This is a genomic window from Aerosakkonema sp. BLCC-F183 (assembly GCF_041929145.1).
In the GTDB taxonomy this organism is placed as follows: domain Bacteria; phylum Cyanobacteriota; class Cyanobacteriia; order Cyanobacteriales; family Aerosakkonemataceae; genus Aerosakkonema.
On sequence record NZ_JBHFNU010000031.1, the window covers coordinates 56,374 to 107,432 of the forward strand.

The window sequence follows — 51,059 nt, forward strand, 5'->3', positions numbered from 1 at the left end:
TATTTGCGGAAATTGCAAGAAACGCAACAGCAACTGATTCAATCAGAGAAAATGTCAAGCTTGGGTCAATTGGTTGCGGGTATCGCTCACGAAATCAATAACCCAGTCAATTTTATCCACGGCAACCTTACGCATATCAATAACTATACCCAAGATTTGTTAGAAGCGATCGCACTCTACCAAGATGAATATCCCCAAGCTAGTGCCACAATTCAAGATCGGCTTGAAGAAATAGATTTATACTTCCTTCAAGAAGACATTGCCAAAATTTTGTCCTCTATGAAAGCGGGAACCGAACGCATCCGGCAGATAGTTTTATCTTTAAGAAATTTCTCGCGACTGGACGAAGCTGAAATGAAGTTTGTAGACATTCACGAAGGAATTAAAAGTACGTTGTTGATTTTGCAACATCGCTTCCAGAATAATGCCTGCAATTCCCCCATACAGGTGAGCGAGCAATATAACGAACTACCCGCAGTAGAATGCTACGCTAGTGAGATGAATCAGGTGTTTATGAATATTATCAACAATGCGATTGATGCTCTAGAGGACTTGGAACGTAGGCGAATCCGAACATTAGAATTTATTGAGCCTACAATTTGGATTCGCACCAGCTTAATAAATAATGAGCGGGTGAAGATTGAAATCACCGACAACGGGATCGGCATGACCCCAGAAGTGCAGTCTCGGATTTTCGATCCGTTTTTTACTACCAAAGAAGTCGGTAAAGGGACAGGTTTAGGTTTGTCTGTCAGCTACCAAATTGTAGTAGAAAAACATCAAGGATACCTGAAATGCAGGTCGGAAGTTGGCACAGGAACAACTTTGCAAATTGAGATTCCCATTCGACAGCAGTGAAAAGCCAAAAGTCAATCATTCGTAGGGGCGGGTTTCGTTAATAATTCCAATCACAAGTCTATGGTTGCAGTACAAAACCCGCCCGTACAAAGTTAAAAGTCAAAAATAGAAATTTTCTCTTTATCCCTAGCCCCTAGTGCAGTACGGTAGAAGTAAAGCAGCAGATCTGAAGTAGCTAAATGCCTGACCATGAAAGGACTTTTGACTTTTAACTTCCGCCAAGAGGCACTAGCCCGACGCCCTTTTTTCTTTTGACTTTTGACTTTTGACTTTCTAGCCCGTTTTAGATCAAAATCACAGCTTAGAGTTTGGGACTTGCTCATAATCTTGGTTATCGGCACTTGCTCTTCTTATACTCACTGAGCATCCGTATTTTTATCAGTGTGCATCTTCACATTTATCAGTTCAAACAATGAGCCCAATACCAAATCGGTTTTGGCGGTACTTGTTAACAGTTGCGATACTAGCTGCCGTTTACGGTGGCGCAGGAAAACTAGCATTACAAATTCCGAGTATTGTACCACAGGTAACGCCCCTTTATCCACCAGCAGGGATAAGCCAAGCCGCACTTTTACTGTTGGGGCTGCGAGTATGGCCGGGAGTGATGTTAGGAGACTTCTTTGTTTCGCTATCATTAGGTGTATCGCCGATCGTCGCCCTGGCTATGGGAGCTTCCGCCAGCTTGCCAGCTCTGACAAGTACCGCTTTGTTAAGGCGCTACAAAGTCAAGCTTAATTTAGAACGCCCTCAAGACGTTCTGGCATTTGTAACGCTTTCGGCAATGCTCTCGACAACTTTAGGCTCCTCATTCAGCGTGTTGCTGTTATGCGCGAATGGCATACAACCTTGGCGCAATTTTGGCATAACTTGGTTGAGTTGGTGGCTGGGAGATTTAATGGGTGTTCTGGTCGTAACGCCAGTTTTGTTAAGTTGGTGTACCGTAAATCTGCCCAAACGTCCCGCTTCGCCCCAGACGATGCGAAAGTCCTTGCAATATATAGATGCAGGTATTTTGCTAATCTTGTCGATCGCAGTTAGCTGGGTGGTGTTTACGTGGCAAACAAAAGGAGCGATCGCCCGCTATCCTTTTGAGTATCTGCCTTTTCCGTTAGTAGTTTGGGTCGCATTTCGATTTAAGCAACGGGGAAGCGTCCTTGCTACCCTGTTTGTCAGCTCAATAGCTATCTGGGGCGCAGGACAAGGAGTTGGGCCCTTTCAGAATCACACCAATAATCCTATAGAAGGTGTTCTGTCTTTACAAGCTTTCGTAGCAGTGGTCGCTATCATCGCCCTGCTACTAGCGGCGACTTTAGCCGAACTGCAACAAGTTCAGGATTCGCTGCACTCCAGTCAAGCCAGTTTAGCCGACGCCCAGCGCATTGCCCATTTGGGAAGTTGGGATTTAGACTTAATCGAACAGCAATGGCATTGGTCTGAAGAACTTTATCGCATTTTGGGATATTTTCCTCATACTTTTGCTCCCAACTGCGAAACTTTTTTGCGAACGGTTCACACTGAAGACCGCGAGTGGGTGAAAAACTCGCTCCAAGAAGCGTTGACGCAGGAAAAACCTTATAGCATTAATTACCGGATTGTGCGACCCAACGGTGAAGAAAGGGTTGTCCGCGAACAAACCGAAATCATTCGGGATATAGATAAAACGCCTATTCGCATTACGGGGACGATTCAAGATATTACAAAACAAAAGCGAGTCGAGCAAGCATTAATCCAATCGGAAGCGCAGTTACTCGAACTTGCCCACAATCTCGACCTTAAGGTACATGAAAGAACTCAGCAATTGCAACAAAAGAATGAAGAACTAGCCCAATCCCTCAAAACCCTCCAAGAGACTCAACAGCAACTTATTCAGTCGGAAAAGATGTCCTCGCTGGGTAGTTTGGTGGCTGGTGTTGCCCACGAAATTAACAACCCGGTCAATTTTATTTACGGCAACATTACCCATGTCCGCGAGTATACTAAAAGTTTGTTGGACTTAATAGACCTTTATCAGCAGGAGTGCCAGCATACCAGTTTTGAAATCAAAGATTGCATAGAGTCTACCGATTTAGAATTTGTGAAAGCCGACCTGCCCAAAATATTATCGTCAATGCAAGCTGGAGCCGATCGCATTCGTCAGATTGTCCTGTCTTTACGCAACTTTTCGCGCTTGGATGAGGCGAACATGAAACCTGTTGATATTCATCACGGCATCGAAAGCGCTTTGTTACTTTTGCAACAACGATTGAAAAGTTGTCGGAATACTGGTATTAACGCGATCAAAGATTATGGCAAACTCCCGCTCGTGGAATGTTATCCCGGTCAGCTAAATCAGGTGTTTATGAACATTTTGGCTAATGCGATCGATGCAATTGAGTCTCTCCCAGAAACTAAGCTGCAACGAGCTGTAATTACCATCCAAACCCGAATGTTAAGCAGCGATCGGGTGTTGATTAAAATTGCCGATACTGGCCCAGGCATGACTCCAGTAGTAAAAGCTCGTATTTTTGACCCATTTTTCACCACAAAACCTGTTGGCAAAGGAACAGGTCTCGGTCTTTCCATCAGTTACCAGATTATTGTAGAACATCACAAAGGCCAGATTAAATGTATATCCGAACCCGGAAAAGGCACTGAATTCGATATTGAAATACCATTGTGGCAGAGTCGTTAGCCAGCACATAAAAGCGATAACGATGAGTTTAAACATTTTTAATTTGAGGTAAAGTTATGTTAGAAAATTTGATTAATTGGCTCCTGATAGCAGGGCAGCTTTTGCTGAAAAATAGCGGTTGGATGGCTTGGAACTTGTTTTTAGCTTTGCTACCTTTTGCTTTAAGTGTGTGGCTATTTACCCGACCAAGGTCGCGCTATTACTGGTGGATCGGTTTGTTGCTTTTAGCGACATTTTTGCCCAAGGCACCCTTTATTTTGGAGTATGCGATTCGCTTTATGCGAGATAATCGCACTAATTATTTGGTTTGGGCTATTACTTTAATTTTGATCGCTTTGGATATTTGGCTATTACGCAGTTCGCGATCGCGTTCTTTTAAGTGGTGGTTTGGATTCCTTGTTTTTATCGCTTTTTTACCAAACGCGCCCTATGTTTTGACGGATATCATTCACCTGATTGAAGATATTCGAGAAAATTATTCGGTTTGGATAATTACTCTGGTTCTTATTCCTCAGTATTTGCTGTTTATCCTAGTGGGATTTGAAGCTTATGTCTTGTCTTTGATTAACCTGGGAAACTATTTAAAACAACAAGGTTGGGGCCAATTTGTGCTTGGGGTTGAGTTGCTAATCCACGCTCTCAGTGCCATCGGTATTTATTTAGGAAGGTTCTTGCGCTTCAACAGCTGGGATCTGGTTACAGAACTGGATAATGTAGCTGGCAGCGTGGTGGATGATTTAACAGCAAAACGTCCTATTTTGCTGATGACGATTACCTTTGCGATCGTTACAGGTTTGTATTGGCTGATGAAGCAAGTGAGTTTGGGAATAATGCTCAGAAACAGTCAGGCAATCGCTCATAGCGAAGAAAATTACAACGCCGACAGATCGAATGCTCTTTAGAAAGCGGGGGAAGTCGGGAACTCACAAGTTAAAAAGAAGAAGGTACGAGAGTAGAAGAATTAATATTTTCCCTTTTCCCTCTACCTTTTCCCTCTACCTTTTCCCTCTGCCGCTTACCCCGACGCCCTAACCCCTTTTTTTTTGTCTTTTGACTTTCGACTTTTGACTTCGTGCTGCTTCCAGGAGCAAGCGTTGTTCGGCACGAGCTATAGAGGTGTAAGTACGCTCAACAGCATCCAAACTGACAGAAATTGAGGATATGCCCCACTCTACGAGGCGATCGATCAGTTCCGGATACTTGGCTGGTGCTTGACCGCAAATCGAACAAGGAATACCCTCTTGTTTCGCTGTTCGGATCAGTTGAGCGATAGCTTCCATCACTGCCGGATGCCGCTCATCAAAACCTATTGCCATTTCGGCTCGATCGCGATCGGCTCCCAGCAGCAATTGAGTCAGATCGTTAGTGCCGATCGAAATCCCCATGCACCCCGCCTTAATGTAATCCGGCAACAAAAATAGGATCGAAGGCACTTCTGCCATAATCCAAAGTTGAAAATGAGATTGATGGAGCAATCCTGCCTGCTCTACACGACTGCGACAGAAAGAAAACTCCTCAACCGTGCGAACAAATGGCAAGAGCAGGTTAACATTCGTGTAGCCGGATTGGTAAACCTTAACCAATGCCGACAATTCTACATCGAACAAAGATGGGTCTTGCAGGTAACTGAATGTCCCTCGCATCCCCAACATCGGATTAACTTCGGAGGGAAAAGAAGGCGCTAAAGATTGAAATTCATGCGATCGCCAATCCAAAGAGCGATAAAAAACAGGACGTGGGGCAAAAGCAGCGGCAAATTGACAGATAGTTTGAGCCATTAACTCAACGAGCTCTTGTTTTCGTCCCGAAGTCAGCCAGCGACCGGGGTGTTGTCCTTGCAAAACTTCTAACATCATCAGTTCTGAGCGCAATAACCCCACGCCATCTACCGGTAAACTGGCAGCACGCTCAATAGTACTGGGCTGACTCAGATTAACGAGCAATTGAGTAGCTACGATCGGCGAAGTAGTAGCGGTGATTGGCAATTGGATATTGGGCATTAGACCTTGGGTATTAGAGATCGGCAGTTGTGCATCGGGCAATTCTGGCGTGTTGTGCAACACCCTAGAAATAGGATGTTGGGGATTGTAAATGAAAGGTTTTCCTACTTCTGTATGCCCCGTACCGGATACACTAGGCTCCATACTCCATTCCCCTTTTTCCCTGATGATGCTTGGGAATGCCGTTCTTTCTTTTCCAAGTAAATAAATTTCTCCTCGATCGCCATCCACCAACACAAATTCGTCGGATTGAATACTCTGAGTGGCATCCCTGACGCCGACTACCGCCGGAATTCCCAGTTCTCTGGCAATAATCGCCGCATGGCAAGTCATGCCCCCCTGTTCTGCTACCACTCCAGCTGCGTGTTTGAGCAGGGGTAGCCAATCTGGGTGAAAGGTTTTGACTACCAAAACTCTACCAGTTGAAGTAATTTCGGGGTTATGGCTGAAGGAAGCGATCGCTTGAGCCGGTGCGATCGCTCGTCCTCCAGCTGCCCCTATTCCCCTCAGCGGATGAGCGACTGAGGGCGCTTGACTGGAGCTGATTGATTGGGCATTCGGAGCGGAATGAGTGGTGAGGAATGAGTGTTGAGTTAAAATACTTTCTTCTACTGCTTGTCTGCTTGTCTCGTTGTCCGCTTGTCTCCCTTTTTCCCCTGAATCGAAGGCAAGCGAGGTCGATTCCATACTACCCATTTCCTGGGCACTACGAACTTGAGTAATATACAGTTCGGCTGCTGAACTTTCAGAACCTTTGGCTGTGAGCGTCCACTCTACCGTGAAAGCTGGCCCTATTTCATCTGTCAGCTGCTGAGCCAGCCGAATCAATTGCTTGAGATATTTTTCTTCCAAGGCGTAGAGTTGTTGTTGCTCCTCGCCGATCGAATAGGTTTGTAGAGGTGAACTTAAGCCGTTTTTACTTTCGATTCCCTGCCAGGAGGGCAGTTCCTTGAGGTTATAAGCCAGAGTTTTTATGCCCAGTTGTTGCATCAGCACTGTACCGCTTTCTGGCTGCACTTGGTAGTAGTCGGGTAGGACTTCTCCTTTGATCAAAGCCATCCCCAGTCCGCAAGTGGCTTGAATTTCCCATAAGTTTGGGCTCGCTTGCACCAAACCGGCAGCGAGGCTGTTGTAAAGCGGCTGTACTAAGATAGCTAGGTTAATATGCTGGATTTGGATACCGTTACGCCGCCAGTACAGCAGGCTTCTGGCTCTAAATAGCTCTGCCCATACTCGTTTGATGGCGGCAGCTAGTGCCTCCTCGTGGCGATCGCAAACGTGGGCTTCCAGCAGTCCGGAAATCTTCAGGTCAGAAGTCACCCCTGTTTCCGATGGCAATGCGAGGGAGGGGCGCAGAATTAGTGCCGATGCTTCTATACCTGCTGAAAAAGATGCTAGTGCCGTTTTCCATTCCGTTGGTAGGGTAGCTGTGGTGATTTCCTGACGGATGGCTCTAGCGACTAGCTGCAACTGTCGCGGATTATCAACATCGAGATGCAGCGAGGAATTTGGCAGATCCGCGAACAGGGGGTCAAACCAGTCTATCTTCTCTAGAAACTCGCGCAGTAGTGATGCTTCGATCGCAAAACCGGGTATGACAGGATAACCCCTCTGCGCTAAGTGGCTGAGGTGGAACGCCTTTTCCCCTACCTGGAGGCGATCGCGGGGTTGAATCTGGTTGAGCCACAGGAAATTATCCACAGAGATTTACAACCGTTGGAGGAGCCTTTCTATTTTCTTAACATTTATTTTCTCTTTTCTTTTATGTGGTTTTACGTGAAATTGCGGTAATCTCTCTTTCTGCTAGTACAAAATAATTTACGGGACTGAGCGAAGAATGCTTGGGCCAACTCCAAGCAGTTTGAAAACGGAGCCCTCATCTCTCAAAAAGCTGATGGATGACTGCTGAGGGATCGATGCTGATAGCTAGTTAACGACAGGGGTGAACTACCACACACCGATCGCGCTAGGCGGTACAGTGTGAGGCTTCTGCTGCTTCAGCTAAAATGAGGCAAGCGTTTTGCCGCTCTGATTTGGTAAGCCTTGAGTTTTCCGCTCTACACCGACACCCTAGCGTTCCTCCCATAGGAGCGTATCAACACCACTAAAGGAGTAACTTTTCCATGACACGAGCGATTAATTTTGTAATTATTTTCCTGGTTTGCTTAGGTCTCGTTTTATTCAGCTTACAAAATACCGATCCTGTTGTTATTAAACTTTTCAAAGGAATTGACATACAAGCACCTTTGTGCATAGAAATGATTGTCACAATGGGGCTAGGAGCGGTGCTGGCGTGGATGTTTAGTATTTGGTCTCGACTGCTGCGATTGCTGGAATCTCGCAAACAAATGCGCCAAATCCGCGAGAAAGATAGCCGAATTCAAAAGTTGGAAAAAGATCTCGAACAAATCAAAGCAGAAACTGCCGAAAGTAAATCCGAACTGCCAGTGGGATCGGAATCCGTGAGCGAAGCGGCATGATAGATACAAGCATTGGCTGAAATTTAGCGACATAAGTCTCGGTGAAGGCATGACCGTTCCGCAAGCACAATCAGCGATCGCCTATTCACTCCCGACCGTGAATTACGCGAACCCAACAGGGCCGCAGGTTAGCGCGATCGCGTTGCTAATCGATCTAGCTGAGCGGGGAGAAATTGACCCGTGGGATGTGCAGGTGATCGACGCGATCGATCGCTGTTTGAACGAGATCGCTGCTTTAAGTAACGCCCAGGATGGTTTTGGCATCGCCGACCTGTCTCAATCCGGGCAAGCTTTTGTGGATGCGTCGCTACTGGTATTGCTCAAAGCTAACACCCTGGAGCGTTTGCAATTCGCTGATGAAGACAATCCCGATTCGGAAATAGAGGAAGATTGGTCGGATATCGATGACTCTGACGGGACTGGATTGCCGAGAAATTTGGAGCGTCAGTTACGCAGACGCCCAGCGGCTCAGCCGCCCAGCTATCGGCGAGTAACGCTGCAAGAGTTAATCGAGCAGTTGCAGTTAGTCGCAGCTGCAATAGCAGAAAAACCGCCGCGCCCCCGTGCTGGATCGACTCGCTCTTATTCTCAGGCTCGCACCCAGGCAGTGCGGGCGGCGCTAGAACTTGTTCGCGAGGAAAACTCTGTAGAAATTGCCGCCGAACTGGAGCGATTTTTGGCAATTTATGGCTCCGGTTTGCTTGCAAAGCAAGATTGGTTGGATCTGGAGCATTTGCTGATGCTGTGGGCTCAAAGAAGAAACCATGAAAATTCTTTAGCTTCTGTCCCAGCCCCCGATGCCGATTCCGCAGAGTCACAGTTACCTCCCCCCTACGCAATCCCCAGTTCCGATCTTTCATCTCAAGAGCAATTGCACGATCGAGTCGGCATTTTCTGGGCATTACTATTGCTGTCGGCTCAATCGAAAGTAGAGTTAGTTCAAGAGGAGTTCTACCAAGACTTGAGAATCCGCACTCTTCGATCGGGGGCTTAGCAGCGAAGATGTGGGTAAATGCGGGTAAATTGAGAGAATGTTCATCAACTGTCGTTGGCAGCTTTGTTTGCAGAAGCCGTCAAGTTTGTATCATCTGTCAGCGATGCGAGCAAAAACAAACCGCTGGCAGAATTGACGGTCTGATTCTGGCATTAACCTACGAGCGGCGAAAGTTTCATCGCTCGTAGGCGCAACATCCGATTTGAAATGTAGTGGCCCAAGGTAGAGAGAAAGATATTTATGAAAGCCATGATTTTGGCGGCTGGGAAGGGTACCCGCATTCGTCCGATTACGTTCACCATTCCCAAACCGCTGATTCCTATCCTGCAAAAGCCAGTGATGGAGTTTTTAGTTGAATTGCTCCGCCAGCACGGTTTCGATCGAATCATGGTCAATGTCAGCCACTTGGCGGATGAGATCGAAAACTATTTTCGCGACGGTCAGCGGTTTGGCGTTCAAATAGCCTATTCTTTTGAAGGTCGAATTGTTGAGGGTAAGCTGGTGGGTGAGGCGATCGGTTCTGCCGGTGGTATGAAGCGCATCCAGGATTTTTACCCTTTCTTTGATGATACTTTTGTGGTACTGTGCGGAGATGCCTTGATTGACTTGGATTTAACGGCAGCGGTGAAGTGGCACAGAGAAAAAGGTGCGATCGCTACTGTGGTAACGAAGTCCGTCTCCAAAGAAGAAGTTCCCAGCTACGGCGTCGTCGTCACTGATGAAGATGGTCGGATTAAAGCCTTCCAGGAAAAGCCAAAGGTGGAAGAAGCCCTCAGCACCAACATCAACACCGGTATTTACATTTTTGAGCCGGAAGTTTTGGATTACATCCCTTCTGGCGTTGAGTACGACATCGGCAGTCAGTTATTCCCCAAGTTGGTGGAAATAAATGCCCCTTTTTATGCTGTGCAAATGGATTTCCAATGGGTGGATATCGGTAAAGTCCCCGACTACTGGCACGCCATTCGCAGCGTGTTGCTGGGAGAAGTCAAAAATGTTGCCATACCGGGACAAGAAGTTGCTCCCGGCATTTACACGGGGGTAAATGTCGCTGTTAACTGGGATAAGGTTGATATTACTGGGCCAGTTTACATTGGTGGGATGACGCGCATTGAAGATGGTGCCAAAATTATCGGCCCAACGATGATCGGCCCTAATTGCTGGGTCTGCAAGGGAGCTACTGTTGATAACAGCATCATTTTTGAATACTCTCGCTTGGGGCCGGGAATTCGCCTGGTAGATAAGCTGGTGTTTGGGCGCTACTGCGTGGATAAAACTGGTGCGACGATCGACGTTCAAGCAGCCGCTCTGGATTGGCTGATTACTGATGCGCGTCAGGAAGTGCCGAATCAAACGCCGATCGAACGGCAGGCGATCGCAGAACTCCTGGGCCAGGATAGCCCTTAAAAGCGAGAAATTCTTCACAATTAGTTCTCTAGAATTAGAGAAAATTACACTACTTTACAAACGGGTTTAAAAGATGTTTTGCTAACGCACCAACATTCTGTTTAAACCCGTCTTTACCATTGGAACAGCAAATATGATACGGGCTGACTTATTAAGCCCAAAATTATCAATCTTACCAAATAAAGTTTAAAATTTTTAGTATGCTTTTCTCCTTGTCCAATTAACCATGCAAATAAAGGGAAACTCAATCTTCCCACAATCCTTAAAACAAATATTTTCGGAAAAAAGATTGCTCCTATATGGTCTACGAGCATTAAAAGAGCAGCTAAAACTTTGATTTGAAATGCGGTCACGTAATATTTTTAAATTTTCAGCATTCAAAATTATTTTTAAACCAATCAACTGCATCTTTTAAAGCTGTCTCAATGGGAGTTTGAGGTAAACCCAATTCTCTGACAGCTTTGGAAGGGTCGTAATACATAGTTTGTTGTGCCATACGAACGCCATCTAAAGGAACGGAAGGCGCTTTGCCTAAAGGCGCGAGAATATTTTCGTCAATCCAAGCTACACTTAAAGGCAACCAAGCGGGTACAGTTTTTTGGGGTGCTGGGATACCTGTAATTTCGGCAAGTTTATCTAATATTTCTTTCAGGGTAAAGTTTTGGTTTCCCAGAATGTAACGATCGCCTGTTTTGCCCTTTTCCAAAGCTAGCAAATGCCCCCACACCACATCCCGCACATCAACAAAATTTAACCCGGTATTCAGATAAAATGGCATTTGCCGACGCAAGAAACGCAGTATGATATCGCCAGTGGGAGTAGGCTTGATATCGAAAGGGCCGATCGGACTGGAAGGATTGACAATTACGACATCTTGATTGTTTTTGACAGCTTCTATTGCTACCTGTTCGGCGAGATATTTAGATTTTTTGTAATGACCGACGAGTTTGTCGAGCGGACTTTGATAAGTTTCGTCGGCGATACCGTCTTCTTTTACGCCAATAGCTGCTACGGAACTGGTGTAAACTGTGCGATCGATCCCCGCCTGACGTGCTGCTGCTAAAACATTGCGAGTTCCTAGCACATTTTGGCGATAAAGTAAATCTTTGTCTGTTTGCCAAAGGGAATAATGGGCAGCTACGTGAAATAATACCTGAGAGCCAACCATTTGCTGCCACAAATTCGGGTTGTTCAAGTCGCCTTTAACTATTTCTATGTCTAAATCGCGCAGGTTATTTAGGGGACTTGAGGGACGCGCTAAGGCTTTAACTGTGTATCCTTGTTGGACTAACAAGTGTATTAGATTAGCGCCGATGAATCCTGTTCCGCCTGTGACGAAGGCTTTTTTGGTCATTTGTTGGTTTTGTGTTTGGGATTTATTTTTTTAACGCAAAGGAACGCAGAGGTTTTCGCAAAGGGACGCAGAGGTTAATTTTTGTTTTTGGAGGGAGGTTTTCGATCGTGGACGATATCGTAGACTACGGGAACGATGATTAGGCTTAGTAGGGAAGATGAGATGAGACCGCCTGCGATCGCTATTGCCATAGGGGTACGCAATTCTGCGCCTGCACCTAAACCTAAAGCGATCGGCATCATGCCTAAAATGGTTGAAGCTGTAGTCATTACGATCGGTCGGAGGCGAACTGGTCCCGCTTTGAGGATTGCTTCGGTACGGCTATAGCCAGAACTGCGTAGTTGGTTGATGTAATCTACAAGTAAGATGGCATTTTTGTTACTCAAACCTAGTAGGAAAACAAAGCCAATTAGCGATATCATACCGAAATCGCTGTTGGTAATTAGCAATGCGAATATGCCGCCTACGAGTGCTAGGGGTAAAGATAAACAAATTACGAGCGGGTCGATCCAGCTTTTGAACAGGAAAATCAGCACGAATAAAATACAGATAGCTGACAGAGTTAAAGTTGTACCAAAACTGCCGAAGATTTCACCGCTGCGAGCAGAATCTCCTCCTAATGCTAAAGTAACTTGTGGTGGTAGAACAGCTTTTGCTTCCGATACTACTATATCGGTGGCTTGTCCTATGGTTAACTCTCGATTTAGGTTAGCGCTGACATAGACTGTTCTTTTTTGGCTGCGATGTTCGATCTGAAAAATTGTGCCATCTTCACCCGTTTCTCCTGTTGTTGTGACATCTTCAAATCCCCGCATTTTCAATAACCGTGCTTTGATTTCTCTAGCTGCTTTGCTAACGGCTTGTAAGTCATCGCCTACTAAAGCAATTTGCAGGGGTTTTTGAGCGCCGAGACTGGCATCGACGAATTGAATATCTTCTACACTGGTGGTAACTCCTGGTATTGTGGGTAATTGTTCGCGAATGCGGTCTTGCACTGCGGCGGTGTGGAGTTGACGATCGCTCTTTAACTCTACATTAAGAATGCCTTTATTCGGTTCGGCTTCGCGAAAACCGACGATGGTAAATACTTTTTCGACTTCCGGCGATTTCAATACTGTTGCTTCTATTTGTTTGGCAACATCGACAGATTCACCCAGCGGATCTGTTTCGACTCCCGCAGATGATTTCAACCAATCCGGTAGATAGGCGGTAGCGTTGATGGGTGCGGTATAACTAATGTTGAATTCGCCACGATCGAGTTTGGGAATAAAGCCTTTGGGAATGAGCGGAATTAGTCCTATCCCAGCAACAAAGCTGAGTGCTGCTATTGCTATTACGATGCTGCGATGTTTGAGAGACCAGCCTAGCAACTGGCGATATCCTTCCGCAAAACTTTGCCAATATCTATTTTCTCTGGGACTGGTTTTTGAGGATTTGGATTTGAGCCAGTAAACTGCTAAAACTGGGGATAATGTCCGCGCTACCAATAAAGAAGTGAGCATTGCTGCTGAAACGGTGATGCCAAAAGGCATGAAGAATTGCCCGATCGTTCCTTTCATTAATGCTATGGGCAAAAATACGGCTACGGCGGTAAATGTTGCCGCTGTAACTGTCAATCCGATTTCGTTAGTAGCGTGGAGTGCTGCTTGACGGGGAGTGTCTCCTTCGTCGATGTGGCGCATGATGTTTTCCACATCGACAATGGCGTCATCGATAATGCTACCGATAACTAAAGCTAGGGCTAATAAAGTAATTGTTTCCAAGTTGAAGCCGTAAATAGCCATGACGATAAATGTACCCAGCAGCGATGCGGGTATCGCCAATGCGGATATCAATGTCGCTCGCAAGTTCCACAAAAAGGGAAAGATGGCTACAACTGAAATAATTACGGCTTCTAAAAGAGCATCGATGGTGGCGTCGGTAGCCGATCGAATATATTCTGCTTGCGTAGCGGCTAAAATTAATTGCACGTCGGGTAGTGCAGATTGCAATCGCGCTACTTCTTTTTCTACTGCGGCGACTACTTCTAAGGTATTGGCATCGCTCTTTTTAATTATTTGAAAAGCTAAGGCATCTTTGCCATTAAATCTTACTGCGGAAGTTTTGGTTTGTTTGGCTGGAGGCGATTGTTCTTTGGCTGAGTTTTGACTTAAAATCTCCCCTCCCTGTAGTACGGGGAGGGGTTGGGGGTGGGGTTGCTCCTCTGCTTCCTCGACAGCACCCAAAAGGTTGACTTTCAAGACTCCTGGCAGTTTGACGATCGCTGTTACAATTTGCTCTTGAGCTATCTTGCTTAACTCAACTAAATTTTTCGATGGACTTTCGATCGCGTAGCTAACAGCAGCAGACTCGTTTAAGTTGAGCGGAAAAACTTTGTAACTTGCTCCTTCGGGGAGATTTAGCTGCTTGAGTCTAGTTTCGACTTGATTTGCAGATTGTTCCAAATTTGTCCCCACCCCGAAGGATAAACTGATGACAGCTTGGTTGGGGTAAATGGAGGAACCCACTCCATCGAGTTTGGGAATCGAGCTGAGGGACTGTTCGATCGGTTGGGTCAGCTTTGCTTCCGTTTCCAGCGCGTCGGTGAAAGGTGCTGTGGCGTTCACCACTACGACTGGAAAGGTAATATCGGGAAGCAGGGCGTATTTGAGGGAACTGAAAGCGAGAAGTCCCGCGACGGCGACGGCGATCCAAAAACTCAAGGTTAGCCAAGGGTATGCGATCGCTAACCTGGAGATATTGAAGCGTTCTCGTAGCGATGTTTTGCGAGTAGTTGCCTTCACCATATCAAATTACCAGCCCACGCACCACAAGCTTACAAGCACTCCCCACTTCCTTACCCTACCTTCGTGACAGTTTATTAACTGGAGGCTATTGTCGAATTACCCTTGACGATATAGTTCTTGCGATATATTTCTCTTGAGAAGTCGCGTCTGCATCGGCGCTAGTCAAAAGTCTTTCGTGCAATGGAGTGAGGAATGAAAATCGGATCTGAGGCGCACAAGCAGTTGTTCTGTCAAAGCTTTATGGCGAGCCATCTTAAGTATGAACCGGAGCAGCTACCTTGGCCAAAACTTGAGGCTGCACAACTGGAACGTCTGCGCTCAATTCCTTTCTGGGATGAAGCTTTTGATACAGAACATAATGCGGGAAAAATGCTATCTGCTTTTGCGGAAACGGTGAGCGATCCACTTTTGCGGGATGCGATCGCGCTACAGGGTATGGAGGAGTCGCGCCACTCTCGTGTGATAGAATTTCTGATTAACTATTACGGTATCGAAATTAAGCCGCGTCCGCCTAAACAAATTCCCGATCGTGTGGAGGAAGCTTTTGTCAAGTTTGGCTACGGGGAATGTTTCGATTCGTTCTTTGCGTTTGGTTTATTTGCGATCGCTCGTCAATCTGGCTTATTTCCGGATCAATTCTTCGCTATTTTCGATCCGGTTATTGATGAAGAAGCCCGCCATATGGTATTTTTTGTCAACTGGGTAGCTTACAAGCAATTTTCTGAGGGTCGAGGCGCAAAAGTACTGCGGGATTTAAATTCTCTATTGTACTACACTGGCTCTGTGCGCCGTCGTTTGGATAGTTTTAAAGGTAGCAAAAAAGGCAGCGGTAAAGGTTTTACAGCTAGCGGTGCGAGTTCGGTTACGAGTAATTTGACGCTGGAAAAGTTTGTGTCAACTTGCATTCAAGAAAACGATCGACGTATGAGCGTTTACGATTCCAGGTTGCTGCGTCCGGAGTTTTTACCGAGAGTTGCTAAAACTGCTTTTGGGATGATAAAACTTTTGCCTAAACGGAATCCCAGCACGATGTCAAGTCCCAATTTGGGATAATGGGTAATTGCAGATTGCAGATTTCAGATTTTAAATAAATTTGAAATCTGCAATTTTAAATTTTTTTACCAATTAGCAATTTATCTATATGAACGTTGATGCAATTATCGTTCCGCAAGGAGCGGAATATAAGTCTGTTCTTCGAGGAGTAAGCCGCTTTAATGGTAAGACACCACCAATTTTTCCCGTTCCGGTTGGTGTGAAACCGTTAACGAGATATTTGGAAAAATGGCAAAAATTAGAATTTTTCGCGCATCATCAGCAACCCAAAGTTTTGTTGATGGGTTTGTGCGGTAGTTTGACACATCGCTATGCTGTCGGCGATGTTGTCGTTTACCAAAGTTGTATTTATGGTTCGGCTGAAGAGTTGCGGGATAAAATGTGCGATCGCGCTTTCACAAAGCTACTTTACAACAATCTGAATGAAAAAGCTGATTTGGTGAGAGGCTTGACAAGCGATCGCATCATTTATTCCGCATCAGAAAAACGCAGTTTAGGTAAACTATATGATAGCGAAGTTGTCGATATGGAAGGCTTCGCAGCTTTAGAAGTTCTCAGTAAAGGTGGTTTTTCCGTAGCGATGTTGCGCGTAGTTAGCGATGATTCGCAACAGGATGTTCCGGATCTCAATTCGGCAATTAGTGCAGATGGTTCGCTACAATCTCTGCCTTTAGCGATAGGAATGCTGCGTCAACCGATTGCCGCAACTCGGTTAATTAGAGGCTCGCTGCGCGGATTGAAAGTGTTGGAAAAAGTGACAAGTTATTTGTTTGTAAAGTAGGGAACCCCACCCCCTAACCCCCTCCCCGCAACGGGGAGGGGGGAAAGAATTCACTACATCTTTCCGGCGACGGGGAGGGGGGAAAGAATTTAGTACATCTTTCCGGCGACGGGGAGGGGAAAGAATTTAGTAATTGAATGCGATCGCACAAATTATTTGCCTACTTTTTCCAAAGTACTTTTCTGACAAATTTACCCTGCTCTTTTATCAGAATTTTCGGCAGATTCTACAGCCATCATGCGGCGCTGCACTAGATGTTCAAATTGGTACATATAGGCGGCGATAACAGTCCAAACGAGCATGGCTGGGCCATAGACAAACCCATTCCAGTGCGAAAACAAGTAGTAGTAGTAGCTGGAGCCCAAAAATGGGTAAAACAAAGCTAAAATACCTATGCTGATCAACGTAGATATTGCTATTACCAGCCAGCCATACAAACCTTCCCAAAAACTCAGCAAACCGGGAAAAAAGCCGCGAGTTGCGCCTATTTCTGGTGAGCGAATGCTGGGAAAGAAACGATCTAAAAATAGATAGAGCCAATGATGAACGAAAGCGATAATCAGAATGGGAGCTAATGCGGCTAGAACGGCAGATAAGACCCAATGTTCCGGTCGCTGTAGAAACCTACCTAAAAAGGAACCCAAATCACCAAATAATTTTGAACCAGATGAAATAAAACGCAACAATACGTAGAGGACGAAGGCGTTCATCCACGCACCGGGGTATGGTATCCAGGCAGGCCATTTCATACGTAAAACCAATACGCAATTATCGCAATCATAGCCGCAGTATTTCTGGAATATGTAGGTGAAAATACTAAAATTTACCACAAATTCAAGACTGAGTGTTGATAGATACCGGGTACACTCTTCCCTTCCAAGCGCCTCCTTTGCCGCGCCAGTGACGCCAAGCGGAGTCTAGGGTCATCAGGGTATATAGGAATGCGATCGCTGGTAAGCAAAAAGACAATAGTGGCGAACATCGATAAAGTTTGAGTGTGGGAAAGTAAGCTATTGCCATCAGCAACCAGGTTAAAATACCTAGCGGGGACACTAACCAATTCCCGGTTAAAATACCTGCGATCGCACTCACTGGCGGCACAATGTAAATTAAAGTCATTCCTATGAGTGTTCCCAATAAAAGCAAAGGCGAATAATTAAGTTGGGTAAAAGCAGTACGCGCCACCATATCCCAAATACTAGATAAAGATGGATAAGGTCGCAAGCTACGAGTTAAATCGGTAAGGCCCAACCAAATTTTACCCGGAGATTTGACTGCTTGTGCAAGAGCGCAATCATCGATTAACGCTTGACGCACTACCTGGATACCGCCAATACGGGTTAAAGTGTCGCGGCGAATTAAGATACAACCTCCCGCTGCTGCTGCTGTGGAATTGTTCGGGTTATTAACCCAACGAAATGGATAGAGTTTTTCAAAGAAAAACACAAAAGCAGGAATTAAAAACTTTTCCCAAAAACTTTCACACCGCAGCAATACCATCAGAGAAACTAAATCTAAATCTTCTTGCTGAGACTTGGCTACCAACTCGCGAAGATTGGTGCTGTGATGTTCGATATCCGCATCTGTTAGCAGAAAATAATCTGGTGTTGGCGTGAGTTTTTCAGCATAACGAATACCTTGTTCAACTGCCCAAAGTTTGCCACTCCAACCAGTTGGTAGCGGTTCGCCAGATACGATATGCAATTGCTGGGATTTGTTTAATTCTTGGGCAACATTTCGGGCGATGTTGGCTGTATTATCGGTGCTGTTATCATCGACGAGGACAATTTTGAAAGAACCTGGGTAATTTTGGAGAAGGTGCGATCGCATTGTCGCGGGTAGCATTTCCGCTTCATTCCTGGCAGGAATTACCGCACAAACAGTCGGCCATTTTTCCGCTTCTTTCGCGGCAAGGTCTAACCGCTCATCCGATCGCCAAAATTGTCCCCAAAAACACAACAATACTATCCAAATTACTAAAGATAGCAAGGTAATCCCCAATCCAACTACGCCGACACTCATTTTAAAATATTATTAACTTCAGCGATTACAATACAATATTATGAAAGTAAATGCAAATGAATAAAATGTCGTCCGAATAGAATTCGCGGTTACAAAAACAAAGTCCGCTCACGCGGACTTTGTTTAGATATTACTGGAAGCTTGCTAACCACATTTTATTTGTGTAGCTACACCTAAAAATCTGTGCGCTGTGGGTATTCAAAATTACGCTGTCCGATTGATTAAATTCCACAGCCAAATAGCAACCAACGCACCCACGACAGCAACAAAAATACTGGGAATGTTGAAAGCGTTGGTAGCCGCAAGCACCAGTTTTCCTGTTGTTAATAAAGTAAATATTGCCCCTCCCAGGAAAGCGCCGACAATACCCAGCACCATCGTAGCCAGAATACCGCCGCCTTGACGACCGGGGTAGATGAGTTTGGCGATCGCACCAGCAACAAGACCCAAAACAATCCAGGCGATAATATTACCCATTTTTTTTGGCTCCTTGAAACTTTCTTACTTAAAAACCTAGTATAGCAACTCAACGAAATATTCCCCTTATCCGGGGACAAAGTTTTTATGTTTAGTTATATTTTTTTACTTAATAAATGGTTACATTCCTTAACGCGACGCTAGTAAAAGAAATTACAAAAAACGATTCGGTGTAAGCACCTACTGTCAGGAGCGATCGCATATTTTAGTTCGCGGACTTAATCTACTCCCATTTAGAAAAATGATTTGTGTAGCTGCCAAATAGAGGATTTTGTCAGCTTAAGATTGAGGGGTTTAACCCCTCATTTAACACCCTTATCAAACAGCTAAATAATATCGTTGCTTTGACGAGAAGAAGAAACGTCAAAAACTAAAGCTTCTTAAAAGCGAACTTTCCACTAAGTTTGTGGAAAGTTAAAGCAGGATTATCGAATAGCGATCGCAAGAAATAGAACGGATCTTAAATTCATCTGAATCGGAAGAGACTATTTGTTCCCTCTGCGCCAGGGGGGATAATAAATTAATGCGATCGCCTTCGATATTAGCGATAGGCTCTGCGATTCATCATATTCCACAACCAAATGGCAATAATCGCGCCTAAGACGGCGACAAAAACACCGGGAAAGGTTAAAGGAGTGGCGGCAAGTTGGAAAGTTCCCGTTTGCAATAAAGTGACCAAAGTTCCACCGATGAAGGCTCCCACGATCCCCAGCACCATCGTAGCGAGAATACCGCCGCCTTGATAACCGGGATAGATAGCTTTCGCGATCGCGCCAGCAAGCAGACCTAAAACCACCCAAGCAACAATACCCATAGCTTTGGCTCCTTAAATGTTTTTATTTCACATTTTCAGCATAGCCACTAAATTTTTCTTCCACCTCTGTCAACCGATATAATCTACTAGATATAAATCGACAATAATCTTTTTTGATTAAATTTATTATGTAGGTAATTATTCAGTTTTACCCTCGGCCTATTTGCCCATCTACCCCTCAGCAATCTAATAATTTATGTGCCAGAAAAGATATTTGAGGGAAATTACCAGTTGCTAATCCAGTACTGTTTCTGCTATAAATCGCAACTAATTAAGCATTTTGCTTGATGCTGCATTAAGCGGATGTTGCTGAGAGTGAACGGAACCTATGCAAACACAAGACAGAACTAAGGTAACAAGCGTCGATGCGGCTATTGCTGCTTCTCAGAATTACCTACTTTCCATCCAATATCCCGATGGTTACTGGTGGGCAGAATTGGAATCCAACGTTACCATAACGGCAGAGGCGGTACTGCTCCATAAAATTTGGGGTACGGAAAAGACAAGACCTTTGCACAAAGCGGAAACTTACCTGCGAAGGGAACAGCGATCGCACGGTGGTTGGGAACTATTTTACGGCGATGGCGGCAATCTCAGCACATCGGTGGAAGCTTATATGGCGCTGAAGTTGCTGGGCGTACCGGCAACAGATCCAGCTATGCAAAAAGCGCGGGAATTTATTTTAGAACGAGGCGGCATCAGCAAAACGCGCATTTTTACTAAAATGCACCTGGCATTAATTGGCTGCTACAACTGGCGGGGACTACCTTCAATTCCGCCTTGGATAATGTTGTTGCCAGAATCTTTTCCCTTCACCATTTACGAAATGTCCAGTTGGGCGCGGAGTAGCACCGTTCCGCTGTTAATTGTGTTCGATCGCAAGCCGATTTACATAACCAATCCAAGCATCACTTTGGAGGAACTTTACACAGAAGGTGCTGAGAATGTGCGCTTTGAACTACCGCGCAATAACGATTGGACAGATGTATTTGTTTGGCTGGATGACGCTTTCAAATTAGCAGAAAATCTCAACTTAGTGCCTTTCCGCCAAGAAGGACTCAAAGCAGCTGAAAAATGGGTTTTGGAACGACAAGAAGAAACCGGTGATTGGGGTGGCATTATTCCCGCAATGCTAAATTCGCTTTTAGGATTGCGCTGCCTGGATTATGATGTCAATGACCCAATTGTGGAAAGGGGTTTGCAAGCGGTCGATCGATTTGCAGTCGAAACAGAGGATATTTACTGGGTGCAACCTTGCGTTTCGCCAGTTTGGGATACCGCTTTGGTGATGCGAAGTTTGCTTGATTCCGGAATCGCACCCAATCATCCAGCCCTTGTGCGGGGGGGAGAATGGCTGCTTTCTAAGCAAATTTTAGATTACGGCGATTGGGCTGTCAAAAACAAGCAAGGAAAACCGGGTGCTTGGGCGTTTGAATTTGTGAATCGCTTTTATCCGGATGTAGATGATTCTGCGGTCGTGGTGATGGCGTTGAATGGCGTGCAATTGCCGAACGAAGAGTTAAAACAAGCTGTAATTGCACGTGCTGTGGCTTGGATTGCGACAATGCAATGTCGAGATGGCGGTTGGGCTGCTTTCGATCTCGATAATAATGCAGATTGGCTGAACCAATTGCCCTACGGCGACTTGAAAGCGATGATAGACCCGAATACGGCAGATGTGACGGCGCGGGTGTTGGAAATGTTGGGACGCGGTAATTTCTCGATCGATCCGAGCAATTTCGATCGCGCTTTAAATTATCTCAAAAACGAACAAGAAGCGGAAGGCTGCTGGTACGGACGTTGGGGAGTAAATTACATTTACGGTACCAGTGGCGTTCTCGCGGCGCTGTCTCTAGTTGCGCCTGAGTCGCACCGAAGCAATATCGAACGCGGTGCAGCTTGGCTGGTCAGCTGTCAAAATGCCGATGGAGGATGGGGGGAAACTTGCTTCAGCTACGATAATCCCGCTCTCAAAGGACAAGGAGACAGTACCGCATCTCAGACTGCTTGGGCTTTAATTGGCTTGCTGGCGGCGGGAGAAGCCACCGGGAAGTTTGAGAAAGAGGCGATCGATCGGGGAATCAACTATCTTGTGACTGCACAGCGTTCTGATGGCACTTGGGATGAGGATTATTTCACTGGAACTGGCTTTCCCTGCCATTTCTATCTCAAATATCATCTTTATTTACAACATTTTCCGCTGACAGCTTTGGGGCGCTATCGTACTATTTTCGCTCAATAATGCCCTAAAAACGATTAACCGGGTTTCTGTGGAAAAGTTTACAGAAACCCGGTTTCTTCATGGTGGTCATAAAACAGTACAGAGGAAAAACAGAGTGGTTATTATTTCTTCACAACGGTGCAAAGATAGAAATCATCTGCCTAACGCTGCTGCTAAGCTGTTTCTAACCAATCAAAAATCCTGTCTAACTGTGCCAAAGTCACCAGCCCGTATTGCCACAAAATCATGGGGATGTGGTTTGGGCATTCTTCGCTGCGCCGTATGGCTAGGGCGATCGAGGATGCCGGGATCGCTAATTCTTCTTGTAAAAAGTTGACTAATTTAGTCTGCATAGTAGATTTCCTTGCCTTCGAGTCTTAAAAATTTTCTTCTCCCAACCTATGAGAAAAATATCGTTTAAAAACTCCCCTGTCAGGGTGATTTAACTCGTCCTAATGGGTGATTTCGATCACAAAAATCTCTACGCTCTAAAATTAGCCCTTTAGGAATAAGTCTAACGGTAAATGACCATAAGTTCCGCCGATAGAGTCATTTTCTGAAGATTGGCAGGACACCAGTACACCGCGATAAATTCCTGTGTAGGAATCGAGATAGTGGGATTGCTTGTGAGTATTAAATTTTATGTAAACCGGGCCTTCTAGGGAAGGCGTTTTGTTGGTGTCGAGAGGAATTTCATAGCCCAAACCTTCCAAATAGGTTTTTAGGGCTGCGAACCCTTGCTCTGCCGTATCAGCACAAATACCTAAATTGAGGTAATCGGACAAGTTGGCGATCGTTAGTAGAGCTTGACGGAGTAAAGCTTTTTCCTGTTCCGACTCTATCAGCTTAGTTTCGATGCAGCTAAATTGCTTGAGGATTGCTTGGGCTTGTTCGACAGTGATGTTAGCAGTCATGGTTTGGGTAGAGTAGCTGAAGATAATTTTACGGGCGCGATCGCACCCCCGTAGAGTGGGCATTGCCCAACATAGAGCGATCGGATTTCCGTAGGATTTGCTGAATGCTACAATTATACGCATAAGCGTATATGCGTATAAGCGCAGGGAGGCCAAAATTTGTATGGGTAGATGTGGGCATACAATGGATTCATGCCTAAATCTCCTATAAACCTATCGATCGAAGAAAGTTTGAAACGCAGGCTAAAGGCGGCTTGCGCTATGCAAGGCCGTGACGTTAGCAGCGTTGTATCAGAACTGGTTGAGGAATGGCTAGAGAAAATTGAGCCGCAACTGGCGCAACAAGCGTTCCAGAAAGAAAACAATAAAAACCAACGCTAAGCGGCCATAAACATTCTTTAGAGCAAGCCACAACGGTCAAAGTTTTCGGTGCTATCTGACTGACGACCCATCTAATAATGAACAGCGAAAACTCTGAATCTATTTCAGAAGAAATTATCTCCCAGCACGCAGTAACCGAACGTAGGATGTGCTACGAAATGGAAAGGAGATATGGATGGAAGTTACTGCGAATAGAATTAACTGGAGACAAAACTCTTAAATACGATTGCGTATTCGAGGGTAAAACCGAATTTCCTAATTACACAGAGGGGATGGAAAAATGAGTAGAAAGTATATTCTTTTTAGAGCGGAATGGAATCAAGAGGAGGGAGCCGAAAACAGGCTACTAGCGCACACTGGAGCTATCACCGACATTCTTGCCGAACATTTCGATTCATCCGATCGGCCCTTACCATCTCCTGGCTACAGATTGAGGGAATTCCATCGAGTCGAACAATTTGTCGATCGACAGTTTCCAAATGCTAGCACTCACACTCGTATCGGCGATTGGGAAGTAACCAGAGTTGAAAAATATGCCCCAGAAACTATGAGTGAGTTTGAAGCAATTGTTGTGTGCTATTGTCACTACGTTCCAGTAATTACTCCACTGGAGCCTCTGCCAAAAATTCAAGTTTCTGAAGAGCTTCAAGAATTACAGTCGATAAATCGGAGCAGGGATATTGCACCAAGATGACATCATTTTTGGAGTAGTTCGGCATAGATGTCATCCTCAGTGTTTTCCCAAACTTCTGCAAGTGAGCGATCGCTCACATTTAGCCAGAATTGCTCTTCCTCTTTGTCAGGCATCAAAGTTACGAGTAATTTCGTTCCTTCCGGAAGTGGAAGATTTTGGAGTAATTCTATTTTGCCATCACGGACGACAGCCCAAACCGTTTTCAACATTGCATTTAGTCCTTAAAATAAGATGGATAGGTTCAAGGTAACCAAAAATCTGGCAAGACGCTTTTTGCCAAATCGCGTCCCCACTGATTGATTGTCCGCCCTATTTGGATATGCGGTTCATCTGCCTCAACGGGCCAAATCGTCGCCTGATTGCCACGTTTAAAGCGATCGACCACTAAATTCGCCGCTTCTAAACCAGTTACATAAGCTTTTTCTTGCGACCAAGAACCGTGACGGTTAACAATCCAATCCCCACTCATAAAAACGTTATCGAAACTGGTTACTTCTGGCAACATATATTGATAGCTACCTGGATAAAAATGAGTGACTGCCCGTGGCAAACGAATCGCGCTGCTGTCGATTACTTTTGCTTCGCCAAAGGCGGGGATACAGGTTGCTAAATCGCGCTGCACTATCTGCACAATTTCCTCATCCCTGAGAGGTAAAAATTGGTTGGCGTGATAGAAATCTGCTTCGATAACTGTTCCGGGTTCGTTGCGATACTCATCGTGCAGGGCGTTGAGGTCAAAAAATGTCCAACCTGTGGTAGGATTGAAGCCAAAGCAGGCATTGGAAGGCAGGGGGATATCGATTTTGCGATCGAACCACAACCGAGTCGCCAAAACATCGATCGCGCCTAAATTCATCACGTCCCGAAATTCCTGGCGACTTTGCAGGCTAGGGCTACCGCTAATAATTTTTTGCATACCGGTTATCCCAACCGCAAAGATAACCGCATCTGCATCAAAAACTTCATCGCCGCAGACAACCCCCGTAGCTCTATTATTATCAATAATTAAATCGCTCACCCGTCGCTGGGTAACTACTTTTCCGCCAGCTTGTTCGATGCGTTCCACCCAAGGGCGAAAGATTTTTTCCCCGACTGTTCCCCGACACCAAACTACATCGAAATTTGGTTGATGAGCGAGGATAAAATAGTACAGCATACCCAAGGCTGCTGCTGCGGAACATTGCTCGCCTGGGGCGAACAATCCTACTAATAGCATCGGCTCAAAAGAATCGCGGTACAGCCTTGCGGAAACTCCAAATTGTTTGAATAATTCGCGGGCAGTTACACCATCGTAACGTCGCCAAGCGGCGTCAGAATTATCAAAATCTATTAATGCGTAGAGTAAGGGTAAAGCTGAAAGGCGATCGATTAATGGCAGTCGTCTAAACTTAGGATAAAGAAAAGTTCCCAGCGGTGTGGGCAGTAAGGGTTCATCCTGAAAAATGGGCGATTCGACTTCCAATCCGGCGGGAGAATATTGAGAAGAACGAGTCCAAGTTGTGAAGGGATTAAGTTCTAATTCGTTAACTAGAGAAAAGATATTTCTATAGGGATACCAGAAGCCGTGAATACCAGCTTCGACAGAACGCCCTGCGGCAGTTTTCCACCCTGCAACCAAGCCGCCAGGATAGGGGCCGGCTTCTAAAAGGGTTACGTCGTACCCTTGTTTTGCTAAATGGTAAGTTGCGCCCAAACCCGCCCAACCCGCACCGACAATTACTACTTTTTGGGTTTGCGATTCTGTTGACATTTAGTACCTTTTGATTATTTGCGCGATTTGATTTTGCTGAAGCGTCGGGGAAGAAGATTGTAGGTTGGGTTGAGCGACCGCGAAACCCAACAAATTTTATTTCTGCGTTGGGTTTCGTTACCTCAACCCAACCTACGTTTCGACCGCGAAACCCAACAAATTCTATTTTTGCCTTGGGTTTCGTTACCTCAACCCAACCTACGTTTCGACTTTTTTGACTTTTGACTTTTGACTTTTGACTTTCTAGACCTCATTCAATTTCGCTCTGATGGTTTCGATGCGGTTGCGATTTACTCCTAGATCTGATTCTCCCAAACGGGAAGCCGATCGCACATGAATCACCTTTTGTCCTTCATCGAGATAAAATTCTACATCATCAACAAAACCCATCAGTCTACTGGTGAATTCTACATAGAGATAATTGGGTGTTTCAGTGATAATTTTAGTTCTTTTTTCGGACTCAATTACTTTTTTGAGTTGAGCCATTGCCTCAGCAGGAGTAGAATTGTAAGTTAGAGGCTCAATTTTGTGTCCGTCATCCTGACTTTGGCTGCTGACGCAGTTGGGAGAACTCGGACAAGGTGCGAGTTTACCAACTTGTACGCCAAGGTTAGTGGGTCTTTTGCCTGCAAACAAGGTTATAGCTCCTGGAAATGCTACTGATGCTCCCAGCCAAAGGATAGTAAATAACAGCAACGATAACAAGATTATCACTAATTGTCTGAGAGGCGATCGCTTTTCGATTTCTGACTCAACCATGAATAGGATAAAGGTGATGCAACAGGCATATTATCCCACATTACCCACCATCAAAACAATTGGTGGGCAATGCCCACCCTACCAATTTGCCAGGATGGTTTCACCGCGTCGGAAAATCTCCCGCGCATAATCTGTCCAAACTCCTTGTCCCCAGTAACGAAAACAACTCGTTTGCAGCAAAAAGTTGTACAGCAATGCTTCCCGATAGCGCGATTCTTTGGTAATATTTTCTGGTAAAGAATCGACTTGTTTGTGGAAAAAAGCGCTGAGTTGATTCATGGGAGTCAAAACATTTTCGTATCCCTTTACCCAACTGATGTGATTTGTCCAGGAAGCGCCATCCATGTGAAAGTTATGGTGAGTTTGCTTCAACTCGGCAATGGCATTCGCTACCGCATCCGGGGTGCAGTTTTCTGGCGAAACTTTTTGCCAAATTAAATGTTGACCGATCGGCTGACAAGTGGGATAATTATCTTCATGACAACCAGCAGCTTCAATTAACTCCAAATACTCTGTACCATTCATCGCTACAACGCCAGATTTGCCGCCGTTATTTTGCGCTATTTCGTAACTAGCCCGGAAAAAAGTACCGGGAAATTCGTTCATCATCACACCGCCATTTTCGCCATCCCCAATTTGGCTGACTATTGGCGGAATGGAAACTTCACCTAACATTTGTCGAGATAAAGTTTTTGCCTCGTAGTAAGGCTGCATTTGCGCTACCAGTTTGGTATCCGAACCTTGGGTTTTGATTAATGCGGTGATACTGGTAACTTCGCCGTGAGAATTGCGGGCAATTAAACGGTGAGGAAGATGTTTGTATCCCAAGGATTGTCCGGTGAGAGTTTCGACAGAATGTTCTTGCACTAATAGCCAGCGATAGCCGCATTCTTTCAGCGCTTTGACAAATTCAAATAAAGTATCGGGATGATTGGGTAAGTGCATTTCTGGGGGAGAAAATCCCTTGACGCGAGATAGTGCTGACCAACCAAAAATGGCGGCAAAATAATGTTGCCAAGCTTGGATGTGCAGTTTGATATCCGGTATGGGTGTAGAGGGAACTACGGCGTGACTCCACATTGTTCCAAGCCATTCCACATAAGGCTGATAAGTGGGGTCAATTGTGATGCGTTTGAGATTTTCTAGAATATCGCCGCGTCCCATTTGTCGCAATCCCCACAACAAATTGCCAGAGTAATCTAGCATAACGCGAGGATTGCAACCGTTGGCGACAAGTTCGGGGATAAAATCTGCCATGCGGCTATAACAATTGGCAAATGGCGCGGCGTTGTGGTTGTCTCCTTCCTGGGGATGTTCAAACATATATTGCAGGTTGGAGATGAGTTGGCCGCTATGTCCGGCAGGTATGGTAGGCTGGTGCATATGCAGCGCGATCGCAAAGGCTGCTTGCACTTCGTTTAACTGGATGTTTGTTGTGGGTAAAAATACTGGTCTATCTTGTTGAGTTACTGACTCAATTTCTTTTTCCCACCCGCAGATGTTGGGTAATCCGTCAATTATTTCGGGTAATTCGGGGAGGGTGGCAGGTTGTAATGTTGTAGGCATTTGTGTGAGGGATTTTTATAGGAAACATATTGAGTTTGACACAATTACTCCCTTATCGCTCAAAGAATATGTATTGCATTAGGGGGAGTGGGGGAGTGGGGGAGCGGGAGAGTGAGGAGAAAAGAACAACAGGTAACTTGCGATCGATAATCTTACGGCGGGAAGGGAGTAATGTCTGTGTAGTTTGGTTGGGATGTTTTTTGGGGCTTTGATATCTGTTTTTTGGATATTTTTAACCGCAGATGTAGGCGATAGCCTTCCCGAAGGGTACGCAGATGATTTGCGCTGTTTGGTTGGCGAGTAAAGGATTTTTGGCTTTTCGGACAATGCTATGGTAGAGGCACAGAGGAGAAAATTTATAAAAATGTTCTGATTTGGACAAAAGCTTCTCAAGTCCGAAAAAGCCAAAAATTTGCAATCTTATCTGCGTTTATCTGCGTTTATCTGCGTTTATCTGTCTTCATCTGCGGTTAAATTTTAACTAACGATTCCAAAAGACAATCCAGGACTTCATTCATGTACTAGCGACGCTACCGAACACGCTATCAAAGTAAGCTTAGTAAACCTTGGCGTTGATTTGCAAGAAGCGAGGTTTCAATCCCCTTGCGGGGATTCGGTTAATTGAAAGCGCTCAGCATCCTGTCAATATCTTGAGCGAATTAATGTTTCAGTCCCCTTGCGGGGATTCGGTTAATTGAAAGTGCTACCTCTTTCGCAAAATCTCTTATTCTTTTAGTTCGTTGATTTCAGTCCCCTTGCGGGGATTCGGTTAATTGAAAGTTGTCTGGGTTGGTCGGGATTTGGTAAGATTTGCGCGTTTCAGTCCCCTTGCGGGGATTCGGTTAATTGAAAGTCTGCCGCCTGAAACTAGCACATGGAAAGAATTTCAACCGCGTTTTTCGTGAACCCGATCGCGCACCTTAATTTTTAGCGATTTCATTTCAGCGATCGTTCCTTTGGCTTGCGGCGGACTTTCAAGTCTGAAAACTATTAATTTTTCAAGGTTCTGAGGGGTTTCGCGAAACTCTTGGGTTTTTGCCCCCGCTTCGGTTTCCGAAAATCCAATATTCGCTCGATACTAACGCAACTATCCACACCTGTCAACGGCGGATGCGATCGCAGAATAAGCTGTCGGTTCTTTCGGGTCGCTGAGATAAAATGTTAGTTTTTGTGACCAATTTTGCGGATGGTGCGTTAGGCACGACAATTTAATTATTAGACATCTCCAAAAATTCTTGTGGGGTAGGCATCCTGCCTGCCCTTTGAGATTCTTTTGGAGGAGATGTCTATTGGTTGCGATACTCAATTTCTCGCCCGTGCCTAAAACACCCTACAATTAAATAAGATTTTGGCAAATATTCTTTGCTAATTTCCGATATTCTCGATTTTTTCACTTTTGTATTTTATCCTAAAAAATAGGATAATTTTGGTAAGGGTATTTATAGGTCTGGTTGTACAAATACAACTTTTGGTATGTTAGAGGCTTTTGATAGTCCGTCTGAGGCGGGATACACACAAACTGATAAAACTTACTTTCGGAAAAGAATTGCAAACCTAATCGGCATACTGGCACAGCTATTCAAAAGCCGCAAAAGTACCGTGCCTAACTCGCCTATGGGTAGTCCTAATGCAGGGTCATCCTCGATGAAAACGACACCCGTACCGAGTAATGAAAGCGATCGGGTAGAAGCGCTGAAACGGTACAACATTCTCGACACGCCGACAGAAGAAGCTTTTGATGACCTCACCCGTTTGGCTGCCTATATTTGCGGTACTCCCATTGCTTTAGTCAGCTTAGTGGATACCGAGCGCCAGTGGTTTAAGTCACAGGTTGGCTTGGAAGTGACAGAAACGCCCAGAGACCTTGCTTTCTGCGCCCATGCGATTCTCAACCCAGACGACCTGTTGGTTGTTCCCAACGCCTTGGAAGACGATCGCTTTGCAGACAACCCGCTAGTAACTTCCAACCCGAACATCCGATTTTATGCCGGCACACCTGTGGTAACTCCGGATGGTTTTCCGTTGGGAACTCTTTGCGTGATCGATCGCATTCCCCGCCGTCTTTCTGACGAACAACTGGAAGCACTGCGGGCTTTGGGTCGTCAGGTGATTACTCAAATGGAGCTACGATTAAACTTGGCGCGGTTAGAACGGCAAATCGCTAGGAGCGAAGAAGCAGAAGCGCAGCGGCGGGCGTCCGATCGGCAAGTGGTCGATCTGCTCGAAAGTATCACCGATGCTTTTTTTACCTTAGATCGGCAGTGGCGGTTTACTTGCGTCAATCAAGTAGCGACTCAAATATGGCAACGCAGTCCAGAACAACTCCTGGGTCAAAATATATGGGAGGCTTTTCCGGAAATTGTCGGTTCGCAATTTGAGGAGCAATATCGCAAGGCGGTAGCTCAACAAGTCAGTCTTAGTTTTGAAGAATTTTACCAGCCATTAGATCTTTGGTTTGAAGTGCGCGTTTTCCCTTCTTATGAAGGGGTGTCTGTTTTTTTTCACGATATCACGCAGCGCAAGATGATAGAAGAAGCGCTGCGCTATCAGCGAGAAAATTCCGAACGGCTGTTACTTAATATATTGCCGGAACCGATTGCCGTTCGGTTAAAAATGCAGGAAAGCAACATTGCCGATACCTTTGATGAAGTAACGATTCTGTTTGCGGACTTGGTTAATTTTACGAGGTTGGCTAGCAAGGTTTCTCCGAAGAAACTGGTCAGCTTACTTAATAAAATTTTTTCGACTTTCGATCGCCTCACGGAAAAACATGGTGTGGAAAAAATTAAGACGATCGGTGATGCCTATATGGTAGTTGGCGGTCTACCCACATCCCGCTGCGACCACGCCGAAGCTGTGGCAGAAATGGCACTCGATATGCAGCAGACTATTAGCCAATTTAATGCTGATTATTCTACGAATCTTAACATCCGGATTGGCATCAACACTGGCCCTGCTGTGGCTGGGGTGATTGGTACGAAAAAGTTTACTTATGACCTTTGGGGCGATGCCGTTAACACTGCTAGCCGTATGGAATCTCACGGTCTACCCGGTCATATTCAAGTAACAAAAACGACCTACGAGAAGTTGCAGGACAAATATTTGTTTGAAGAGCGCGGCTTTATTCAAATTAAAGGCAAAGGTGGGATGAAAACTTATTTACTGATGGGGAGAAAATCTCATCCGTCTTATCTCTGTTGTAATATTCCAAGAGAAAAAGGCAATTAAAAATTATTGCTGTTTCGCACCTAATGCTTTGAGTGTGGCAATAGCGGTTTCTGTTAAACCGCTAACGCCTGTAATATTAATGCCTTCGTAGGGTCGATCGGTCTTGAGAGTTTTCAGACACTCACCTGTATCTACATCCCACAATTTAATCGTCTCGGAATCGCTGCCACTAGCTAACATCTTGCCATCGGGACTGAAAGCAACCGACCAAATATAACCGCTATTTGCTTGTAAAGTATGGCGACGTTCACCGCTGGTAATATCCCACAAACAAACTGTGCCGTCTGTACTGCCACTGGCGAGAAGCTTGCCATTTCGACTAAAGTCAAGACAGTTGATTGTAGCGGTGTGTCCCTGGAAAATTTGCAGACATTCGCCAGTGTTAATATCCCACAATCTAATTGTGCGATCGAAACTACCGCTGGCAAGAATATCCCTGCCTTTGTGAGAAATTGGACTAAAGGCAACCGATTGCACCCAACTGAAGTGTCCCTCCAATATTTGCAGGCATTCGCCAGTGGTAATATCCCATAATCTGATTGTGCGATCGAAACTGGCGCTGGCAAGAAGACCCCCCTCAGTCCCCCCGCCACGGGGGGAAGTGGGAGTGAGACCCCCCTGAGTCCCCCCGCTACGGGGGGAGGTGGGAGTGAGACCCCCCTGAGTCCCCCCGCTACGGGGGGAAGTGGGAGTGAGACCCCCCTCAGTCCCCCCGCCACGGGGGGAAGTGGGAGTGAGACCCCCCTCAGTCCCCCCGCCACGGGGGGAGGTGGGAGAAAAGGCAATTGCATAGATTAAACTCGGATGTTCTTGCAATATTTGCACGCATTGACCGCTATTAATATGCCAAATTCTGATAGTTTTATCTTCACCAGCACTGGCTAAAATATGTCCGTTGGGACTGAAGGCGATCGACCATATCCAACCCGTATGTCCCTGGAATGTTTTGAGAGTTTGTCCGGTTTGCCAGTCCCATATTCTGACGATGCGATCGCCTCCACAAGCTAACATATTTCCATCCGGACTTAAGGCAATTGACCAAATAAAACCGCTATCTATCTGCAAATTTTTTACGCACTTGCCTATTTCCACATCCCATAATTTAATAGTGCGATCGCTACCGCTAGCTAATAATAGTTTGGAGTGGGAAAGTGGGGAAAAGAAAGCAACCGAATGGACAAAATCGCGATTTCCCTGAATAGTTTTTAGACAATTACCGGTGCGAATATCCCAAAGTTTCACTGTCCGGTCTATGCTACCAGTAGCCATAAAAATGTTGTTAGGATGGAATGCGATCGCACCGACCCAACTCGCATGACTCTGCAAATTTAGGCGACAACTACCATCGGAAACATTCCACAACCTAACTGTACTATCTCCTCCTCCACTCGCTAGCGTTTCGCCATCCGGACTGAAAACAACGCGCCACACCCAACCATTATGTCCGTGCAAAATTTGGCGACAAGTGCCAGTTACTACATCCCACAATCGCACCGTCGAGTCATCGCTGCAACTTGCCAAAATTCTGCCATCCGGACTAAAATCAACGCACCACACCCAACCATTATGTCCCGGCATTTCTAAACTGCAAGTACCGCTAGTAACATCCCAAATTTTCACCGTACCTTCTACACTGCCACAAGCAAGCATTTTTCCATCGGGACTGAAAGCAATAGAAAATACCCAACTCCCACCAATCTCCCAAGTTTGGAAATATTCGCCGCTTTCTACATTCCAAAGTCTAATTAAACCTTCACTGCCGCAAGCTAATATTTTTTCATCTGGACTGAAAGCGACAGATTGCACCCAACTCTTGTGTCCTGCCAATATTTTGAGGCATTTACCGCTAGAAATATCCCACAATTTGACAGTATTATCTTCACCGCCGCTGGCAAGAATACCCCCCTCATTCCCCCCGCCACGGGGGGAGGTTGGAGTGAGACCCCCCTCATTCCCCCCGACACGGGGGGAGGTTGGAGTTATACCCCCCTCGTTTTGCTGACCGCGAAGGGAGGTTGAACTGAAGGCAAGCGTCTGTACCCAACCTTTGTGTCCCTGCAAAGTTTGTAGCGGAGTCGATCGCAATATTTCTCCACCTTCGCTAATTCTCCACAAGCGAATTTCTCCATCGCTATCCCCTGTAGCTAAAAGTTTTCCATCTCCACTAAAGGCTACGGAAAAAATATTTCTGAAGGTTTCGTTGAAAACGCATTTGCCGAAGTTAGCATTCTGGAAATTAACGTTATGCAGCTTGAGGTCTTGCAGGTAAGCTTGCCAAATCGCTAAATCAGAAAAATCGTAGCCGCTTAAATCTGTCTGAAGTTGACGCAATAGATTGAGAGTGTTTCCACCCACATAACCTTGTTGAGATAAAGGTTTACCTCTGAGGTTGGCGAGGATTTGCATTAATCGATTTTCAATATTAGTTTTCGTACCGAAATGGCAGAGTAGCTCGGCGATAATTGGGTTGACAATCAGGCGAATTTGTGTATCTCTTACATAGTCGAGAGATTCCGCTTTAATTATTGCGAGACTGCGGAAAAGTGCTATCTCCTGAGTGGAAATTTCTTCGCAAATTTGCTCGATCGATCGAGCCGTGACATATTCCATTATCACCGGTTGCAAGGTGAAACGAGCCGCGCTTTTTTCGAGCAGATATCGCCTTCCCAAAGATTCCAGCGCCTCCAGTAATTTTGTTGGTTGCACTGGCGATACGATATCCTCTTGCAATTGTGCCAGCGCCACAGGTTCGCGATCGATCGCCAGCCAATACATCACCTCTTTTTCTAAGGCAGACAGGCGATTGAAATGTCGATCTAGCAAATCGCGAATATCGCCAAATATTATCGCATTTTGCGCTAAAAAATCGGCAATGTTGCCATCAAATAATTCTTGAATAGTCGTGGAAATTATCTTTAATGCCAAAGGATTTCCCGCATAACGACTAACCAGTTCTTGCCATGCTTCTGCGGAACCGCGAAAAAATCCTTTGGTTCTCAATATTTCTTGTCCGTCTGTTGCTTGCAAACCCGTTAATTGGAACGATCGCACAGGCAATACTGCTCCTTCCAAGGAAGCAATTTCTTTTGGTTTTTCCCGACTCGTCAGCAACAAACAACTTTGATGTTGCGTTTGTCCTATCTGTTTGAATAGTTCCCCATAATCTTCATATCCCTCGCGGTAATATCCCGCTCTTTCCCCATCAGATAAAATGGTTTCTACGTTATCTATTACGATCAGACAACGTTGCGATCGCAATAACTCGCACAATTGCGATATTCTCTGTCCGATCTGCTTCGGTAAATCTATTTTTTGGTAATTTGATAAGAACTGAATTAAATTAGCCAGGATCTCTTCAACTGGTGGCGCATTGCGGAGAGTACGCCAAATGACACAATCGAATTCCTCCTGAATTTGTTGCGCTAATTTGACAGATAAAGCAGTTTTACCGATTCCACCAATACCCAGCAGCGCCACTAATCGGCAGTTTTCTTGTGTAATCCAATACTCCAACTTAGCAATTTCATCCGTGCGACCGTAGAAAATTGATACATCAACAGCCTCACCCCAATCAGTTCGATTTTGGATTTTCGATTTTGGATTTTGGATTTGTTGTTCCGCAGGCGTCTCGTCGGCGCTACCTCGATCGTGAGAATTCGGTCTGGTATAGTCCTGCGGTAGGAGTTCTAAGTCAAAGGCGCGGAAAAAGCATTCCAAAGTCTGCTTATCGACGCCTTCCTCGTGCGCCAATACCTTCGCGACGGTGAAAGGCGCGAGTTGAGTGCGATCGCTCAATTCCTCTAAAGTAAACTTATTACCATCATTCTCCTCAATTTCCGCCTCTCGCCTCGCTTCGCTCAGCTTTTTCAAGCCCTGAAAAGAGAGGACAACACCGCGTTTGCGTCTTTGCTTGTGCAGATCCATCATAGGTGGTTAACGTCCACTGTGACGGCACTTTGGCTGACTTTAAGTAAGATAGCTCACAAAGCTGGAGTTCGCGTAGCTCTTTTTGGGCGATATAGATTTCCAAAAAATGTGCGCCATGTGCGCTGGTATCAAAGTTTGCTTCTGTGTACGGTGATGGCAGCCGTAAGTACAGTAAAGTTATGTTAAGTTAGCAGCTTAACGCCTTTATCTTTAGTGGCGTAAATGCGATCGCACATACACACTGAAAGTAGTCAGTTGTTAGTAGTCAGTAGTCAGTAGTCAGTTGTTATTTAACTACCCACTACTCAACAGTAGGAGAATTAAACATGGTAACATTACAAGAAAATCTTCAAAGCGAACCAATAGCCAAACAGCCTCAGAGCGTAAAAGTTTCCAGAATTTTACAAACGTTCCGGGGAATTCTTTGGCCTATAAAGTATCTAGAAAAAGCGTTTCTGGAATACGGCGACATCTATAAGGCTGAATTTGCAGGCTTTCCGACACAAGTAGTAATCGCCAATCCCCAAGCAATTCAACAAATTTTTACCGCCGATCCGAAACTGTTTAATTCTGGGGAAGCAAACAAAATTTTGCAGCCTTTATTCGGCAATTATTCCCTGTTACTGCATGATGGCGAATATCACCAGCGCCAGAGAAAACTATTAATTCCTCCGTTTCATGGCGAACGGATGAAAGCATACGGTGAAATCGTCTGCGATATTGCGGAAGAAGTGATAAGTAAGTGGACGATCGACAAACCATTTGAAGCTCGTTCATCCATGCAAGAAATTTCCCTGCGAGTTATTCTACGCACCATTTTCGGTCTGGATGAAGGAGAGCGTTACGAAAAACTAAGGCAACTCCTGACTTTGCTGCTGGATACTACCGGTTCTCCTTTACGGTCTAGCTTTGTGTTTCTGGAAGTGCTGCAAAAAGATTTAGGCGCGTGGAGTCCGTGGGGAAAATTTCTGCGGTTAAAACAGCAAATTAACGAACTTCTCTACGCTGAAATTCGCGAACGTCGGGCTAAAAATGATTTATCTGGCGAAGACATTCTCACCTTAATGATGTCAGCTCGCGATGAAGAAGGTCAGCCGATGACAGATGAGGAATTAAAAGATGAATTGATGACGTTGCTGTTTGCAGGTCACGAAACTACAGCAACAGCTTTGGCATGGGCATTATACTGGATTCACCGTCAGCCGGAAGTTCGGGAAAAACTATTGATAGAGTTAGATACTCTCGGTGAAAATCCAGACGCAAACGCGATCGCTAAACTTCCTTACCTCAATGCTGTCTGTTCGGAAACATTACGAATTTACCCGGTGCTTTTGTTTGCTTTACCGCGCATTACAAAAGCGCCTGTAGAAATTATGGGGTATCGCTTTGCAGCGAACACAATGCTATCTCCCTGCATTTATTTGGTTCACCATCGCGAGGATTTATATCCAGAACCGAAACGTTTTAAGCCAGAACGTTTTCTGGAACGTCAATACTCGCCTTATGAGTTCTTCCCGTTTGGCGGTAGTAACCGTCGCTGTATTGGCATGGCATTTGCTATGTTTGAAATGAAACTGGTACTGGCGACAATTCTGTCAAAATTGGAACTGTCTCTTGCAGATAATCGCCCGGTTGTAGCTGCACGCCGAGGTATTACGATGGCACCTGTGGGGGGTGTGCGCCTGGTTCTTAAAGGTCAGCGCAGTTAATTTTTAGTCTGAAAATTTAGAGAGTGCGATCGCATCATCTGCGGCTGTAAAAATCTCATCCTCAAGAGAGATGAAAAAAATCAGCCAATGCGATCGCACTCTGTTTTTTTCAAATGAATTCAATTTTAGTTGAAATCTCTTTGAGAATCCAATATCTTTCCTTTAACAAGAATTGTCGGTTAGGTTGAGCGATAGCTAAACCCAACTTTCATCGTTCCAGCTAAAAAGTCCACAAGAATCAACATCTGAAGACGAAAAGGAAATTTCTTTATATGCCTAACATATTCAAAGCAACCTTGACTGGCGACCAAGAGCCTACCCCCACCGGGTCAAAAGGTACTGGAGTTGGGAATTTGGAACTAAACGATGTCGGCGATGCCCTCTCCTTTACCCTAAACATTAAAGGTTTGGATTTTGGGCCGATTTTGGGTCAAGCGCCCCAGACTCCCGATCCGACCGATGATGTGACGATCGCGCACTTCCACTCTGCGGCTCGTGGCATCAATGGCCCCGTAGTCTTCAATATTTTTCCCCCTGACGATAAAGATGACCAAAAAGCCACGATTAACCCGGATGGTAGTACAACTATTACCGGCATCTGGGAACAAACTGATGCTGGCAAACAGCCATTAAGTAATTTTGTCCCAAATCTGAAAGCCGCTGGCCTCGGTGCGGATACAACCTTATACTTTAATTTCCACACCAATGCGTTCCCCGGCGGAGCAATTCGAGGCCAAATCGCCGCCACGACAGGCACCGTTATTCAAGGAACGGATGTCTCCGACAATCTTGTGGGCGGTGAGGGAGACGACACCCTATTTGGCAAAGGGAATAATGACAGTCTTTCTGGCGGTGGCGGCGACGACTTGTGTAACGGCAATCAAGGCAGCGATACCTTGAATGGAGGTGTAGGCAACGATACTCTCTACGGTGGCAAAGATGATGACTTTCTCTTCGGTAATGAAGGTAATGACGTTCTGATTGGCAACTTGGGGGCTGACAATCTCGCTGGCGGGAAGGGAGACGATTTGTTATTTGGCAATGAAGGCAGCGACACCCTGGATGGGAATGCAGGCAACGATACTATCTACGGGGGTAAAGGTAATGACTTCCTGATCGGTAGCCTTGGCAACGATTCTCTCAGCGGCGACTTGGGAGACGATACCCTCAGTGGCGTTGATGGCAGCAGTGCCAGTCCTGGACTGGGGGAGATAGATACTCTGACTGGGGGAGATGGAGTCGATCGATTTATACTGGGAAAAAGCAATGTGTTTTACTACAACGATGGTAATGATGCCGATGCAGGTCTAAACGACTACGCTCTAATTACTAACTTCAAAGCTGGGCAGGATGTCATCCAGCTGCGCGGTGCGGCTAATAACTATACGTTGGCTACATCTGGAGGTAATTTACCGACAGGAACGGGTATTTTTCTGGTGTCATCCGGTCAAAACGAGCTGGTAGGAATTGTGCAAGGAGCTACTGATTTGACTTTGGGAAGTGGTTCTTTTATTTTTGTTTAGATCGTCGGGTGGGTATTGCCCACCCGATCGAATTACGGCTTTTCTCCGGATGCGACTAGCGCCGCCATTGGCAAAAGTAATTTGTGATTTGTGATGTAGTTTAAGGTTGTTTGATTGACGGCGGCGCGGATATTTTCCAGGGATTTAGTATCTTGAACTCTCAACAAACCGCCTGTTCTAGCCGAGCCTTGATAAAAAGCATCAAAAAGTTCGTTGCCATCAGCCAATTCCCACAGCATGGCAACTGTCTGCACGGAAACATTTTTAAAGCCTACTGTTTGCAAAGCATCGATGCACCGATCGCGATCGCTAAATCGGAAAAATGGTGGCCCTTCTGGGAGCGCAACCTGGGTATCGCCATAAGTTTCGATCGCTGACAGCATTATTTGGAAAGCCGCACAATGTTCTGCTTTCTCCCAGACAGCAAAGGCATATTTTCCGCCGCTGTTAATCACCCGAAATGCTTCGCTGAGCGCTTTTTCTGGCTGCGCTAAATGCAAGATGCCAAAATTCATTACGGCAGCTGCAAATTGAGAATCTGGAAAAGCTAAAGATTCCGCATCGCCTTGTTGAAATTCGATTTGAGGATGTAGTTCTTTCGCTTTCGCCACCATCGCTTCGGAAAAATCGACCCCAGTTATCGAGCATCCTCGTTGAAATGCCGCCGCCGCTACGTAGCCAGGGCCACTGGCAATATCGAGCAATTTCTTACCCGCACCAGCATCGACAGCATCTAGCAGAGTTCCGATGCTTTGTTTGGTGAGATTGCCAAAAGAAGAATGATATTTTTCTACTGATTTCTGCCATCCCTCATATTCAAATTCTTTAAAAGCATTGACGCGATCGCTAGGGTTGATCATACTTAGTTTAAGCTAATATTTATAACCGATTTTGTAATATACCTTCATCACCGTTCTTTGTCAAGAGTTAGATCGAATTTATCTATAAACTTAACTGCCTTTGGTATTCTGCGGGAGTGTTGATATCGGCGATGATTATTGGCGTATCGAATTCAACTTTCTGGATTTCTGGATAAAAATCTTGCACGATTTGACGCAATCCAAAACTTTCTTCTCGAATTTTTTCTAAGTAAGGTAATGCTTGGTTGGCCAAAAATAAAGGATGTCCTAACTTACCTTTATAAGTTGGTGCGCTAATTATGGCAGCGTTGCTGATTTGGAGTTGCAATAATTTTTGGTAAATTGCAGTCGGTCTGGGTTGATCGACTGCTGAGATAACCAAAATTTGCACATTTTTGGGAATTAATTGCAATCCGGTTAAGATAGAACTGGTTTTGCCTTGGCTGGGGTCGGGATTGATAATAACCTTGGTGCTGGGGGGACAATCTTTTTGGCGATCGCTATTATGTGGCCCAAGCACTACCACAGGTGCGATGCCTGCCAGCAGAAATTGTTCTACTTGATAGGATAGTAAAGTTCTTCCATCCAGCCAAGGAAGAGAAGCCTTGCAAACACCCATACGGCGGGAGTTACCTGCTGCTAGAACGATCGCGAAGTATTGCGGGGGAGAAAAGAAATCAGTATTCATGAGAATTAAATATAGTTAATTAATAGAGTGTATTTACTCTGATAAAGATCGCCCTGTTCCGCCGCGACGCACTTTGATTAATTCGGCGCAGATACTAACAGCAATTTCCTCTGGCGTTAAAGCACCGATATCCAAACCGATGGGAGCATAAATTGATTTTAATTGCTTTTCGGGATATCCTTCTTGTTGTAATTTTTGTCTGACTAAACGAACGCGCTTTAAAGAGCCGATCGCACCGATATATTTTGTCTTTAATTTCAATAAAATTCGCAATGCGGCTAAGTCGTGTTGGATTCCCCGCGTTACCAGTGCGACATAAATATTTTCGGTTGGTGGTAAATGGCAATTGGTAATCGGTAATGTTAAAATAGCAGCAGCTTGAGGAAAGCGTTCTTCGGTAGCGAATTCCGCGCGATCGTCTTGTACAATTATCCGAAATCCTGCTAAATGAGCAATTTGAGCTAACGGTAGAGCAATGTGACCGCCACCAATTATTAATAATGTTGGCAGAGGCAGCAAAGTTTCTCGAAAACAGGAATTAGTTTCGGGTTGATTGTCGTTATTTGCAATTTCTAAATAGGGCTGTAAATTTTGGCTAAACGGAGTGATAACTATCGCAGAATTTCCAGATGAAAGGATATCGATAATTTGATTGACCAGCGTCAGATTGCCACTTGTCCAGCGTTCCAGCCATACTTGCATTGTACCGCCGCAGACACCTTGCGTTTCGCGATCGCCTGCGCCCGATAAATCAATTTCCACAAATTGTTTTGTGCCAGTTTCTAACACTTGGAGAGCTTGTGCAATAACTTTGGCTTCCCCAGCACCACCGCCAATTGTACCGATAATGCGATTATTTGGGTAAACAATCATTTTTGCGCCCACTTCTCTGGGGACAGAACCTTTAATACTGGTGACAGTGGCGATAACTACTGGGCTTTTCTGGAGACTTTGACCTAGTTTTTGGTAGAAATCAAGCATTTTGCCAGGGTCACTTTTGTAGGGTGCGTTAACGAAGTGTAACGTACCGACAACTGTTGGGGGATAGCTACTGAGTAGAAGGCTCTAGAATTTCTCCTTTTCTCGTTCCCAAGTTCGATCTGGGAATGCGATCGGAAGTTTCTACCTTCTGGGGTGTCATATTTCAGTTAAATATAATTTTTAACTATGGCGACTTATGTTATAATAGTATGAGCGCAGTCATTTATGCGCGATCGCCAATTGCAAGGCAAGCATTTAACTTTTCCGTCAGCTTCGCATAACTTGACAAGCGTTAATTATTCTTTTCCAAAACTTCACATAGCTTGACCGAAAATTTACACTCTTTCCCGTTAATCGCGCTAATATAGAAATAGAGAGCCCTAGAGGGGCATAACTGAGACACTTAATTGGAAACTGCCAAACCTACAAATGGCAACTTATAAGTATCATTTTAAAGAGGAAGCGGGGTAAAGCCCCGCTTTCTCATTGAGAGGGGATAATCAGGGCTGGCTGAATAAATCTGCGATCGCTCTCACTTGAGGGTCTACAGAATGTGTTTCAAGGACTTTCAGTTAGCAGACTGCTGTTGCACCGCCTGACTGACTTCCTCTACATCCAATTCCAACGCCTGTGCTATTTGTTCCACACTTAACCCCAATCCTAACAACCGGGGTATTGTTGCTAATTTCGCTGCTATCTCACCTTCTTGGAAAGCTTCTTGATAAACTCTTGTTTGTTTTAACTCACTCAATCCAAACATTGCCTCGATCTCCTCTCGACTTTTACTGGGTAACTTATAGACTATGATAGTCTCTATTAACTGAAGCAGTTCTCGTTGAGCAGTTTCATCGGTTATCTGTTGTTTCGCTTGGTTGACTAACTCCCTTACTTTTGTTGGTGCAGTTTCCTCCGGTTCTACGATTAATTTTATTACCTGAATGCCAATAGATTCCTCTGCTGATGCGCTTAGTTCATCCAGATAAATGCGCCTCACTCGTCCGGAATTCAGGAATTCGATATAGCGATATGTTTCTCCTGTATCCGTACTTCGCTTGGGGTAGATGACAATGGCACGCCAATTGTTTTTCAGTTCGGTTTTATCGAGGTAGATGAAGATTTCGCTAATAAATCGAGAGTAGAAGGTTTTGTCTGGTTGAAACTGAACTTCGAGAAAATAAATGGGTGGTTCTATTGCATCGGTATTGGGTAGAAATACGCCATCAATGCGGAATGAGGTTTGTTTGACTTCAACGGATGAGAATTGGTAGTTTTCAGCTTCTTCAGGTGGTAGGTTAAGTAGTTCAAAGAAGATGCTGGGGAAGGTTTGGAATAAGCGATAAAAGATGGAGTCTGTTTTCACGAACTAGGATAAGTTTTGGGTTTATTTAATTATAGTATGAGGGCGATCGCCTTACGATCGTTTCTTCTTTTTACCTGTCAGGAAGATAAGGACTTTATCCCGAAGTTAAGGAACTTAAGCTAATTGACTAATTCTGTTCGCTCAATTCTCTAGCGGCTGAAAATCTTGCTGTTGCTGCATTTTCGGAAATTTCGCTCCAAAAGCTTATCTTCTGGCTTAAGTTCGGTATCACCACTGGTTAAGTTTGGTGGGAAAGTGGAAACTAGACTCTATTACCCCAAAAGTTACAACGGAGGTAATCAGTGGTTAGTTTATTTGCGCCTGCAAAAATTGAGATGTTTTCAGAAGCGGTAATGGGAACGGTGGAAAAGACAATTTCTCAAAATCAGCCTGGAAGAGTTAAGTGTTTGGGTAGTTATTGGCCTGCTCGATTTTATCATTCTAATTGCGATGTTGTTGTTTTTCCCGATGAAGTTGTGAAAGTTGTTGGGAGACAGGGGATTACTATGCTTGTGGTTCCGGTAAGTTTGGGCAATTGATAAATATAGGGTTGGATTTTTAAACTGCGGGAGCTTAAATCCACATTCCACGCCTTTAAGTCACAATCGCTTATTTCCGTTTTAGCGACGCAGTTAATAAACTTCATCATGCGTCCCGATATCGAGCAGAACAATGACTTCGCTTTTCATTTCTGTATCGATTTGAATTGAAAACACAATACGACAATCATAGCCACAAGAGCAGGACTGAAAACCCTCAAGCTTACCGCTTAGTTTGTGGGTAGCCAGGACTGGCGCAAATACGTCTACTTCCATTTGTTGAAGAGTTTCTTCAATGCGTTGCTGGAGGTCAGAGTTTCGCTTGACAAACTTGCGGAATGCTCGTTTGAATTTCGGGGTTAAAACTAGCGTTCTCATGCTTCTTCTGGCTCATTCAAAGACTGGCGCAATGCGAGAATTACTTCCTGCGCTGACTGGCGTTGAAATTTACCTGCATGGAAATCTGCCAAGGTTTGTTGAGCATCAGCTGCCATTTTTGCACGGCGGCTTTCCCGGAGGCGATTTTGGAGAATTTCGATCAGCATTTCCTGCTGTTCGTAGGGCAGTTGCGAAGCGGTTTCTAGCACTTGGTCAAGGGTGTTCATGGGAATGTTATTATTGCCTGTGATGTTGAAGCAGAAATCCAAAATTTGATTAAATTATATCACTCGTCTCTGACCTTTATGAGGTACTATGCTTTTGGTTTCGGTAAGTTTGGGGAATTGATAAATAATGATCTGAGCTTCAAGCCTGCCAGGGGTTTAAACTCCTGCGTCATACCTAAAGTCTGTTAAAGATTTGTATTGAGTCTACACCCGCCTCAGACTCAAGTCTGAGGCTAATAGCTAAAGTCCGTTAAAACGGACTGAAGAATTTGCATTTAGTCCACTTCAGTGGAGTTTAGCTATTAGCCTGCGATTTGAATCGCAGGCGGGCTTAAAGCGTAGCCATTGAATCCTGTTTACATTTACCCATTCCATGAATTATTTCGGGATAGAATATTCAACTGAACGGGGATTATCCATTCGTTTAGAAGCATCTAATATTTCTAATCCCACGATATTTCCTTCTTTGTCATAATCAACGATAAATCCAGGCTTTTCTTCATCGCTTTCTTCAATTGGCAAATTGTTAAAGATGATTCGCATCACATCTACTTCGGAATCGTAGGTAATTTTCATGGCTGTCTCCCATATTTATCGATTCAGCGGTTAATGATTTTCCCCATTTTCCATCGCCCGTCGCACTTTCTCAACTTGCTTGGGTGCTTCCATTTCGGTGAAGAGTTGAATTGCTTGTTGAAATTTTGGCTGACTTTTTTCGGTGTCACCCATTTTTTGATAAGTTAAGGCAAGTTGATAGTAAGCTTCGGCTAAGTCGCATTTAGCACCTATTTTTTCTAGGATTTCTATTGATTCTGTATGATGGGAAAGTGCTGTTGTAAAATTTCCTTGTTCTCGATAAAGTTCTGCTAGACAAGTTAAACTTTTAGCCTTAACTTGAGTGTAGGAATTTTTTTCAGCATACTTGAGCGCTCTACCATACATTTCAAAAGACTTTTCCTGTTGGAGCAAATTTTTATAAGTTAGACCTAAAACAACTAAATTATGTCCTACGCCCCATCCATCATCAAGTTTTGTTAATTTAACGTATATTTTCTCTACAATAGATAAATCGCTTAGAATTCCTAAACATGAATTTAAGAAAACTAGACAACTTTGAGAATAGGCGACGTAGTGATAACAATAGTCATTTCCTTCTGCTGCTAAAGCTTCTGCTGCTAAACTATTAACAGAATTAAAAATGCTTAATGCTTCTTCCCATTCACATCGTTCCATTTGGCATAATCCTATGTTAAATAAAGCAATAATTTTCAACTCAATAAAACCCAGGTTTTCTGCTAATTCTAATGAACTTTTATGATATTCAATCGCTAAATCTATCTTGCCTGTTGTGCGGTATAAATAGCCCAAAAGGTTTTTTAGTCTGCTTATGTAATATTTATTATTAATCTTATCTAATATTTGATTTATTGCAATTATAATTTGTTGAGCCAGACCCAAACTATAAAATGACCCACATAAGGAAATATTTTTTTCGTGGGTTCTATCTCTTTCTCTGATAATTGTTCCAGCAGCCATGTCAAAGTCAATAATCTCTACATAATGATAATAAGCCTCTAAAGCTTTCAGAGCATCTTCAACAGTTTCAACCGTCTTCACACTCTCCGTCCAAAACTCAGCAGCTTTGCGATTAGCTATCTCCCAATCATCACTTTCTCTCAACCTTTTTACCGCTTCTTCCCGAATGACTGGATGCAGCCAGTATTCTCCATTGAAAAATTCTACTAAAGACCTATCTTTCAACGATTTAATTACCCGTCGATGTTGACCATCTTGCACATCCCAAAGCAAACAAAACAAACCTTCAATCGCAACTCTTGGAACATCTTGATATCGATAACATCCTAAACGGCAGAGAAATTTATAAGCAGATGAATCAAATTGTTGCAAACGATCGAACTGACTAACAACTAAACCTTCTAATTCTCTCTCAATCAACAAATCATCTTTATTTGCTTGCCAATAAGCGGCTAAACTATTATTATATTCCTTAATTGCACCAGGGAAAATTTGCATAGCTTTGGCATTTCCCCCATAAGCTTGGTGCATCGCACTCAGCACTTCTGTATCTGTCTGAATATTGCGACTGTCAAAAAACTTTTTCCATGCGGCGACAGCCAAACCTTCCAAACGATAATACTCAACTGTTAGCGCTGCTTCGCGTAAGCATTCGCGACTGGTAATTAGGGTAACAGATTGCACTGCTAGATCGGCTAAAGCAGTGAATAATTCCACATATTTTCGATGCGCTTCGATGCACCTGCCATTTCCATCTAGTGCTGGTTCCAGGTTATCAATTAATACGCCTATTCTTTGGTTGGGATTTCGCAAATGCTGCCTCAATCTATCCAGCGTAACGCCAAACTCTCGCCCTGGTTCTTCATCAAAATATCGCCGCAACCATTCTTCAATTACACTTTCGGCAGAGGTAATATTTTGAGTTTCCTTTGCCATCCGCAGATCGAGTATTTTATCGAATCCCTGCGTGTGGAGAAATTGCCACGCCAGCGTTGTTTTGCCGATACCGCCTTTCCCGTGAATGACGATCGCTTTTGCACCTTCTTGGATTAGGCGGTGGAGATCTGCGATCGCACCCTCCCGTCCCACAAAATTCGGATCTTCCTTGGTTATAGCCTCTTTAGGCACAGGAATATGGTCGGTTTGCTCTAGTTTTAACCCCAAAGCGGTAAATAAAGCTTGGATAGAGCTTTTATCAACTCCTTCTTTTCGCTGCAATATCTTAGAAACAGTATCCCCATTTAAAGCCCTAATAGACTTTTTATTATTGACAGGCTCAGTTAGCTTTTGTAAATTTTGGACATTGTACTGACCGAAGGTTTGTCTTAAATCCTTTTCTATGAGCGAATCTAGGAGTTTATCCCAAGGTTTTAACGCTTCTTGCAGTTTATCCCAACCGCGATCGCTCAGTATACGCCCACGATTTCGTTGCTTTTGATTCATCGCCGTTATCCGCCTAAGACCCTGGTTGCCGAAGTTACACCGATCTTAAGGGAGATAATAGCTTTTTTCGGATTTTAAGGTAGGGATGCGATCGCAAAATGTATCGTTTTTGGAACCTGGAAAGCCCTGCAATGGTGCTTTTCCAGAATTTTACTCAAAAAACCTAAGTTCCGGCTTATCGTCGGCATCTCCTCTGGTTGAGATTGTTGGCAAGTTGCACGATGGATTTAGTTAATGAATCAGGAGTCCTACAATCATGGAAGACAAAGATTTTCAAGACTTCTTAACTGCATTGGGAATTACCGGCAGTATCCTCACAATTTGGCCTTTTTCTCCCGCTTTAGCAATTGGATCGACTGTGGCAATAGCATATCACTTATATCGAATCAAAAAACAACAAGATAAAGACGAACAATAGAACCCCCCTCAATCCCCCCGTCCACAGGGGGAAGTAAGAATAATCTTGCTCCCTCCCCGTTGCGGGGAGGGTTGGGGAGGGAAAAGTCAATCGGTTAATTATATTTTTCGATGAGACTTGCTCCCTCCCCGTTGCGGGGAGGGTTGGGGAGGGGTTCTTCGAGGATTACTGTAATGCTGTTTTAACGCCCATCCATCACCGCATCCACCAACAAATCGCCACCAAATCTCACCACATCAGTACAAGGCAAACCCGTTTCTTTCTTAACTTGCTCGATCGCATCTTTCGCCGCCGCCTCATCCAAATGTCCGGTATTGAGTGCGATCGCAACTACCTTAACTTCCCCAAACGCACCAGCAGCACTACCAACCATCTCATACAATTTAATCGCTTCTGACAAAGGTGGAATTACAACATGAGGAAGATTGCGAATGTGAGTTTGTCCGGCGCGATGTACTAATATTAAATGTGTTGGTTGGGAACCGCGCAAAAGTGGTAATGTAGCGGTGGAACCTGGATGCAGTAACGAACCTTGTCCTTCTATATATAGGATGTCGAAATCTTCCCCATATCGCATCACCAATTGTTCGACTGCACCGGCTGCAAAATCTACCCGCACGGCATCTAGGGGTATGCCATCACCGGATATCATAATTCCCGCTTGTCCGGTGGCGAGAAATTTCGATCGCATTCCCCTTCGCCAAGAAGCGCGATGCAATTCCAGACAAGTTGACATTTTCCCGACTGCCATATCCGTACCGACAGCTAAGACGCGACGACAGGAAAGCGATCGCGCTTTTGCAGTCCCAACTCCCAATCCAGCCGGTTCCTGGCGCACATCCCAAATCCATTCATTTTCTTTCAGCAATGCTTGTATTTCTGGATGAGTCGCCAGTCGCGTGTGCAATCCGTTGATTACTGACAATCCAGATGCTACTGCTTGTTTGATTTCCTCAAAACAGATATCTGGCAATATTCCACCTGAAGGCGCTATGCCGATCGCCAATACTTCGGGATGATAAGAAAGTGCTTCTTCTACAGAAGCGACGATCGGCACATCGCGATGTATTCCTGTCAGTTTTGGCAATGATTCCCCAGCGCATTGCTTATCGATTACTGCTACTATCGGCGCTTCGCTGTAGCGTAACAAGGTTAGTCCGGTTTTTCCGTGAATGCCGCGAATTCCTTCGTGTAGCAAGATGGCTAGTTTTTGGTCGGGTTTGAGCATATATAATGCAGATTTTTTACCGCAGATGAACGCAGATGAACGCAGATGTAATTTTAGATTTTTCGTTGGGGGAATGAATCAGTATGGATGGAATGGATGGGGATAATTTCTTTGTTTATTAGTTTACTGGTTAGTTTCTCTTTTGTACATTTGGTTAGCTAGTTTATATAACATGGGCTTATCTACGAGCGCTTTTTATTTGGATATTCCAATCATATGCCCTTTTTTACCCCAAAAATAACTGAAAATCTTTGGCAACTATTGACGAAAATGCGTCGTTTGCGGTATCTTGACAGAAATGATAATCCGGGCAAGTATGTCTAAATTGCAAAATGATGTCTTACCACACTCTGAAAGCCTTGTGTTTTCGTGTGTCTGATTTTTACTAGCTCGCTAAAATTAGAAATTTCTCGTTTGACGATGACTGGATTTTTTGGTGTCCTCACCACCCACTTAGCGATCGCACTTGACAAATTTACTTTTTTATGTTATGGGGCTGGTTTGTTTGCGATCGGGTGTTGTCTTCGCTGCTATTGACCTCATCAATCCAAAATCCAAAATCCAAAATCTAAAATCTAAAATCGATTGATTCCCAAACCGGGTAGGTCGTTGGGTAGCAGTCTACCATTTTCAATGATAGCACCTGTGAAAGGATCGTCGAGCAAATTGAGATGACTGTCCAAATCCAGGTGATCGGCGAGGGGGGAGAGATGGGAAAGCGCGGTATTGGCGAGCGAGCTATCGGAATAGCAACCGAACATCACCTGCAAATGATGCGATCGCGCCGTGTGGATCGTGCGGATTGCTTCAGACAAACCGCCAGATTTCATCAATTTAATATTGATGCCATCAACGCGATCGACCAAATTGGGAATATCGCGGCTGGTAAAGCAGCTTTCATCCACAAAAATGGGTAGAGGCGATTTCTGTTTGAGTGGTAACAAACTTTCCTCCTGTCCGGGTGGTAGAGGTTGTTCCACATACACCACACCATGTTCCGCCAACCATTCGCACATTTTCACGGCATCGGATAAACTCCAACCGCCATTAGCATCGACGCTGATTTTAGCCGATGGTGCTTCTGACCTAACAGCGGCGAACATAGCGCGATCGCTTTCAATTCCTTCGGGACTTCCCAATTTCACTTTTAGCACTTTCGCATCTATATAATTAACCCAATCGCGCACGCGCCCAACAGCAGCTTCGGGAGTATTGATACCGATGGTGACAGAAGTGGGAACAATGCGATCGCGATTTAATCCCCACATTTTCCACAAAGGCAAACCCGCCTTTTTCCCCAACCAATCGTGCAACGCTACATCCAAAGCCGCACGCGCCGCCGAGGGAATTTGGGATGCGATCGAAAATTGTTCTATTTCTTGTCTATCGAAAGGACTGAATTTTTCTAGTGCTGGTGCGACTGACTGCAATGCCGCTAAAATTGACTCGGTTGTTTGACGTTGTTCTCCAATCGAAAAAGGCGAAGCTTCTCCCCAACCGACAATACCATCTGATTCTATTTCCACCCAGACATTTGTCGTCTGAGCAGTAGTACCGCGACTGATAGTTAAGGGAAAGCGTTTATTGACAGTAAATGTTTGAATGCGAATTTGCATGAAGGGATAGTGGGTAGGGGATATTGGTCACCAAATTTGGGATTTGGGATTTGGGATTTTGGATTGGCTTCGCCTTAAAAGGACGAAGCTTGAAATTCAGATTTTTTTTGATGATTACTCTTGAAATGGGAGGCTTGAAACCCGTTTTTTCGATCATTCGGGATCTTCCGGGTGTTCTTTAACGGCATTCTCTATATATAGTAGATAAGCGTTGAGTTGTACCGACAGTTCATCGAGAATTTCTTTAAGTTTATCGATATCCTCGATTGTCAAGAGAGAGCGTTTGTACGCTTGTCTCAAGCAATGTCTTGTTTCGTCGAGACAATCTTTCGCTATCCTGACAAAATCGCGATTGTCTTTGTAGTCGTGCGCTCTCCCTTTAGCGATATTGCTACCGATGCTGTCCGCTGCAATAATAATTTGTCTACCCAGCGTATTTTTTTCAAATTCATCCCATTTCGTCACAATTTGCCAAATCTCATTACCCAGCTTTTCAGCGATTCGGTAAACTTGTAATTTCTCGAAATCTGGTTTTGCCATATTTGTTCTTATGTTAGTTTGAATGGAATGAACCTCACCCCCCGCCCCCCACTCCGCCACGGAGAGGGGGAGAATTTTGTGCTCCGTCGCTGCGCCACGGAGAGGGAGAGAATTTTGTGCTCCGCTGCTGCGCCACGGAGAGGGAGAGAATTTTGTGTTCTGCCGCTGCGCCACGGAGAGGGAGAGAATTTTGTGCTCCTGTGTGTAAAGAGAGACGCCAATAATTTGGCTTTTTTGTGTGTGTAAAGAGAGACGCCAATAATTTGGCTTTTTTGTGTGTGTAAAGAGAGACCGGAATAATTTGGCTTGTGTTTGTAAAGAGATAGGCGAATAATTTGACTTGTGTGTGTAAAGAGATAGGCGAATAATTTGGCTTTTCTGTGTAAAGAGAGACCGGAATAATTTGGCTTGCGTTTGTGAAAATATACAAGAATAATTTGGCTTGCGTTTGTGAAAATATACAAGAATAATTTGGCTTGCGTTTGTGAAAATATACAAGAATAATTTGGCTTGCGTTTGTGAAAATATACAAGAATAATTTGGCTTGTGTTTGTGAAAATATACAAGAATAATTTGGCTTGTGTTTGTAAAGAGAGACCGGAATAATTTGGCTTGTGTGTGTAAAGTAGAGATGCGAATAATTTGGCTTGTGTATGTAAAGAGAGACCGGAATAATTTGGCTTGTGTGTGTAAAGAGAGACCGGAATAATTTGGCTTGTGTGTGTAAAGAGAGACCGGAATAATTTGGCTTGTGTGTGTTTGTAAAGAGAGACCGGAATAATTTGGCTTTTGTTTGTGTAAAGAGAGACAGAAATAATCTTGCTCCCCTCCCCGTGGCGGGGAGGGGTCGGGGGTGGGGTGCTACTATTCTGCCTT

The 51,059-nt window shown here is 44.7% G+C and carries 43 protein-coding genes and 1 CRISPR repeat array (1 of these 44 running past the window's edge); of the genes, 17 read left to right on the top strand and 26 right to left on the bottom strand.

The features are described 5' to 3' along the window. The 3 genes from ACE1CD_RS08030 to ACE1CD_RS08040 form a co-directional block, all read left to right on the top strand. Nucleotides 1-858, top strand: the 3' end of a protein-coding gene (locus ACE1CD_RS08030; protein WP_374822973.1) for an MASE1 domain-containing protein. The gene continues 1,074 nt to the left of window position 1, outside the view; only the last 858 of its 1,932 coding nucleotides appear in the window; its start codon lies off the left edge, out of view; its stop codon occupies nucleotides 856-858. A gap of 412 nt (nucleotides 859-1,270) precedes the next feature. Beyond that, nucleotides 1,271-3,529 carry an MASE1 domain-containing protein gene (locus ACE1CD_RS08035; RefSeq protein WP_374822976.1) on the top strand — a complete coding sequence of 753 codons (2,259 nt, stop codon included), beginning with the start codon at nucleotides 1,271-1,273 and terminating at the stop codon, nucleotides 3,527-3,529. 56 nt (nucleotides 3,530-3,585) lie between these two features. Continuing rightward, nucleotides 3,586-4,431: a DUF1361 domain-containing protein gene (locus ACE1CD_RS08040; RefSeq protein WP_374822979.1), complete on the top strand. Its 846-nt coding sequence runs from the start codon at nucleotides 3,586-3,588 to the stop codon at nucleotides 4,429-4,431. A 126-nt stretch (nucleotides 4,432-4,557) separates the two neighbouring features. Here the strand turns inward: ACE1CD_RS08040 and ACE1CD_RS08045 are convergent, their stop codons facing one another. Continuing rightward, nucleotides 4,558-7,230 (bottom strand): putative PEP-binding protein, encoded by a 2,673-nt coding sequence (locus ACE1CD_RS08045; protein WP_374822982.1) that lies wholly within the window; start codon nucleotides 7,228-7,230, stop codon nucleotides 4,558-4,560. A gap of 422 nt (nucleotides 7,231-7,652) precedes the next feature. Between ACE1CD_RS08045 and ACE1CD_RS08050 the strand changes: the two genes are divergently transcribed. From ACE1CD_RS08050 to ACE1CD_RS08060, 3 genes are all read left to right on the top strand, one after another. After that, nucleotides 7,653-8,009, top strand: a complete 357-nt coding sequence (locus ACE1CD_RS08050) for a LapA family protein (RefSeq protein WP_374795606.1) — start codon at nucleotides 7,653-7,655, stop codon at nucleotides 8,007-8,009. 49 nt (nucleotides 8,010-8,058) lie between these two features. Beyond that, the gene (locus ACE1CD_RS08055; protein WP_374795607.1) at nucleotides 8,059-9,003 is read left to right on the top strand and encodes a segregation/condensation protein A; all 945 of its coding nucleotides are present in this window, start codon (nucleotides 8,059-8,061) and stop codon (nucleotides 9,001-9,003) included. Nucleotides 9,004-9,243: 240 nt separating this feature from the next. Beyond that, the gene (locus ACE1CD_RS08060; protein ID WP_374795608.1) at nucleotides 9,244-10,410 is read left to right on the top strand and encodes a sugar phosphate nucleotidyltransferase; all 1,167 of its coding nucleotides are present in this window, start codon (nucleotides 9,244-9,246) and stop codon (nucleotides 10,408-10,410) included. A gap of 113 nt (nucleotides 10,411-10,523) precedes the next feature. Here the strand turns inward: ACE1CD_RS08060 and ACE1CD_RS08065 are convergent, their stop codons facing one another. The 3 genes from ACE1CD_RS08065 to ACE1CD_RS08075 form a co-directional block, all read right to left on the bottom strand. After that, the gene (locus tag ACE1CD_RS08065) at nucleotides 10,524-10,763 is read right to left on the bottom strand and encodes a TraX family protein (protein ID WP_374822985.1); all 240 of its coding nucleotides are present in this window, start codon (nucleotides 10,761-10,763) and stop codon (nucleotides 10,524-10,526) included. 17 nt (nucleotides 10,764-10,780) lie between these two features. Beyond that, on the bottom strand, nucleotides 10,781-11,764 hold the full coding sequence (gene hpnA / locus ACE1CD_RS08070) for a hopanoid-associated sugar epimerase (protein WP_374822988.1): 984 nt from the start codon (nucleotides 11,762-11,764) through the stop codon (nucleotides 10,781-10,783). 74 nt (nucleotides 11,765-11,838) lie between these two features. Beyond that, nucleotides 11,839-14,550 carry an efflux RND transporter permease subunit gene (locus ACE1CD_RS08075; RefSeq protein WP_374795611.1) on the bottom strand — a complete coding sequence of 904 codons (2,712 nt, stop codon included), beginning with the start codon at nucleotides 14,548-14,550 and terminating at the stop codon, nucleotides 11,839-11,841. Between the two features lie 192 nt (nucleotides 14,551-14,742). Here ACE1CD_RS08075 and ACE1CD_RS08080 point away from each other — a divergent pair, with 192 nt between their 5' ends. Then, nucleotides 14,743-15,603, top strand: a complete 861-nt coding sequence (locus ACE1CD_RS08080) for a ferritin-like domain-containing protein (RefSeq protein WP_374795612.1) — start codon at nucleotides 14,743-14,745, stop codon at nucleotides 15,601-15,603. A gap of 88 nt (nucleotides 15,604-15,691) precedes the next feature. After that, the gene (locus tag ACE1CD_RS08085) at nucleotides 15,692-16,384 is read left to right on the top strand and encodes a phosphorylase (RefSeq protein WP_374795613.1); all 693 of its coding nucleotides are present in this window, start codon (nucleotides 15,692-15,694) and stop codon (nucleotides 16,382-16,384) included. A gap of 191 nt (nucleotides 16,385-16,575) precedes the next feature. Here the strand turns inward: ACE1CD_RS08085 and ACE1CD_RS08090 are convergent, their stop codons facing one another. The 4 genes from ACE1CD_RS08090 to ACE1CD_RS08105 form a co-directional block, all read right to left on the bottom strand. Beyond that, complete coding sequence (locus ACE1CD_RS08090; protein WP_374822991.1) at nucleotides 16,576-17,133, bottom strand: hypothetical protein; 558 nt, start codon at nucleotides 17,131-17,133, stop codon at nucleotides 16,576-16,578. An 85-nt stretch (nucleotides 17,134-17,218) separates the two neighbouring features. Then, nucleotides 17,219-18,406: a glycosyltransferase gene (locus tag ACE1CD_RS08095; protein ID WP_374795615.1), complete on the bottom strand. Its 1,188-nt coding sequence runs from the start codon at nucleotides 18,404-18,406 to the stop codon at nucleotides 17,219-17,221. A gap of 204 nt (nucleotides 18,407-18,610) precedes the next feature. Continuing rightward, nucleotides 18,611-18,883 (bottom strand): GlsB/YeaQ/YmgE family stress response membrane protein, encoded by a 273-nt coding sequence (locus ACE1CD_RS08100; RefSeq protein WP_374822994.1) that lies wholly within the window; start codon nucleotides 18,881-18,883, stop codon nucleotides 18,611-18,613. 541 nt (nucleotides 18,884-19,424) lie between these two features. Beyond that, nucleotides 19,425-19,697, bottom strand: a complete 273-nt coding sequence (locus ACE1CD_RS08105) for a GlsB/YeaQ/YmgE family stress response membrane protein (protein ID WP_190472836.1) — start codon at nucleotides 19,695-19,697, stop codon at nucleotides 19,425-19,427. Between the two features lie 328 nt (nucleotides 19,698-20,025). Here ACE1CD_RS08105 and shc point away from each other — a divergent pair, with 328 nt between their 5' ends. After that, nucleotides 20,026-21,939 carry a squalene--hopene cyclase gene (gene shc / locus ACE1CD_RS08110; protein WP_374822997.1) on the top strand — a complete coding sequence of 638 codons (1,914 nt, stop codon included), beginning with the start codon at nucleotides 20,026-20,028 and terminating at the stop codon, nucleotides 21,937-21,939. Nucleotides 21,940-22,091: 152 nt separating this feature from the next. On the opposite strand, the gene ACE1CD_RS08115 is transcribed toward shc, so the two are convergent. Further along, nucleotides 22,092-22,271 (bottom strand): DUF2949 domain-containing protein, encoded by a 180-nt coding sequence (locus ACE1CD_RS08115; protein ID WP_190472841.1) that lies wholly within the window; start codon nucleotides 22,269-22,271, stop codon nucleotides 22,092-22,094. 141 nt (nucleotides 22,272-22,412) lie between these two features. Continuing rightward, a complete protein-coding gene (locus tag ACE1CD_RS08120; RefSeq protein ID WP_374823001.1) occupies nucleotides 22,413-22,955 on the bottom strand; it encodes a DUF1824 family protein in 543 nt (180 codons plus the stop codon). Between the two features lie 69 nt (nucleotides 22,956-23,024). Between ACE1CD_RS08120 and ACE1CD_RS08125 the strand changes: the two genes are divergently transcribed. The 3 genes from ACE1CD_RS08125 (at nucleotide 23,025) to ACE1CD_RS08135 (ending at nucleotide 23,907) form a co-directional block, all read left to right on the top strand. Then, complete coding sequence (locus ACE1CD_RS08125; RefSeq protein ID WP_374795619.1) at nucleotides 23,025-23,213, top strand: plasmid partition protein ParG; 189 nt, start codon at nucleotides 23,025-23,027, stop codon at nucleotides 23,211-23,213. A 77-nt stretch (nucleotides 23,214-23,290) separates the two neighbouring features. Then, nucleotides 23,291-23,497, top strand: coding sequence for a hypothetical protein (locus ACE1CD_RS08130; protein ID WP_374795620.1), 207 nt, complete (start codon nucleotides 23,291-23,293; stop codon nucleotides 23,495-23,497). Next, nucleotides 23,494-23,907 (top strand): hypothetical protein, encoded by a 414-nt coding sequence (locus tag ACE1CD_RS08135; protein WP_374795621.1) that lies wholly within the window; start codon nucleotides 23,494-23,496, stop codon nucleotides 23,905-23,907. Before ACE1CD_RS08130 ends, ACE1CD_RS08135 begins: the two co-directional genes overlap by 4 nt. 2 nt (nucleotides 23,908-23,909) lie before the next feature. Here the strand turns inward: ACE1CD_RS08135 and ACE1CD_RS08140 are convergent, their stop codons facing one another. From ACE1CD_RS08140 to ACE1CD_RS08155, 4 genes are all read right to left on the bottom strand, one after another. Next, entirely contained in the window at nucleotides 23,910-24,116 is a 207-nt protein-coding gene (locus ACE1CD_RS08140; protein ID WP_374823004.1) for a hypothetical protein, read from the bottom strand. A 32-nt stretch (nucleotides 24,117-24,148) separates the two neighbouring features. Then, nucleotides 24,149-25,657, bottom strand: coding sequence for an FAD-dependent oxidoreductase (locus ACE1CD_RS08145; protein WP_374823007.1), 1,509 nt, complete (start codon nucleotides 25,655-25,657; stop codon nucleotides 24,149-24,151). 243 nt (nucleotides 25,658-25,900) lie between these two features. Continuing rightward, complete coding sequence (locus tag ACE1CD_RS08150) at nucleotides 25,901-26,416, bottom strand: DUF1499 domain-containing protein (protein WP_374823010.1); 516 nt, start codon at nucleotides 26,414-26,416, stop codon at nucleotides 25,901-25,903. A 78-nt stretch (nucleotides 26,417-26,494) separates the two neighbouring features. Further along, nucleotides 26,495-27,982 (bottom strand): glycosyl hydrolase family 57, encoded by a 1,488-nt coding sequence (locus tag ACE1CD_RS08155; RefSeq protein WP_374823013.1) that lies wholly within the window; start codon nucleotides 27,980-27,982, stop codon nucleotides 26,495-26,497. Nucleotides 27,983-28,573: 591 nt separating this feature from the next. After that, a CRISPR array of direct repeats spans nucleotides 28,574-28,836; the repeat unit is 38 nt; unit sequence GTTTCAGTCCCCTTGCGGGGATTCGGTTAATTGAAAGT. 790 nt (nucleotides 28,837-29,626) lie between these two features. Here ACE1CD_RS08155 and ACE1CD_RS08160 point away from each other — a divergent pair. Then, on the top strand, nucleotides 29,627-31,210 hold the full coding sequence (locus tag ACE1CD_RS08160) for an adenylate/guanylate cyclase domain-containing protein (protein ID WP_374823058.1): 1,584 nt from the start codon (nucleotides 29,627-29,629) through the stop codon (nucleotides 31,208-31,210). A gap of 3 nt (nucleotides 31,211-31,213) precedes the next feature. On the opposite strand, the gene ACE1CD_RS08165 is transcribed toward ACE1CD_RS08160, so the two are convergent. Further along, nucleotides 31,214-35,137, bottom strand: coding sequence for an NB-ARC domain-containing protein (locus tag ACE1CD_RS08165; protein WP_374823016.1), 3,924 nt, complete (start codon nucleotides 35,135-35,137; stop codon nucleotides 31,214-31,216). A 326-nt stretch (nucleotides 35,138-35,463) separates the two neighbouring features. On the opposite strand from ACE1CD_RS08165, the gene ACE1CD_RS08170 reads away from it, so the two are divergent. Continuing rightward, the gene (locus ACE1CD_RS08170) at nucleotides 35,464-36,846 is read left to right on the top strand and encodes a cytochrome P450 (RefSeq protein WP_374823019.1); all 1,383 of its coding nucleotides are present in this window, start codon (nucleotides 35,464-35,466) and stop codon (nucleotides 36,844-36,846) included. 272 nt (nucleotides 36,847-37,118) lie between these two features. Continuing rightward, complete coding sequence (locus ACE1CD_RS08175; RefSeq protein ID WP_374795627.1) at nucleotides 37,119-38,369, top strand: CHRD domain-containing protein; 1,251 nt, start codon at nucleotides 37,119-37,121, stop codon at nucleotides 38,367-38,369. Nucleotides 38,370-38,401: 32 nt separating this feature from the next. On the opposite strand, the gene ACE1CD_RS08180 is transcribed toward ACE1CD_RS08175, so the two are convergent. The 4 genes from ACE1CD_RS08180 to ACE1CD_RS08195 form a co-directional block, all read right to left on the bottom strand. Then, nucleotides 38,402-39,229, bottom strand: a complete 828-nt coding sequence (locus ACE1CD_RS08180) for a class I SAM-dependent methyltransferase (protein WP_374823022.1) — start codon at nucleotides 39,227-39,229, stop codon at nucleotides 38,402-38,404. Between the two features lie 82 nt (nucleotides 39,230-39,311). Then, complete coding sequence (locus tag ACE1CD_RS08185; RefSeq protein ID WP_374823025.1) at nucleotides 39,312-39,917, bottom strand: NTP transferase domain-containing protein; 606 nt, start codon at nucleotides 39,915-39,917, stop codon at nucleotides 39,312-39,314. 33 nt (nucleotides 39,918-39,950) lie between these two features. Further along, nucleotides 39,951-40,898, bottom strand: a complete 948-nt coding sequence (locus ACE1CD_RS08190) for an XdhC family protein (protein ID WP_374823028.1) — start codon at nucleotides 40,896-40,898, stop codon at nucleotides 39,951-39,953. 568 nt (nucleotides 40,899-41,466) lie between these two features. Next, nucleotides 41,467-42,258, bottom strand: coding sequence for an Rpn family recombination-promoting nuclease/putative transposase (locus tag ACE1CD_RS08195; protein ID WP_374823031.1), 792 nt, complete (start codon nucleotides 42,256-42,258; stop codon nucleotides 41,467-41,469). A 302-nt stretch (nucleotides 42,259-42,560) separates the two neighbouring features. On the opposite strand from ACE1CD_RS08195, the gene ACE1CD_RS08200 reads away from it, so the two are divergent. Then, entirely contained in the window at nucleotides 42,561-42,797 is a 237-nt protein-coding gene (locus ACE1CD_RS08200; RefSeq protein ID WP_374823033.1) for an NfeD family protein, read from the top strand. 93 nt (nucleotides 42,798-42,890) lie between these two features. Here ACE1CD_RS08200 and ACE1CD_RS08205 read toward each other — a convergent pair whose 3' ends face one another. From ACE1CD_RS08205 to ACE1CD_RS08220, 4 genes are all read right to left on the bottom strand, one after another. Next, nucleotides 42,891-43,175: a type II toxin-antitoxin system YafQ family toxin gene (locus ACE1CD_RS08205; protein ID WP_374823036.1), complete on the bottom strand. Its 285-nt coding sequence runs from the start codon at nucleotides 43,173-43,175 to the stop codon at nucleotides 42,891-42,893. After that, complete coding sequence (locus ACE1CD_RS08210; protein WP_374823039.1) at nucleotides 43,172-43,402, bottom strand: hypothetical protein; 231 nt, start codon at nucleotides 43,400-43,402, stop codon at nucleotides 43,172-43,174. Before ACE1CD_RS08210 ends, ACE1CD_RS08205 begins: the two co-directional genes overlap by 4 nt. A gap of 378 nt (nucleotides 43,403-43,780) precedes the next feature. Next, a complete protein-coding gene (locus ACE1CD_RS08215) occupies nucleotides 43,781-43,978 on the bottom strand; it encodes a DUF2283 domain-containing protein (protein WP_374823042.1) in 198 nt (65 codons plus the stop codon). A gap of 30 nt (nucleotides 43,979-44,008) precedes the next feature. Further along, nucleotides 44,009-46,381: a tetratricopeptide repeat protein gene (locus ACE1CD_RS08220; protein WP_374823046.1), complete on the bottom strand. Its 2,373-nt coding sequence runs from the start codon at nucleotides 46,379-46,381 to the stop codon at nucleotides 44,009-44,011. A gap of 256 nt (nucleotides 46,382-46,637) precedes the next feature. Between ACE1CD_RS08220 and ACE1CD_RS08225 the strand changes: the two genes are divergently transcribed. Then, on the top strand, nucleotides 46,638-46,799 hold the full coding sequence (locus ACE1CD_RS08225) for a hypothetical protein (RefSeq protein ID WP_374795636.1): 162 nt from the start codon (nucleotides 46,638-46,640) through the stop codon (nucleotides 46,797-46,799). Between the two features lie 181 nt (nucleotides 46,800-46,980). On the opposite strand, the gene ACE1CD_RS08230 is transcribed toward ACE1CD_RS08225, so the two are convergent. From ACE1CD_RS08230 to ACE1CD_RS08240, 3 genes are all read right to left on the bottom strand, one after another. Continuing rightward, a complete protein-coding gene (locus ACE1CD_RS08230; protein WP_374823049.1) occupies nucleotides 46,981-48,027 on the bottom strand; it encodes a DUF1611 domain-containing protein in 1,047 nt (348 codons plus the stop codon). Nucleotides 48,028-48,602: 575 nt separating this feature from the next. Beyond that, complete coding sequence (locus ACE1CD_RS08235) at nucleotides 48,603-49,643, bottom strand: dipeptide epimerase (protein ID WP_374823052.1); 1,041 nt, start codon at nucleotides 49,641-49,643, stop codon at nucleotides 48,603-48,605. Nucleotides 49,644-49,796: 153 nt separating this feature from the next. After that, nucleotides 49,797-50,183 (bottom strand): four helix bundle protein, encoded by a 387-nt coding sequence (locus ACE1CD_RS08240; protein ID WP_374823055.1) that lies wholly within the window; start codon nucleotides 50,181-50,183, stop codon nucleotides 49,797-49,799. Nucleotides 50,184-51,059: the final 876 nt, after the last annotated feature.

Excerpts from the sequence above, each read along its gene's own strand:
- ACE1CD_RS08035 (WP_374822976.1), top strand. The coding sequence starts at position 1,271 with ATGAGCCCAATACCAAATCGGTTTTGGCGGTACTTGTTAACAGTTGCG.
- ACE1CD_RS08040 (WP_374822979.1), top strand. The coding sequence starts at position 3,586 with ATGTTAGAAAATTTGATTAATTGGCTCCTGATAGCAGGGCAGCTTTTG.
- ACE1CD_RS08050 (WP_374795606.1), top strand. The coding sequence starts at position 7,653 with ATGACACGAGCGATTAATTTTGTAATTATTTTCCTGGTTTGCTTAGGT.
- ACE1CD_RS08055 (WP_374795607.1), top strand. The coding sequence starts at position 8,059 with ATGACCGTTCCGCAAGCACAATCAGCGATCGCCTATTCACTCCCGACC.
- ACE1CD_RS08060 (WP_374795608.1), top strand. The coding sequence starts at position 9,244 with ATGAAAGCCATGATTTTGGCGGCTGGGAAGGGTACCCGCATTCGTCCG.
- hpnA (WP_374822988.1), bottom strand. The coding sequence starts at position 11,764 with ATGACCAAAAAAGCCTTCGTCACAGGCGGAACAGGATTCATCGGCGCT.
- ACE1CD_RS08075 (WP_374795611.1), bottom strand. The coding sequence starts at position 14,550 with ATGGTGAAGGCAACTACTCGCAAAACATCGCTACGAGAACGCTTCAAT.
- ACE1CD_RS08080 (WP_374795612.1), top strand. The coding sequence starts at position 14,743 with ATGAAAATCGGATCTGAGGCGCACAAGCAGTTGTTCTGTCAAAGCTTT.
- ACE1CD_RS08085 (WP_374795613.1), top strand. The coding sequence starts at position 15,692 with ATGAACGTTGATGCAATTATCGTTCCGCAAGGAGCGGAATATAAGTCT.
- ACE1CD_RS08090 (WP_374822991.1), bottom strand. The coding sequence starts at position 17,133 with ATGAAATGGCCTGCCTGGATACCATACCCCGGTGCGTGGATGAACGCC.
- ACE1CD_RS08095 (WP_374795615.1), bottom strand. The coding sequence starts at position 18,406 with ATGAGTGTCGGCGTAGTTGGATTGGGGATTACCTTGCTATCTTTAGTA.
- ACE1CD_RS08100 (WP_374822994.1), bottom strand. The coding sequence starts at position 18,883 with ATGGGTAATATTATCGCCTGGATTGTTTTGGGTCTTGTTGCTGGTGCG.
- ACE1CD_RS08105 (WP_190472836.1), bottom strand. The coding sequence starts at position 19,697 with ATGGGTATTGTTGCTTGGGTGGTTTTAGGTCTGCTTGCTGGCGCGATC.
- shc (WP_374822997.1), top strand. The coding sequence starts at position 20,026 with ATGCAAACACAAGACAGAACTAAGGTAACAAGCGTCGATGCGGCTATT.
- ACE1CD_RS08115 (WP_190472841.1), bottom strand. The coding sequence starts at position 22,271 with ATGCAGACTAAATTAGTCAACTTTTTACAAGAAGAATTAGCGATCCCG.
- ACE1CD_RS08120 (WP_374823001.1), bottom strand. The coding sequence starts at position 22,955 with ATGCGTATAATTGTAGCATTCAGCAAATCCTACGGAAATCCGATCGCT.
- ACE1CD_RS08125 (WP_374795619.1), top strand. The coding sequence starts at position 23,025 with ATGCCTAAATCTCCTATAAACCTATCGATCGAAGAAAGTTTGAAACGC.
- ACE1CD_RS08130 (WP_374795620.1), top strand. The coding sequence starts at position 23,291 with ATGAACAGCGAAAACTCTGAATCTATTTCAGAAGAAATTATCTCCCAG.
- ACE1CD_RS08135 (WP_374795621.1), top strand. The coding sequence starts at position 23,494 with ATGAGTAGAAAGTATATTCTTTTTAGAGCGGAATGGAATCAAGAGGAG.
- ACE1CD_RS08140 (WP_374823004.1), bottom strand. The coding sequence starts at position 24,116 with ATGTTGAAAACGGTTTGGGCTGTCGTCCGTGATGGCAAAATAGAATTA.
- ACE1CD_RS08145 (WP_374823007.1), bottom strand. The coding sequence starts at position 25,657 with ATGTCAACAGAATCGCAAACCCAAAAAGTAGTAATTGTCGGTGCGGGT.
- ACE1CD_RS08150 (WP_374823010.1), bottom strand. The coding sequence starts at position 26,416 with ATGGTTGAGTCAGAAATCGAAAAGCGATCGCCTCTCAGACAATTAGTG.
- ACE1CD_RS08155 (WP_374823013.1), bottom strand. The coding sequence starts at position 27,982 with ATGCCTACAACATTACAACCTGCCACCCTCCCCGAATTACCCGAAATA.
- ACE1CD_RS08160 (WP_374823058.1), top strand. The coding sequence starts at position 29,627 with ATGAAAACGACACCCGTACCGAGTAATGAAAGCGATCGGGTAGAAGCG.
- ACE1CD_RS08165 (WP_374823016.1), bottom strand. The coding sequence starts at position 35,137 with ATGATGGATCTGCACAAGCAAAGACGCAAACGCGGTGTTGTCCTCTCT.
- ACE1CD_RS08170 (WP_374823019.1), top strand. The coding sequence starts at position 35,464 with ATGGTAACATTACAAGAAAATCTTCAAAGCGAACCAATAGCCAAACAG.
- ACE1CD_RS08175 (WP_374795627.1), top strand. The coding sequence starts at position 37,119 with ATGCCTAACATATTCAAAGCAACCTTGACTGGCGACCAAGAGCCTACC.
- ACE1CD_RS08180 (WP_374823022.1), bottom strand. The coding sequence starts at position 39,229 with ATGATCAACCCTAGCGATCGCGTCAATGCTTTTAAAGAATTTGAATAT.
- ACE1CD_RS08185 (WP_374823025.1), bottom strand. The coding sequence starts at position 39,917 with ATGAATACTGATTTCTTTTCTCCCCCGCAATACTTCGCGATCGTTCTA.
- ACE1CD_RS08190 (WP_374823028.1), bottom strand. The coding sequence starts at position 40,898 with ATGCTTGATTTCTACCAAAAACTAGGTCAAAGTCTCCAGAAAAGCCCA.
- ACE1CD_RS08205 (WP_374823036.1), bottom strand. The coding sequence starts at position 43,175 with ATGAGAACGCTAGTTTTAACCCCGAAATTCAAACGAGCATTCCGCAAG.
- ACE1CD_RS08210 (WP_374823039.1), bottom strand. The coding sequence starts at position 43,402 with ATGAACACCCTTGACCAAGTGCTAGAAACCGCTTCGCAACTGCCCTAC.
- ACE1CD_RS08215 (WP_374823042.1), bottom strand. The coding sequence starts at position 43,978 with ATGAAAATTACCTACGATTCCGAAGTAGATGTGATGCGAATCATCTTT.
- ACE1CD_RS08220 (WP_374823046.1), bottom strand. The coding sequence starts at position 46,381 with ATGAATCAAAAGCAACGAAATCGTGGGCGTATACTGAGCGATCGCGGT.
- ACE1CD_RS08225 (WP_374795636.1), top strand. The coding sequence starts at position 46,638 with ATGGAAGACAAAGATTTTCAAGACTTCTTAACTGCATTGGGAATTACC.
- ACE1CD_RS08230 (WP_374823049.1), bottom strand. The coding sequence starts at position 48,027 with ATGCTCAAACCCGACCAAAAACTAGCCATCTTGCTACACGAAGGAATT.
- ACE1CD_RS08235 (WP_374823052.1), bottom strand. The coding sequence starts at position 49,643 with ATGCAAATTCGCATTCAAACATTTACTGTCAATAAACGCTTTCCCTTA.
- ACE1CD_RS08240 (WP_374823055.1), bottom strand. The coding sequence starts at position 50,183 with ATGGCAAAACCAGATTTCGAGAAATTACAAGTTTACCGAATCGCTGAA.